Below are 57671 nucleotides of genomic sequence, written 5' to 3'. Positions count from 1 at the left end.
TGCCGTCTCGAAGCGCGGTGGGGCGAGAGTATCCAGCATGGTGGAATCCATGAGAATCGGCTCCTGTAGCCTGAGCTGGTTGACGCACGCTGCCGCCCTCACCGCTTCGGGCGTGGTGCCGAATTGGTCGCGGAACGCGCGGGTGAAAGCTTCGTGCGAGCCGTAATCCGCCTCCAGCGCCAGTGACAGGATGTCGGGTGCGCCCTTTGCCAGGCTGTGCGCCGCCTCCGTCAGCCGCCGCGCGCGCACGTAGCGCATCACCGGCAGACCGACGGCTGCGGCGAACGCACGCACGATGTGGAACCGCGACACGCCCGAGATCGCAGCGATCTCGTCGAGCGTCATCGGCTCGGCCAGATGGCTCTCGATATACCAGAGCGCGCGCTGGGCTGGATTCATGGCGGTTCAGGCCCTCGTTCGAAGCGCGGCGATGATGCGCCGGTCTCCATCGCTCTGCTTGATCGGCATTGCTGTGCTTCGCATGAGCATAGTCCGGCAATGGCCCCTGGCAACGCCCCGGTGTTCGTGGCTACACTCGCCGAAACCGCTCACGAGAAAGAGGAACCGGGTCATGGAAATCACCGATGTGCGGGCGCACCATATCCGCATCCCCTATGATGCCGGTGTCGCGAGCTTCCGCCAGGGCGCTTCCGCCATCACGGCGCTCGACATGGTGCTCGTCGAGGTCACGACCGATGCCGGGCTGACCGGCTGGGGCGATGCTTTCGCCTATGTCTGCCCGCGCACGACGCGCAGCGCGGTCGAGGAGATGATCGTGCCGCAGGCCCGCGGGCTGGAGGTGCCCGATGCCGCCGGCATCCCCGCCGTGATGGAGCAGATCCAGCGCAATTTGCATCTGTTCGGCCGCTACGGCATCACCATGTTCGCGATCTCCGGGCTCGATATCGCATTGTGGGACCTCGCCGCAAAGATCAAGGGCGTGCCGCTGCACCGCCTGCTGGGCGAGATCAGGCGCACCGCCATTCCGGCTTACGCGAGCCTGCTCCGGATCGGCTCGCCCGACAACATCGCCGCCGAATGCAGGAAGGCGCTCGCGCTCGGCTATGGCGCGATCAAGCTGCACGAGACCACGACGCCTGCGGTGCTTGCCGCGCGCGAAGCGATCGGTCCGAGCATTCCACTGATGGTCGACATGAACTGCCCGCTGACCGGGGAGCAGGCGATCGCTTTCGCGGCGACATGCCGCGACGCGCAGCCGATGTTCCTGGAAGAGCCGGTCTGGCCGCCGGAAGACTTCGCCACGCTTGCCGAGGTGCGCAGCAAGAGCGGGCTCGGAATTGCCGCCGGCGAGAATGCCTGCACCGAATATCAATTCCGCCAGATGATGGAAGCGGGCGCGGTCAGCCACGCCCAGCCGTCAGTCATCAAGGTCGGCGGCATCACGGAATTCCTGAAGGTCGCAGGCTTGGCCGATCGGCTCGGCATCAGGATCGTGCCGCACTCGCCTTACTTTGGCCCGGGCCTGCTGGCGACGCTGCATCTGCTCGCGACGCGCGACGACGGGCTGGTCGAGATGTTCTATTTAAAGCGCGAAGCCTGCCTCTGGGGCGGCCGCGCCGATGTCGATGCAAGCGGCCATGTCGCGGTGCCCTCGGGTCCCGGGCTCGGCTACGAGCCCGATCGTGGCGTGATGGAGCGATATCGCGTCGCGTGATCGGCACGCCTATTTCGCAGCATCCTTCGCCGGCGGCGCGTCCTGCTTCTTCTTCAGATCCTCAGTGGTCGCCTGCGCGGCCTGGAGATCGAGAAGCGTCTTCTGCAGGCCGGCGATGGCTGTCTTCAGCCCATCGATCTGGCGATTGGCAACATCCAGCTTTTGCTGATGGTCGAGGCTGAGCTTGGTGATCGTCTTCTGCAGGAAGTCGACATTGCTCTGGAGGCAGCTGGTGCGGCGCTCCATGGTTTTCTCGACCGTGCAGATCTCGATGCCGGGCACGTCCTGCGCGAGCACCGGCAGAGGCGCCAGCGGTGCGAGCAGCAATATCGCGAAACAAATTCCGGCGTTTCGAAGCAGCATGAAAGTTCCTCGGCCAGTCGATCACATCAATGTGCGCTGTTTGCGCGCTGCAGCGTGAGGCTACCACACTCGCACCGCATTCTCGCGTTGAGCTTGGGCCCGTTCCCCTGGGACGGGGAGCAGTGAACCGCATGCGGGAGAAGTGGGCGCTCTCCGCGGCTTTGTTTAGGGGAGATTTTTGGAATGGCAACGCGCGATAGACGTTTGGCGGAATTCGATGGCGCCGGAGAACCACCGCCGGGCCTGCCACTTGAAGTGCTGTGCGAGGATCACAGCGGGACGTATCAACTGCCGTTCGCCTGCCGCTATGTCGAAGGACGCTGGCAAAACCACGAGGCCGGGATTGCGGTGGAAGCAACCGTGATCGGCTGGCGCCTGCCGCGCCTGAAGCAGCGCGGGGCCGCCTGAAGGCGGTGTCTGTTTCAAAATGCGACGGGGCCGCGCTGCGCTTTAACCTTCGGAACGCGGCCCGAACGAATCACGTCCGAATCAGCCGAAACGCCTTGTACGCACCTGTTCACGGCTAGATCTCGCTGCGGTTCGGCAGGCGCGCACAATATCTGCGCAGCCGGCCGGATCGCAGGCGCCTGTCGCCGGGTCCAAAGGTTAATTGTTGCAAGGGCATAGCGCCGCGGTCCGCAGCGGAGGGCCGCCGCTCTCGAAACAGGCACAGCCGTGCAACGCCTGCCTAATATTCGACCTCGAGCTCCTCGATCTCGGCCGGCTCCTCCTTCGCCGCCGCGACCCATTCCTGCATCTCGGGCATGGCCATGATGGTGTCGGCATAGGCCTTGAGCGGCGGTGCGAGCTTGACGTCATAGGTCACGAAGCGCGTTACGACGGGAGCGTACATCGCATCCGCCATGGTGCGCTTCTCGCCAAACAGGAAGGGACCGCCCGATTTCTCCAGGCAGTCGCGCCAGATGAACCAGACCCGGTCGATATCGGCCTGCGCCCGCGACCAGATCTTGAAGCCGGGAAAGTGCCCCTTCAGGTTGACCGGCAGCGAGGCGCGCAGCGTGGTGAAGCCGGAATGGATTTCGCCCGAGATCGAGCGGCAATGGGCGCGCTGGATGCGGTCGGCCGGCAACAGGCCGGCGTCCGGCATGACCTCGTTGAGATATTCGGCAATCGCCAGCGTGTCCCAGACCACGGCGCTCTCGTGCCGCAGGCACGGCACCAGGATCGAGGACGACAGCAGCAGGATCTCCGCACGCGCCGACGGATCGTCCGGCGCGGTGACGATCTCCTCGAAATCGAGCCCGGAGAATTTCGTCAGCAGCCAGCCACGCAGCGACCAGGACGAGTAGTTCTTGCTGCTGATGGTCAGTGTCGCCTTCGCCATAGAGCCCTTCCCTCACGCCTGGGCAACGCACCGCCGCGCGTGCGTGCCCGTGATCTGTGCCTACCCGACCGGGGCGCAGCAAGCGACGTGCCAATTTTCCGGGCGGTCCGGCTCCCGTCTGGCTTCGATATTGCATCACGACAGGAGGCAAGTGGGCGCTTCAGTATGATGTCGATGTATTATCAGGCTTTTCAGAACCACATGGACCTGACGGCGCCATGGCGCGCGGGGGCTTCGTCCGCACTCAAATTCCTCAATCTGGTGCCTCAGGGCTCATCGGACCAAGTGGTCGGCCGGCTTTCGGCCGCGCTGGAGCTGATCTCGCGCTCCACCCTCACCTATGACCGTCCCGCCTACGGCATCGACAGCGTCATGGTGGGCAACCGCGAGGTCGCGGTCAGCGAGGAGATCGCCTACGCGACGCCGTTCGGCTCGCTGCTGCACTTCAGGAAACACGGCGTGGCCGAGCAGCCGCGCATGCTGCTGGTTGCGCCGATGTCCGGACACTTCGCCACGCTCCTGCGCGGCACCGTGAAGACGCTGCTGCAGGACCACGACGTCTACATCACCGACTGGCACAATCCGCGCGACATCCCGCGCAGCGAGGGCCGCTTCGGGCTCGACGACTACACCGAGCACCTGATCGACTTCCTCGGGCAGCTCGGGCCGCGCCCGCACATGGTGGCGATCTGCCAGCCGTCCGTCTCCGCGCTCGCGGCCGCCGCGATCATGTGCGAGGACAACCATCCCTCGCGCCCGGCGACGCTGACGCTGATGGCCGGCCCGATCGACACACGGATCCAGCCGACCAGGGTCAACGAATTCGCCAAGAGCAAGCCGATCGAATGGTTCGAGCGCAATCTGATCAACTACGTGCCGGTGCAGTGCCGCGGCGCTCTGCGCAAGGTCTATCCCGGCTTCGTGCAGCTCACCGCCTTCGTCTCGATGAATCTCGAGCGCCACATCAAGCAGCATCTCGACCTCGCCAACCACATCGCCAAGGGCGAGAAGGAGAAGGCCGCGACCATCAAGACCTTCTACGACGAATATTTCGCCGTGATGGATCTGCCGGCCGAATTCTACATCGAGACCGTGCGCGACGTGTTCCAGGAGCATCTCCTGCCGCAAGGCAAGTTGATGCATCGCGGCCGTCCCGTGAACACCAGGGCGGTCAGCCGCATGGGGCTGATGACGGTCGAGGGCGAGAAGGACGACATCTGCTCGATCGGCCAGACGCTGGCCGCCCAGGACCTCTGCACCGGCGTGCGCGCCTATCGCCGCGTCCACCACATGCAGGCCGGCGTCGGCCATTACGGCGTGTTCTCCGGCAAGCGCTGGAACAACGAGATCTATCCGCTGCTGCGGGATTTCGTGCACGTGAATTCGTGAGGCGCACGCCGCGGCGCACGAGAGCTACTCTTCAAGCTCGTATCGCGCTGGGCCACGCGATGACTTGCCCTGACATCACAAGGCGGTTGCGCCCGCTCTCCTTGGCGGCGTAGAGCGCCCTATCCGCGGCCGCTATCAACGACGTGAAATCAGCATTATCGCCGAACGACATATGTGTGGCGCCACCAATACTGAGGGTGACCTGCTTGGATGGCGGGTTGACCGCGTGCAGGATGCCGAGGTCTTGAATCGCTTGCCGGATTCGCTCGCCGACCTGCTCGCACCCTTCTGTGTCCGTATTTGGTAGCAGCAAGGCGAATTCCTCACCACCATACCGAGCGGCCAAGTCTGCTGGTCGCCGGGCCTGTTCTGCCAGGACCCCGGCGACCGAGCGGAGACATGCATCGCCCGCCTGATGCCCGTACTGATCATTGAAACTCTTGAAATGATCGACATCCATCAGCAACAGTGACAGAGGCCTTCCTTCGCGCCTGGCTCGGTCCCATTCCGCCTCTAGCCGCTCGTCGAAGTGTCTGCGGTTTGCCAAGTCCGTCAGGCCATCCGAACTGGCGAGAGCCGCCAGCTTATCCTCCAGGTCCTTACGTTCGGTCATGTCGCGCGAGATCGCCACCACGCCGTTGATGTCTCCACTCTGCGCACTCCTGGCGACGCGCAGCGCGGTTTCGATCCAGACCTCGCCTTTCTCGCGATGCCGAGTGCGATAAGTGATTCTCGCCTCCTCGGCTTCGCCGTTCATCAACGCGGAGATCGTCTCCTCAACCCGCGCCAGATCCGCCGGATTTATGCCGGCGAGGGCCGACGTATCCACCAATTCGTTCGGAGCCCAGCCGAGGACTCGCGCGCTGGACGGCGACGTATAGAGAATCCGTCCATCGACCGCTATACGCATGACCATGTCTCCCGACTGCTCCGCGAGGAGACGAAAATCCGCCTCCTTGGCGATCAGAGCAGCGGCCATCTTCTGCCGCATGTGCAACTGGCGCACCAGCCAAACCCCTGCAACAGCGAGCCCTCCTATCAGTCCCAGCACCGCAACCACGCGCGTCAGCGCCGCTTTGCGCCAGGGGGCCAAGACGTCGTCTTCCGATTCCGTCGCAACCACGACAACAGGGTAGCGACTGCTGAGTTGATAAAAGCTCAGACGCCGAACGCCGTCGAGAGGCGACGTGAAGTAGTAGACGTCCGCACTTGGCCGCTCGCGGAAATTCCTAAAAAGCGGTGCATTCGACAGATCGCGACCCGTATATCCGTTGTCCGGGCTACGCGCGAGGACAACGCCCTTCGCGGTCGCCAGTGCAATTGAGCCGTTCTGGCCAACGTCGAACCCGCGATAGAATTGCAAAAAATAGTCGACATCGATCGTGGTAAGAGCCACTCCGGCAAAACTGCCGTCAGGATGATCGAAGCGCCTTGACGCTGTGATGATCCATTGCCCCCTCGATCTGCTCCTCACTGGACCCCCAATGAAGGTTCCTCGCTCAGCCACGGCGCGATGATGCTGGAAATACTCGCGGTCGCTGTTGTTGAGGCCGGCGAAATCCACGGGCTCGCTGGTTGCGAGCCAGCGGCCGGTCTCGTCATAGACGAACACAGCTCGAATCCGGTTCGCGGCTTTGCGCCGGGAAAGAAAGGTCTGAATCTTCGCGATCGCCGCCGGGCTGGTCCCCTCGAGTTCGAGTTGGCCGACCAACACATTGAGAACGGTGTCCGCGAGTTCGAACGTATCGTCCGCGTGTTGCGTCACCGACCGGGCCAGATTGGCCACGTCTGTTTCGGAGCCCTTCAGCAGCGTCTGTCGCTGGGACCACTCCCGCCAGCCGCTGAGCGCGACAATCGCCAAGCAAGCGACCGCCACGAATGCGGAGGCCCAGAGCGTCAGACGCCCCTTCCGAAGATCGCTGCGGTGATCGATCAAGAGATGCTCCCTGCACCCTCAACCCCGTAAACGCCTTGGGCTAAAGGATGGTTGCTCGTTCCGCTTGTGATTTTTTGGGAGAACACCGGAAGGAGATTGACGGCATCGATGAGCGGCTTGACCGTCGATCGATAGCGCATGGACTGGTCCGGCGAGAAGGACAACACAGCAATCAACTCGGCGCGACGGCTTCGATTACTGTGCCGGCCACTCGGCCAAGGCCAGGTTCAGTAAAACTCGTCGGATGCAGGCTTCGAGCTCCGGCAAGAAGTGCAAAATCGTCTGTCCGCGGTTGAGGCCGAATGACCATGCTCTCTGCCGGCAGACGCTCGGTCGGCGAGACCGACGCGGGCTTCGCGCCGCCTGCAACAATGTGGGGCAACGGTGCGGCCATCAACCAGATGTTCTTAAGCATCGCCCTATTCACCGAGCACGCGACGACACCTTTCCGCTTCAGACGGGCGACGGTAAAGAGCTTGCGGATCAGCAGGTCTCGTTCAAGCGACTGCGGCAATTTGAACTGCACCCCGATGAGCCGGCCCCTTTGTTGCGCAATCACCGCATCGACCCATCCGACCTGCATGATGTGCACGCGCAGCGGTTCTCCGGCGCGAGGAAAGTCAATACCGGAGCCAAGCAGAACGCCGGCGCCAGAGAGGGAGATGTTGCTCACGCGTCCAGAAAGCTGCTCGCCGGTCGCGGTCTGGATCAAGATAGTTTCGTCGATGTCGAAACGCTCCTCGGTACGTCCCATCCGCGCCTGCAGCGAGGTCATGCAGACGAAGAAAAGCACGACGATGTTCACGACCGACCAGAAGGCGACCATCGGTAGAGCCGCCGGATGATCGATGATGCGCCATTCCGGGATCGTGTTCAGAACCACACCGACAACCGTCAACGCCATCAAGACCGCCGACGGCCAGAATATCTCCGCAGCGTAACTTGCGCGCCGCGCGGCAGCGCCCTTCGGCGTCACCCTGAACGCATGTCCCGCCGGCTTGACGAGAGTCCCCAGCACCGTCGGCAATATCTTGAAGCTCTGGATCGTCGCCGACACCTGAGCGGCGAGCGGAAAATGCACGTGCGGCGCGAACCAGGAGATGCCGCCGTTGAGCGCCAGGATCGCGGGGAACAAGTAGTAGAACACCGATTCGGGGGTGACATCGACGACAGGCGCCAAGCCGGTCCACATGAACACGATCGGAACCACCACGACCATGAGCGCCCGCAAGCCCAATGAGAGCCAATGCGTCGGAAAGAAGAGGAGCCGATGCATCAAGCCCAGTCCGGGGCCGAGCGGACCGGCGGCGAGGTACAGCGTCTGAATCGCGCCACGCGCCCAGCGTTGCCGCTGCACGAAAAAGGCATCAAGGCTTTCCGGCGCCAGTCCAATCGCCAGCGGCTCGCAGAGATAGCGGGTGACGTATCCCTTGCGCAGCAGGACGAGCGTCAGCAGGATGTCTTCCGTAATGGACTGGGTCGGCAAGGCATCGCCTACCGCGCGGAGTGCTGCGCGACGCGTGACGGAGTTGGACCCGCAACAAAAGGCACCATCCCAGCCGTCGCGCGCGGGCATGATGGAATCGAAGAAGAACCGTTGCTCGTCCGGCAGTCCCCTGTGCAGGCCGAGATTCGCCTGCATCGGGTCCTCATTGTAGAAGGCGTGCGGGATCTGAACGATTCCGACCTTTGGATCAGCGAAGAAGCCCATCGTGCGCATCAGGAAATTGCGCTGCGGCACGAAATCCGCATCAAAGATCGCGAAGAACTCGCCGCTCGTCTTGGTCAGGGCATGATTGATATTGCCGGCCTTGGCATTCAAATTGTCGGCGCGCGTGAGATAGCCGGCGCCCTTTTGCGTGCAGAGTGCCCTGAGCCAAGGCCTGCGACCATCATCCAAGACCCACACCTGGACGTTCGGATAGTCCAGGCACAGCGCGCCGGTGATCGTCTTTTCCAGCACCTCGAATGGCTCGTCGTAGGTCGGAATAAAGACGTCGACCGAGGGCAGCTCATCATCCGGCAGGCTGCGAAGCCGACGCTCGTGCTGATCTGCTTCGCTTCGGCGATCGGTCCTGCGAAGGAACGTCAGATAGAGAATGAACTGATCTGTGAAAGTCAGAAGCTCGACGAACAGACAGAACCAGATCCAGCCGACCTGATACCAGGTCCCGCTTGCCGGCAGCACTGTGGTGAAAATACGCCATTCGAGATAGTGGGCAACCACAAGCCAAACCACAACAAAGACCGCAAGACGCGCCCAAGGGCGCGCGACCGGAAAGGTCGGCGCCAACAGATACATCGCAGCAAAGATGCCCAGCATCGGCGCGAACAGCTGAGAGAGAGGCAGAGTCATGGCTTGCATGGAACATCTCGCTCACAGGAGCGATTGGTCGAGTTCCAGGCGAGCGGTCAGCCATTTCAACTTCGAGCTGACCAATCGTAGCAGGCCGTCGGCTCTGCGCTCGAAGCGCACCTCAGCCAATCGTCCGATATCGCAGGAGCCGTTGCGGTCGGCCGACGTCTCATTGGGCGGAAGCGATATCTCAATGGTAATGTTGCCCGGATCAGGCCGCGGCACCCGAGCCGCAAGCAGCCGATCATCGCCGTACGCGGCCGATCCGCGGACCTGCCGGATCTGGCCGCTCTTCCATTCGCGACTCCCAATCAGACGGACGGTAGCCGCATCTCCAGCCTTGATCTTCTCGAAATCGCGCTCGGGTAGTTCAACGACGATAAACCGGCGTTTGCAATCTGCGAAATCGAAGACCGACTGCCCTTCCGTGACCATCGAGCCCGGGCTGGCCGCGACCGACCAGACCACATGGGCTGCGGGCAAGGACAGATCGTAGTGATCGAGACGATCAAGTCGAGTGCGTTCCTCTGCAATTTCCGCGGCCAACTGCGCGGCACGTGAGCTGTTCTGCAACAGGTCTGTCTCGAGCTCCTGGCGGCGGAGGACAAGCCGCTCGCGCTGCTGCTGAGAATAGGGCACGTCGTTGGCATCGCCACGAAGATAAATGCCCTTGTCGGCCGCCCCCAATTCCGTCTTGAGGCGCCGCAGGCGTTCATCGGCCATCTGGCACCGCGTTGCGGTTGCCTCCTGCGAGGCCTGGGCCTCACCGGAGCGGATCTGCGAACTGATGCCGAGCTTCACGAGCCTCTCCATCCGGCCCGCGACATCGTTCCGCTGCCGCGCCTCAGCGAGACAGCCGCCTTTTTCAACTTCCGTTTCACCTATCTCGTGGCGCAGGCGCGCTACCATCCCCGAACGATAGTCCTCGCTTCGCTCGCGGAGCTTGCGATCGAGCTCGGCGATTTCCTCGAGTTGCCGGCGTGCGAGCTCGGCGCGTTTGGTGGACATGGCCAGCTGCTGATCAAGGTCCATGAGGTGCCGGCGATCCGGCGAACGCGCCTCGACCAGCGGCACCATCCGGGTGTGCTCGAAATATTCGCCCTTGCGTGGAAGATCTGACGAGAGCTGACCCGCCATCGGCGCAGTCACCCGCATGAGCTCGGCATTGACATAGGCGGAGGGGGCGATTCGGTAGGTCACATACGGCAACAGGGCCCATCCGCTGAGAGCGATGATCCCGAGCGCCAGGGACCGCCGAGCGATCCGGCTGCGAATGAAACGTTCGACATGCAGGCGAACCACGACTGGATCTCCAAATGGGCTTTGGTCGCTCCGCCTGCCCTTGCGAAGGCAAGCCTATCACCGCATGGCCCAGGTGTTGGCATGAAGCCTGCGCCTTGAGACAATGAGCAATCCGACAACAGCTGCTTGCCGAAATCAGGATTCGCCGCCGCAGCAGACTCCCCCTCGCAACCACGAGAAGCATATCTAGCTTTCACCACAGCAGGTTAAGACGTGTCAAAACCGGAGAACTACGGCTCGGGAATCGAGAACAAGATGCCGACCTATTCTGGCTTGAAGTCGGCGCGGCGCTTGTACTGATCGAATGGCGGCGCGGCTAACGCCCATTCCTAAGCAGCTCTTTCGCTTCCGCGAATTCGGGAAGACCATGCTCCGCCTCGAATTGAGCGACCACGGGCGCAAGCACTTCGGATAGCGTACGCGCTCGGCCATTTGTCTTGTACAGGCGTGCAAGTTCAAGAGCGCTGCGCAGCTCAAAGGTCTTGGTCTGCTGATGTTGTGCGATGTCCAGCGCCCGCTTGAGGGCGTCTTCGGCACTGGATTCGTCCGAAGGATTATGGCGCGATAAGAGTTTACCGCGGACACGATGCAGCTCGGCATCAAGCCAATGCTGGCCGGATTGTCCCGTCCCGGCGATCAATTCGTCCAGGATTTCCAGCCCGGTCTCGACGTCGCCTAAATCTGCAATCGCCAGGGCGACATGCATCCCCCAGAACGGTTCGCAGAGGTAGCAATCGTTCTCGTGCAGGAAGGTCCAGCCGTGACGCATGTCCGCCAGTCCGGTCATTCGGTCTCCCGCACGCCACTTGGCGAGGCCGTTCAGGTAGGTGCCGGCGGCCACGTACAGCGGCATCGTGTGGTCGCGCGCGAGACCGAGCGCCAGGATCGTCTCTGTCTGCTGCAACATGCCCCCGCATACTCCGTCGAACACCGCGCGATGAACCAACGCATTGGCCTGGGACAGCGCCCGTTTTTCTCCCGGAGTACCCACCGCTTCCGCGGCGAGCTTGCGCGCACGAGCGATGTCGCCAAGCGGCCAGAGCACCAAAGCGAGAAATCGCATGATCACGAACGGGAGATCCAGCGCCGAAGCCCTGAAGGTCGCGGGATCCGGTTCGGCCCGATAGATCGCCAGCGCCCGCTCAAGATGCGTACGCGCGTTCAAATACTCGCCGGCGAACCAGCAGGTCACGCCCCCAGTCGAATGGGCCACGACGGCGGCCACGGGCGAGTCCGGCCGTCGCTCAGCGGCGCTCCTGATGGCATCCGCCAGCTCCCGCATCGGAGCAAGTTCGCCATGGGTCAGGCAGGCATTGAAGAGGCCGGAATGGACCGGCGCAAGTTCAACGGGATCATCGATACCGGCTGCGAATTGTCGCGCGCGCGTCCATGCGGCGACCGTTTCCGGAGCACTGTGGCCGAGGCTGCCCCGCAAGGCACGGCCATATGCGATTTGAAGATGCAGCCTGCTCATCATCCGGTGGGGCTCGCCAGGCAATTGATCGGCGATCGCGATGGCCTTGCCGAGATGCGCGATCGCCTCGGAATAGGCCGAGCGTTTCAACGCCTGCTGGCCCGCCTTGCGCCACCATTCGAGGGCGATCTCGCTCAGCCCCGCCTCGGTGAAGTGGTGCGCGAGAACTTCCGGCTCGGTCTCGGCGACGATTGGAAACTTGTCGCGCAGGACATCGCCAATCCTTGTGTGAAGCACCTGCCGTTTGCTCTTGAGCAGGCTCTCGTAGGCCGCTTCTTGAACAAGGGCATGCTTGAAACTGTAATTTGCTTCGGGCGGCGTCCCACGACGCAGCAGCAGTTCGGCCTCTTCAAGTTGTCCCAGCGCAGCGCTCAGCGTCAGATCGTCGCGTGCCGCCACGGTTTTCAGCAGCGCGTACGAGAAGTCGCGGCCAATGGCGGCGCCTATCTGAGCCACCTCCTTGACCGGGGCGAGCCGATCGAGCCGCGCCATCAGCGAATCCTGCAGCGTCGCAGGGATAGCAAGCGGCGGCAGCGGACTATTCAAGCGGTAGCGCCCGGCATCCTCAACGAGCAGCCCGGACTCCAGCACCATCTTGGTCAATTCCTCGACGAATAGCGGAATGCCATCCGTCTTGTCGATGATCTGCTCCATCATCTCGCGTGGCAGCTGGCGACCGACGACAATCTGCTCGACGAGCGCGCGCGTGTCCTGCCGATCGAGCCGGTCGAGCCGCAACAGACTGACGTTGGCAAGGCCCGACCAGGAGGGCTCGAACTCCGGCCGCGACGTCAAGAGCACGAGTATCGGCAGTCCCCTGATCCGATCGACCGCGAGATCGAACAGTTCAAGTGTCGTGGCATCGGCCCAATGCATATCCTCGCAGATGATCAGCAGCGGCTGGCCTCGCGCCAGTCCCTCAAGCTGATCGAGAAGGGCGGCAAAAGTCTGCCGCCGCTGCTGCGCCGGGCTCAAGCCGAGGGGCGGGCAATGGTCGCCGGTGGGAATCGAAAGCAGAGCGGCAATGAGCGGTGTTGCCCGGGCGACCTGCTGGGTTCCTATCGCCAGCATTGCCTCGAGCTTGTCGAGTTTTTGATCCGCCGTGTCGTGCGAGCGAATTCCGGCGGCGCGCTCGAGCTGCGCGACGAAGGGATGAAGCGCACTATTGATGTGGTAAGGCGAACACTGATATCGCACGCGACGGTGCGACCCCAACGAGGGGCTTTCCGACAGCGTTGCTACAATACGCGACTTGCCGATGCCCGCTTCGCCGGAAATCAATACGAACTGGCCCCGCCCCTGCCATGCCTCCCGCTGGCGCGAGAGGATGAACTCGATCTCGTTCTTGCGGCCGACAAAGCCGATCGAGCGCGCGGCACGGACTGCCTCGAAGCGACTCTCGGATGCGGTCGCGCCTTCCACCGCCCAGACCGCGATGGGGTCTGCCATTCCCTTGACCTCCCGACGGCCGAGATTGCGCAGGGAGAACAGATCGCCAAGCAGCCGGCGCGTGGATGAAGCAACGACGACGACCCCCGGCTCCGCCAGGCTCTGGAGCCGGGCGGCGAGGTTTGGTGTGTCGCCGATAGTTGCGTGCTCCTCCGACGCATCTCCGCTGATGAGGTCGCCGACCACCACAAGTCCGGTCGCAATTGCGATCCGCAGTTCAGCTCGTTCGTCGGTCCCTGTCTTGAGCTGGCGTATCGCGGAGATCATGTCGAGGCCGGCGCGCACCGCGCGCTCGGCATCATCTTCGTGGGCGCGCGGATAGCCGAAATAGACGAGTATTCCATCGCCGACGAATCTAGCTATCCTGCCATCATAAGCAGCAATCACGCTCGCGCAGGCAGCGCGATAGGCCCGGATCACCTCCCACATATCCTCGGGATCGAGACGCGCCGAGAGCGCAGTCGAGCCGACCAGATCGCAAAACATGACCGTGAGATGACGCCGCTCGGCGTCCTGAGGAGGAGCGGGAGATGCGATCAACGCGGCCGGATCGAGGTCAGCGATAGCACGCAGCATCTTGCGGCGATGGCCGAGCAGGACTCCGAGCTTATCGAAGTCCTCATCCATCAGTTCGGGAAGGACGCCTATGTCGATCCCATTTTGGGCAAAGCGCTCCGCGTATTGCGCAAGCCCCAGCTTCTCGAGCCACTCCGCAATCTGCATTGGCTCCACCGATCGTGTGGTTAGCGGTTAGCAGAAGTTTTGGACCACGGCGCGCGGGGACAATATACCAACACCACCATGATGGCACGTCTTGTTTGTTGCGCGACAACTTAGGTTTCTCATTGCCGATATCACTTTCAAGTGGTGACGCTGCTCGATGCGAACGGCTTTGCTACCAAACATCGTCGGCACGCAGCATTGGACGGCGGAGGTTGCGATGAGTCGTCGCGCTCGTTTCGAACCGGAACCGAACCAACACTGCGGCTTGTGCCGAACGGACATTTTCCGCGACCGCAGCTCCTTCATTGCTCGCCGATAGGCGCTTCATAGCTGCGAGCCATCGTGCCCGCCGCAACCTGGAGCGAAGAACCGATTACCCAGCAGCCGGCAACAAAGCCGATCAGGCCGTTAGGCAGATTTTGATCAAGGACAAGAATGCTGACGGACAGAGTCGCAGCGATTGCCGCACCGAACGTGCCAGCCGCACTCATAATCTCGACCGGCTCGGAACCGTTCCATTCTTCCGAGATGCTCGATGTCGACCTCTGTGCGCCATGGCCAGCCATATCAATTCCGACGTAATAGCCGACAGCTCCGTAGAGCATTGTTATCAGGACGATCCAGCCGCTTTCGAATAGTCCGGCTTTCTGACGTAACAGGGCCGCCCCAACATAGAGGCCGCCAGATGCACCAACGGCGGCCAGCCCGATTCTTTCAAAAAGATGAGCCGATTTGATCAGACTTGAACGGGCGATCCGAAGATTGCCGACGCGCCTTGTTGCAGAAAAGGCGCTGAAAATTGCGCTGCTTATCGTCATAGGAGCTCCTTCTGAGTAAGTAGCAGCCTACCGGCCGACCCCGAACAGAAGCTGCGTGAGTTGCGCGATGCCCTTTCATTCCAATTTCTGAAGAATCTTTGCTGAGTGATGGGACTGGCTTTGCTCGTGAGCGAGACGGAACCAATCCAAAGCTGCGAGCATGTGGCTGCGCAGGCATTGCATCTCACCCGTGTTTCAAATGATCCGGGTGCGGCAATTTTCGTTGCGAGAGTGGTAATTCAGAAAGAGAGCGAGCGCGTATGAAGCGGTTCACACACGGTCCTCCCTGTCGCTCTATTCGGTCACAATTTCCGAAGGACGCATCTCATTTCGCGATAACGGACGGCGAACATGCTGGATCTGCAACGCGCGGTTGGTCAGCACGCTGCCCGCGTCTGGCGAAATCAAAGATACGCGCATGGTTTCGTGAAGCTCGCAGCCTCAGCCCGACCACTCCTCGCCCCAGACCTGCACGACGTGGCCGGGCGACACTTCGCGATAGTGCCGCACCGGCGGCTGGTAGTCCGGCGCGCGGACCGGGCTTCTGATCTCGTCGTTGGAGGCTGGTCGCTGCGTGCCGCGGCGCGACGGATCGGGCACCGGCACGGCGGCCATCAGCTTCCTGGTGTAGGGATGCTGCGGATTGCCGAACACCGACGCGCGCGGGCCGATCTCGACGATCTCGCCGAGATACATCACGGCGACGCGGTGGCTCATGCGCTCGACCACGGCGATGTCGTGGGAAATGAAGAGATAGGCAAGGCCCATGCTGGCCTGGAGGTCGAGCATCAGGTTGACGACCTGCGCCTTGACCGAGACGTCGAGCGCGGAGACTGCTTCGTCCGCGACGATCAGTTTCGGGCCGAGTGCGAGCGCGCGCGCGATGCAGATGCGCTGGCGCTGGCCGCCGGAGAATTCATGCGGGAAGCGCGCGGCCATGTCAGCGGAGAGGCCGACGCGGACGAGCAGGTCGGCGACCTTGTCGCGCACCTGCGACGCCGTTGCCAGTCCGTTGGCAAGCAAAGGCGCAGCGATCGCCGTTCCCACCGACATGCGCGGATTGAGGCTCGCGAACGGATCCTGAAACACGATCTGCATGTGCTTGCGGACATCGCGCAAAGCCCGGCCGTTCATGGCCAGCACATCCTGGCCATCGATCAGGACCGTACCGCTGTCCGGCTGCGTCAGCTTCAGGATGGAGCGTCCGGTGGTCGACTTGCCGCAGCCGGATTCGCCGACCAGCGCCAGTGTCTCGCCGGCGCGCAAGGTGAAGGAGACGTTCTCGACCGCATGGACGCGGCCCGAGACCTTGCCGAACAGGCCCGAGCGGATCGGAAAGCGCGTCGTGAGGTTTGAGACTTCCAGCAGAGGCCGCTCGGCGGGCGAGACCGTATCGGGCGTCTCGGCCGGCTCGTCCGACGTGCCCGTCACCTTGTCGACGATCGGAAACCGCATCGGCCGCATCCGCCCGTCCATCGAGCCGAGCCGCGGCACGGCCGCGAGCAGCGCGCGCGTATAGGGATGCGCGGGCGCGGCAAAAATGCGCGCGGTGGCGTCCGTCTCCACCGCCTGCCCGCCATACATCACCACGGTGCGGTCCGCGATCTCGGCGACCACGCCCATGTCGTGGGTGATGAAGAGGATCGACATGCCCTCCTCCTGCTGAAGTTCTTTGAGCAGTTCCAGGATCTGGGCCTGGATGGTGACGTCGAGCGCGGTGGTCGGCTCGTCCGCGATCAGAAGCTTCGGCTTGCAGGCCAGCGCCATCGCGATCATCACGCGCTGGCGCATGCCGCCGGAGAAGCGATGCGGGTGCTCGTGGAAGCGCGACGCCGCCGCAGGGATGCGGACGCGATCGAGCAGGCGGACGGTCTCCGCCTCTGCCGCCGCGCGCGACAGGCCGCGATGCTGGATCAGCGCCTCCGCGATCTGGAAGCCGATGGTGAGCACCGGATTGAGGCTCGTCATCGGCTCCTGGAAGATCATGGCGACGTCATTGCCGCGGATATCCTTCATATCAGCCTCGGGCAGCGCGAGCAGATCGCGCCCCGCCAGCATGACGCGCCCCTCGACCCGGCCGATCTCGCTCGGAATGAGCCGCATGATCGACAGCGCGGTGACGCTCTTGCCCGAACCGGACTCGCCGACGATCGCGACGGTTTCGCGGGCTGCGATGTCGAACGAGACCTTGCGAACGACGGGAATCCATTGCCGCTCGAGCATGAAGGAGGTGGTGAGGCTGGAGACGGAGAGTACCGCTGCCTGTGCTTCGGCAACGGCCTGATCAGATCTTTTTGTGCCGATGCTCATGCGATTGCCCTAATAGCCCCGCCTGCGATCGACCAGACCCGGCAGCTCCTCGCCCCGACGATGCCGCGCGATCACGTCGAGCACGAAATCGACGGCCGTATCGGGCGTGGTCATGCTGGCGTTGTGCGGCGTCAGCAGGATGCGCGGATGGCTCCAGAACGGGTGGCCTGCCGGCAGCGGCTCGGGATCGGTGACGTCGAGCACCGCACCTGATAGCGCGCCGCTGTCGAGGGCTGCGAGGAGATCGGCCTCGACGAGATGCGGGCCGCGTCCGACATTGACGAGCCCTGCCCCGCGCGGCAGGCGCGCGAACAGCTCGGCATTGAGAATGCCGCGCGTTTGATCCGTCAGCGGCAGCAGGCAGACGAGAATGTCGGCCTGCGCCAGAAATTCTGGCAAGGCATCGGCCCCCGCATAGCAGGTGACGCCTTCGATCTCGCGCGGCGAACGATTCCACCCAAGAAGCGGAAAGCCGAACGTCTTGAGCCGTTCCAGCACGGCCTGGCCGAGCTGGCCGAGCCCCATCACGCCGACGTGCCGGCGCCTGGCCGGCGTGATCCGGATCTCGCGCCAGACCTGCTGCCTCTGCTGGCTGATGAAATCGAGGAGATCGCGATGCAGGGCAAGCACGGCCATGGTGACGTATTCGACCATGGTCTCGGCAATGCCGGGCTCCAGCATGCGGACCAGCGGGATGTGCGCCGGGACTGTCGTGGTGTCGAACTGATCGACGCCCGCGCCCACCGAGAAGACCAGCTCGAGATTGGGAAAGGTCGTCGTGATGTCATCCGGCGGCACCCAGGCCACGAGATAACGCACCGCGGCGGGATCGCCGATGTCGGGCCAGAGCCGGAACGGCACATCAGGCGCGCGCTCCGCGAAGAAGCGCGCCCACTCGGCGCCGCGCACCATGTTGGCCTTGTAGAGAACCGTCATGCCCGCCTCAGAACGGGCTGACCGGCGCGAGACGACGGCCGTCGATCATGCGCTTGTGGCTGTAAGCGGCGGGATCGACAAGCGGCGTCGCGCCCGTCACGAGGTCGGCGGCGAGCTTGCCGGCGGCGGGACCGATGCCGAAACCGTGGCCGGAGAAGCCAGTCGCGAGGAAAAAGCCCGGCAGCGCGTCGACCGGTGAGATCACCGGAATCGTATCGGGCGTGCAGTCGATGGTGCCGCCCCAGGCTTCGGCGATCTCGATGTCCTTCAATTCCGGATTCGACTTGATCAGCGCCGCCAGCGCCGAGTTGACCAGCGACATGTCGGGCGCCGGATCGCGCACGCGCTCGGCCTCGAACGGCGATAGCTTGTCGAAACTCCAGCTGGTGCCGCGCATGAGCTGATCGAAGAACGACTTGCCGAACGAGAGCTTCAATCCGTTCTTGCGATGCTGATAGGTCGGCCAGAACGTGCGCGCGTAACGGAACAGGTCCGGCGACAGCTCGACCGTGCCGCGGTTGCGCAGCGCCAGCGTGAAGCCGCCGTCGAGGCGGCGGCGGATGCAGTAGAAATCGGTGCCGAGCGCGCCGGAGGTGATCTCCGGTCCCGGCGTGGTCCGGCACGCGGTGGCGTTGACGAGGCCGATCGGCAGCTCGATGCCGTGGCGGCGGCAGAACAGCGATGACCACGCGCCGCCCGCCAGCAGCACGGATTGCGTGCGGATGGTGCCCTTCTCGGTGACGACGGCGCTGACCCTCCCGCCCATCGTCTCCAGCCCGCGCGCGGCGCAGCCCTGGTGGATGGTGACGCCGTGCTTGCGTGCGGCGGTGGCGAGCGCAGGGACGGCCATCGACGGCTCGGCGCGGCCATCGCTCGGCGTGTGCAGGCCGCCGACCCATGTGTCGGCGTTGCCGGGCATGCGCTCGGCGACCTCGGCCGGCGTCAGCACGGTGGAGTGAACCTGCATCTCGCGCGCGACCGCGGCCCAGCGCTCCCAGCTGGCGAGTTCGTCCTTGCTCTTGGTCAGGAACAACACCCCGGTTCGCCGGAAGCCGGCATCGACGCCGGCATCGTTCTGCATGTCCTCCCACAGAAGCAGCGCCTCGCGCGCGAGCGGGATCTCCTCGCGTGCGCGGCCTTGCTGGCGGCACCAGCCCCAATTGCGGCTCGACTGCTCGCCGCCGACATGGCCCTTCTCGACCAGCGCGACGGAGTGCCCCTTCTTCGCCAGATGATAGGCGGCCGAGACGCCGATGACGCCGCCGCCGATGACGACGACATCTACCTGCGCCGGCAGGCGTTCGTCGCTGTTGATGCGGTTGAGCGGCGGGGACATGGGGCACTCCTGGAGTTCAGTTCGAGCTCTTGCGCGTCAGAGGTCTTGCGCGTCACGGGATGTTCATTCGCGGATCGAGCGCATCGCGCAGGCCGTCACCGAGAAAGTTGAAGCTGGTCACCGCGAGCGTGATGGCGACGCCCGGCGCGATCGCGAGCCAGGGCGCGCTGGTGAGATAGATCTGCGCATTGTTGAGCATGTTGCCCCAGCTCGCCGCCGGCGGCTGGATGCCGTAGCCGAGATAGCTGACATAGGATTCGAGCAGGATCGCCTTGGCGACGTTGAGCGTCGCGGCAACCACGATCGGCGCGATCGCGTTGGGCACGAGCTCGCGGAACATGATGCGCAGGTTCGAGGAGCCGAACGCGAGCGCGGCGACCGCAAACTCACGCTCGCGCAACGAGCGCACCTGGGCTTCGACGACGCGCGCGACCGCCATCCAGGCCGTGGCGGCGATCAATATGGTGGTGGTGACGAGACCGGGCTCGGTCAGCGCTGCGAGGGCCAGCAGCAGGAAGATGGTCGGAAAGCACAGCACGGCGTCGACGAGCCGCATCAACACCGCGCCGACCGCGCCGCCATAGAACCCGGCAAAGGCGCCGACGACAATGCCGACCGCCATCGCGATCACCATCGCGACGATGCCGATCGAGAGCGAGACCCGCCCGCCCATCATCAACCGTGCCAGCACGTCGCGGCCGAGCTCGTCGGTGCCGAGAATATGCGCGCCGGAGAGCGGCGGCGCGAACCGCTTCATGATGTCGATGTAGGTGTCGTCGAACGGCAGCAGGTAGGGGCCGAACGTCGAACCGAGCACGAGCACGAGGATGATCAAGGCGCCCGCGAGCGCCAACCGATGCCGGCGAAAGCGCCGCCACGCGGCCTGGCCGGGCGCGAGCTGAACGGTGGAGAGGGCTGCGGTCGCCATCGCTTCAGCCCACCCGGATGCGCGGATCGACGACGGCATAGAGGATGTCTGCCAGCAGCGAGCCGATCAGCACCATCGTCGCCGAGAACATCAGGATGCCCATCACCACGGGATAGTCGCGGTAACCAATCGAATCCAGGAACAGGCGGCCCATGCCCGGCCAGGTGAACACGGTCTCCGCCACCAGCGCACCGCCCAGCAGCGTCGGAAACTGCAGGCCGGCGACCGTGATCATCGGCAGCAGCGCGTTGCGAAGCGCGTGCACCGTGAGAATGCGCCATTCCGGCATGCCCTTGGCGCGTGCAGTGCGGATGTAGTCCTGGTTGATGACCTCGAGCATCGAGGAGCGCATGAAACGGCCCCACATCGCGGTCTCGACCAGCGCCAGCACCATGGCCGGCGCGATCAGATGATGCAGCAGGTCGAGGAAGGAGCCGTCGCCAATGGTATGCCGGTTGCCCGCCGGCAGCCAGCCGAGCTTGACCGAGAAGACGTAGATGGTGACGAGGCCGAACCAGAAGGTCGGGATCGACAGCGCGATCATGGCACCGACGGTGGCGAGCGTATCGAACAGCGAGTAGCGGCGTAGCGCGCCAAGGATGCCGATCCAGCAGCCGAGCAGCACCGCGATGATGGTCGCCGTCGCCATCAGCTCCAGCGTGGCGCCGAGATGCGAGGAGATCACCGACAGCACCGCCTCGCCGTCGCGATACGACTTGCCCCAATCACCCCGCACCATGCGGCCGAACCAGTCGAGATATTGGACCGGCAGCGGACGATCGAGGCCGAGCTGCCTGGTGACGCGGTCGAGATCCTCCTGCGTCATCTGGCTTGAGGCGGCAAACTGCGACAGCGGCCCGCCGGGCGCCAGATGCAGGATGGCGAAGCCGATCCCCGAGACGATCACGAGCAGCATGATCGCCTGCGCCAGGCGATTGACGACGTAGCGGGCCATCTCAGGCGATCCAACCAGCCCGAGACATCAGGCCCAATACCATTCGCGCATGTTCCAGCTGTTGATCGACATGTTGATGTTGGGACGGAAGCCTTGCAGCCCCTCCTTGATGCCCTCGGCGATGAAGCCCTGGAACAGCGGCAGGATGGCGAGGTCGTTGCGGATCAGCTTTTGCAGCTCGCCATAGGTGGCCTTGCGTTGCGCCAGGTCGAATTGCTTGGCGCCTTCAGACAACAGCCGGTCGGCCTGCGCGCTTTGATATTGATAAGTGTTGAAGCCGCGGCCGCCCTTGGCGGGAATGGCGCCGGAGCCGAAGCGCGGCGTCACGTCGGGGTCGCTGCCCAGCATGAAGTTCACGCCGACGATCACTGAATTGAACTTCGATTGCTGCCAGAAGTCGCCCCAGATCACGGCCGCCGGCATGTTGCTGACGCGCATCGCCGCGCCAATGGCCCGCCAGTCCTGGATCAGGAGCTGCTGGCACTGTTCGCGCACGGCACTGCCCGCCGTCGTCGAGTTGGTGAATTCGAGCTTGACGCCGCCCTTCTCGCGAATGCCGCCGGAGCCGCGAACCCAGCCCGCGGCGTCGAGCAGCGCGTTGGCCTTGGCAGGATCGTATTTGTGCTGCGGCAGACCCTGCTGGAACGACCAGGCCTGCTGCGGCACGAAGCTCTCGGTCTGCGTCGGCAGACCGTAATAGAGCGCGTCGATGATCGCCTGCTTGTTGATGCCGAGATAGAGCGCCTCGCGCACGGCACGATCAGTGAAAGGGCCAAAATCCAGGTTCGGCGCGATATGCTCTACCGAGGAGGTCGAAGAGACGAAGATCTTGCGGCCCTTCAGCGTCTTTGCCTCCTGCACGAAGTTCGGCAGGATGCCTTGCAGGCCGGTGTAGTCGACCTGACCGGTGCGGAACTGGGTGTAGAGCACGGTGAGATCAGGGATGTATTTGAAGACCACGCGTTCGAGGTACGGCCCCTTGCCATGATAGCCGGTGTGGGCGTTCAGCTGGATATGGTCGCCGGGCACGCGCTCGCCCCAGCGAAACGGGCCGGTCCCGACAGGCGCATTGTGGAACGGTGAGGCATTCGGATCGGACACCTTCTCCAGGATGTGCTTGGGCACGATGAAGGTGAACGACGCCAGGATCGACATATAGGGCGAATAGGGCGCTTCCATTCGCCAGTGGATCTCGTCGGACGCCACGACGGTGATGTCCTTGACGAGGCTATGGCCGACCCGGCTGCGCGCACGGAATGCGGGATTGTTGATCAGCTCGATGGAGAATTTGACATCCTCCGCCGTGAACGGCGTGCCGTCGTGCCATTTCACGTCGCTGCGCAGCTTGATCTTCCACGTCAGGCCGTCGGCCGAGAGGCCGCCATTCTCGATGGTCGGGACTTCGCGGGCGAGGTCGGGAACGAATTTCCCGTCGGGCTCGATGTACCAGAGCGGCGAGAACACCTGCCACCAGATGCCCTGATCGACCTCGATGCCCGGCATCAAGGGATGAAAGACGGTCGGCTCCTGCGACAGCGCCGCGATCACCTGGCCGCGCGGCTTGTCCGGGGGATTGGTAGGACGTTCGGTCTGTGCGAAGGCGTTCCCTGAAAGCGTCCAGCCTGCGGCTGCGCCCGCGCCAAGCTGGAAGAATTGACGGCGATTCGGAATGCCGAGATGCCCTGCCGCAACGCCGAACTTGCCGGTGTCGTCCGCCATGACCCACTCTCCGTTTCCGCACGCGGCACCGTCTCCCGCGCCCCCGAGACCCCGGCAAAGGGACAGGAGTGGGCTTTAGTGCTTCTAAATTTTTCTCCAAAAAGTTCATCACGACTAAATACAGCTGTCAATCGCATTGCTAGAATGCGCCAGCTTTTCACTCTGACTGAAGGCGCGGGGCTCGATCCCCGACGCTGAGATGATGCATGGGAGAGCGACATGGATGGTCGCGGCGACACGAACAGTCTGAAGGACGCTCCGACGACCGAGGCCGAAGATGCGGTCGACCAGCGCCTGGGTGAAACAGTGCGGCTGCTGCGTCAGCGCGCCGGCCTCTCGATCCAGGACGTCGCCAACAAGACCGGCCTGTCGACCGGCATGATCAGCCAGCTCGAACGTGCGCGCGCGATGCCGTCGATCCGCACGCTGCGCCTGCTCTCAATCGCGCTCGACGTTCCCATCTCCTATTTCTTCGAGAGCAGCGATCCTGCCGAAGCGCCGCGCTACACCGTGCGCAAGAACGCCAGGCGGCTGCTGCGGCTCACCGCCAGCGGCGTCGTCAAGGAAGCGCTGACGCCGGAAGGCAAAGGCCAGCTCGAGCTCTACGAGCTCACGCTCAACCCCGGCGCCTCCTCCGGCACCGACTTCCTGCAGCACACCGGCGAGAAGGCGGGCTACATTCTCTCGGGCAGCCTGCGGCTGTGGCTCGACAACCAGGCCCATGTGCTGGAAGCCGGCGACAGCTTTCGTTTTCCGAGCATCGTGCCGCACATGTTCGACAACCCGACCCAGCAGGTGGCGCGCGTGATCTGGGTGACGACGCTGCGCCAGACCGACTCGCCGGCGGGTTGAGTCCGGCATCAAGGTCTGGCGAGACGGATCTAGCTCATCCTTCGCCGCAGCGTGGCTGACGGCGTCTCGCCGAATTTCTCGCGGTAGGCGCCGGCCATGCGGCCGAGATGGGTGAAGCCGAGATCGAAGGCCATCTCAGTGATGGAAACATCGGGTGCGGCTTGCGCGAGGCGCGCATTGAGGCCGGCGAGGCGCATGTCGAGCAGCATCTGCGAGATCGACACGCCGAAGTGACGGCGGAAGCCGAGCTGCAGCGCGCGGATGCCGATGCCGGAGGCGCAGGCGAGCTGCGCGAGGTCGAGCGGCTCGCCGGCATGATCGGCAAGGTGATCGCGCGCGGCGCGCAAGGCGCGCGGCAAACGCTCGGCCTGCCCCGAAAACGTCTGAATCGCATCCGACAGGCCATGCCGCTGCCGGTTGAGCAGATGATCGAGCAGCGCTTCGCGCCAATCGGCCATTGCGGCCGGCGACAGCCGGCCTGATGGTCCGAGACGCTCGGCGAGTGTCATCAGCTCGGCGAGCCTCGTCTGCAGGGCCCGCCCGGACGGCGCATCCAGCTCGATCACCGGATCGAACTCGACCACCCCGGTCGCCCTGCCCGACAAGGCCGCGGCGCGCTGCTCGACCATGCGGCGATCGAGCAGCAGGATCGCCTGCGCACAATCGCTCCACATCATCCGGGTCGGAATTGTCGGCGACAGCAGCGACGCGATCCGGTCCGGGGCCGCATCGAGCTCACGGCGACCGGCACGAATGCGGGCGCTGCCAGCAAGCGGGACCTGCACCAGGAAGAAGCGCTCGAGGCAGCCCGGATCGATGCTGACCGCTCCGCCATAGGCGACGTAGTTGATGGAGAAACCCTCGAACGCCGCGCAATTGTGCCGGGCCGAGAAGCCGGCCGCGCGCGCCTGTGTCGGCTTGAGATCATGCGGGCAGAAGATGCGCCCGATCTGCTCGGCCGCCTCGTCGACGTCATCAGTGGTGACGCGGGCGAAGGCCGCAAGCCGTTCGGCTGCAGAGGCTGTTGCGCTCATTTCCAGCTCGGCTGCGGACATCGTCGACCATGCTTCGCGCCCGGAATTCCTTTAAGCCTATAATAGTTCCGCGGGGGCGAAAAGGGCCGGAGCTCGCAAATTCGTCGTGCTGCATGGCAATAGGTTCATCCGGATTCGTTTAGCGGATAGACAGGCGGTCCGTCCTCGGACGATGCTCCGTCCCCGCCGGAATCCATGAGGAGCAAGCCATGACTGCACTCGAAAAAGGCATCACCGCGAACGGGAAAGGCTACGGCGGCAAGAGCTGGAACATCCTTGGCCAGGTCTATTTCCCCAAGGCCGTCACCGACTCCACTTTCGCGTTCGAGACCAACAGCGATCCCGGCCAGTTCGTGCCGGTGCATATCCATCCGACCCAGGACGAGTTCATCCTGGTGCAGGAAGGCACGCTCGATCTCAAGCTCGACGGTCAATGGGTCAAGGCCAATGCCGGCGACCTCGTGCGCATGCCACGCGGCATCCCGCACGGCTATTTCAACAAGTCCGACAAGCCGTGCCGCGCGCTGTTCTGGGTCTCACCGATGCAGAAGCTGGAGGCGCTGTTCAACCAGCTGCACAATCTGACCGACCCGGCCGAGGTCGTGCGCATCTCGGCGCTGCATGAGGTCGACTTCCTGCCGCCCGAGGCCAACGACTAGCCGTCGCCGCTTCCTCCGCTTGCATCTGCTTGCAGCCCCGGCCGGCCGCGCCTTGTGGCCGAACGCGGCCGCTTGCGCGCCAAACACATCGAGCAAACCCATGGTCAGCCCAAAACATGTCTGCGTGGTCGGCGCCGGCGTCTCCGGCCTTGCCGCCGCGAAAGCATTCTCCACCCGAGGCCACCGCGTCACGATCGTCGAGCGCAGCTCAGATCTCGGCGGCGTCTGGGAGCCGGCGCGCTCCTACCCCGAGGTGCAGACCCAGAGCCCGAAGGAGCTCTACCGCTACACCGACCGCGCCATGCCGGATGCCTATCCGGAATGGCCGACCGGGCCGCAGGTCCACGCCTACCTCGCCGATTATGCCAAGAGTTTTGGCCTCGAGCGCATGCTGCGGCTCAACACCGAAGTCGCCGGCATGGCGCGCCGTGGCGACGGCAGGTCGGGATGGACGCTTGCCTTGAAGGACAGGAACGGCACGACCACGAGCGAGGATTTCGATTTCGTCGCGGTCTGCACCGGGCAATTCAACGAGCCACGCGAGCTGCATTGCCCCGGCGAGGACGCCTTTCTGGCGCAGGGCGGCCAGATCCTGCACTCGTCGAAATACGGCGATCCGACCCTGGCGAAGGAACGCCGCGTCGTCGTGCTCGGCGGCTCGAAGTCCGCAACTGACATCGCCGTGAATGCGGTGAAGTCAGGCGCGCGCGAGGTCACCATCGTGATGCGTGAGCCGGTCTGGCGCATTCCCTATTTCATCGGCGGTCTCGTGAACTTCAAGCGCATCCTCTACATCCGCGCGCAGGAGGAGATGTTTCCGGGTTGGGGCATCAGCACGATGGGACGGCTCGCGCACCGCCTCGCCGCGCCGCTGGTCTGGGCCAATTGGCGCGGGCTGGAGAGCCTGTTGAAGGCGCAGCTCAAGCTCGGCCGCTGCAACATGGTGCCGAAGGAGCGCATCGAGGACGGCGTCAACTGCTCGGTGCCCATCGCAACGCCGGGCTTCTACCCGATGGTCGCCGACGGCCGCATCAAGGCCGTGTTCGGCACGTTCGACCATTATGAGGGCGACAGCATCGTGATGAGTGGTGGCGAGCGCGTGGGCGCCGACGTCGCCGTGCTCGCGATCGGCTACAAGCTCGGCGTGCCGTTCCTGCCCGAGGCCTACCGGCAGAAACTGGTCGATGCCGACGGGCAGTACCGGCTCTATCGCCTGATCGCCAATCCGGATCTGCCCGAGCTCGGCTTCGTCGGCTTCAACTCCTCGTTCTGCACCGTGCTCTGCGCCGACCTCGCGGCGAACTGGCTGGTGCGTTATGCCGACGGCCAGCTCGCGAACCAGCCGACGGCACAGGCGATGCGCGACAACATCGAGATGATGCTGCACTTCAAGCGCGTCGAGCGGCCGGCCGCGGGCGTCTATGGCGGGCTGTGCGTCGCACCCTATCACTACCGCCATTTCGACGAGCTGATGGCCGATATCGGCGCGAAGAACCAGAAGACCGGCGGGCTCAAAGGACGCTTCCAACCTCCGGATGCGGATGCTTACGGCAAATTCCTCGCGACGGCGCCGGACTATCGGGCGGCGTGAGAGGAGAATTGCGGCAGCTCGCCTCCGGAGTCTACGATCTCGCTGGCCATCGAATCGACGGGAACCAGCCACAGGATCGGTCATGGGATCGAGACGACTTGCCGCCGCGGCGCTTGCGGCCGTTGCCTTCTTCGTGGCGGCGCCGGTCGATGCGCAGAAGGCACCGTCGCCGCAGCAATCGGCGGCGCTCGCCACTTACGAGCGCGCGCTCGGCGACTTCAAATCCGTGCTCGCCGAGCGGCGGCGCCAGATCGAGGCGAAGCAGCCGCTGCCGAACCTGCCGGGGCAGGCGCTGTATCTCGCACGCGTCGCCGTCATCAGCAGCTACAAGGACTTGACCGACGTCACGCCGTCGCGGATCGGCCGGCCCAACAAGTTCGAGATTCCCCCGGCCTATTTCGACGCCGACATCGAGCCGCTGGTCGAGGAATACGGCAGGCTGTTCGACATCATGGAGGCGCCGCCTGCCGGCGCGCAGAGCTCGCCGACGCCGTTCAAGGACGTCGTCGACCTCGCGGTTGCGATCGCGCGCGCCAAGGGGCTCGCGCCTGAACATGCCGAGACGGCGGGGCGCATCAGCCTCGGGCTCTTCTTTGCCGAGACCAACGGCAAGCAGAATGTCCGCAATGCGCGCTCCAACACCTATATGGGCAGCTTCCAGACCGGCCCCTCCGAGGACCGCAACGGCCGTCGGAAATGGGAGAAGATCAAGGCCGACGTCGCTGCGATCGATCCGCACCTGAGCGCGCGCAACGACAGGGAAGAGGCGCGCGCCCGTGGCACCGACCAGCGCTTCAACCATTGGACCAACGTCCGCAACGGGTTGATGAACGCGCACGCCGATCTGTTCCGCGAGATTCCGGGAATCGTCAAGACGCTGCCCGACCCGATCGACCAGATGAAGCTGTTCCAGCTGATCCAGATCGTTCCTACCCCGACGCGGTCCGCGCTCAAATCGGGCGATCTCCTGAACTATCGGGTGTCGAGCCCCAGAATCATGAGGTACCTGCGCAACAACAGCATTTTTGCCTTCGGACAGGCCGACCGGGCAAAGACCTCGGCGAGCTACCGCGAGATCTTCGCCGCGATGTGGCTGTTCAACCGGAAGTTCGAGAAAGCGATAGCGAAATACGCCGAGATCAAGCCGCGCTGAGGGATCGTTGCAACCGCCGGTGGAGGTTGTAGTCTCGCGGCCTCATCGGCGACACTGGACTGTTTCATGCGCATTCTCATCCTCGGCGGCAGCCAGTTTCTTGGGCGCGCGATAGCAAGCCATGCTTGCGCGGTCGGTCACGACGTGACCTGCGCCGCGCGCGGACTCGCGGGGCCGATCGCTACGGGTGCGCGCTTCATTCAGATCGACCGCGACCTGGCCGACGGACTTGGGCCACTCACGGTTGAGACGTTCGACGCCATGGTCGACGTCTCGCGTCATCCCGGCCAGGTCCGCCGTGCGGTCGCCGCGCTGAAGCGGCCGGGCGTGCATTGGACCTTCGTGTCCACCGTCAGTGTCTATGCGGACAACCGCGTGCCGGGCCAACGGGCCGACACGGCGCCGCTGCGCGAGCCCATTGGGGCAGATGTCGAGCACAGCACCGACGCGATCTACGGCGCCGCCAAGGTGGCCTGCGAACAGGCGGTCGGCGATGATGCCTTCATCTGCCGCGCCGGACTGATCGCAGGCCCCGAGGACCCGACCGGACGGTTCGCCTATTGGCCGGCGCGGCTTGCGCGCGGCGGCGAGGTGCTGGCGCCGGGATCGCCGGAGGATGCGGTCCAGTTCATCGACGTGCGCGATCTCGCGCAATGGATCGTGCATGCGGCAGAGAGCGGTCTCGTCGGCATCTATGACGGGATTGGGCCGATCCGCACGCGCGGCGGATTCCTGAGCGAATGCGCATCCGCGCTGAACGCGTCCTGCACCTTCACCTGGATCGATCGCGCCTTTCTGGAAGCGCATGACGTCAGGCGTTGGGCGGGCCCGCGGTCCTTACCGATGTGGCTGCCATTGCCGGACTACGCCGGCTTCCTGACGCGCGATACCTCGCCGGCGCGCGCGGCCGGATTGACCTCGCGACCGCCGGGAGACACCGCGCGCGATACGCTTCATTGGCTCCGCGCCAACAACGGGCCAGTCGTCGGTCTCACTGCCGAAGACGAGAAGGATGTGCTCGCGGCGTGGCATGCGCGCCAGCCCTAGGTGCGGACGGGCCATCGTTCGCCGGTGAAAAGCGCCTTGTCGTGACAAATCTGTCAAAGGCCACACTGCCGTTTTCGGTGCAAGACCCGTGACCGCCATGGCTATGGTGTTCCACGACTGCCCGTTTGTTGGTAGCCTGCCGCACCGACAGACAGCAATCGGGGACCACCGAATGACGCGCGCCAATCCCGCATCTCCCGCACGACGCAATGGAGCAGCGAGGAAACATATCGGTCGGGCACTCGCCGCAACCGCGGCATTGGCTGCGCTCGCCGGCTGCGAGGACAAGAACACGTTCGTGGCGCCGCCGCCGCCCAAGGTCGACGTCGCGACGCCGGTGCAGCGTCCGGTGACGCGCTACATCGAGGCCACCGGCAACACGGCACCGATCAAGAGCGTCGATCTCGTCGCGCGCGTGCAGGGCTTTCTGCAAACGATCGACTATCAGGACGGCACATTCGTGAAGCAGGGCACCCAGCTGTTCACGATCGAGCCTGAGACCTACAAGCTCAAGCTCGAGCAGGCGCAGGCGGCCGAAGTCGGCGCGCAGGCTTCGCTCCGGCAGGCGGAGGCCGACTACAAGCGACAGGCCGAGCTGGTGCAGCGCCAGGCCGTCTCGCAAGCCACGCTCGATAATTCCACCTCCGCGCGCGACAACGCCCAGGCCAATCTGCAGCAGGCCCAGGCCAACACCAAGCTCGCCGAGGTCAATTACGGCTACACCAAGGTCACGGCACCGTTCGACGGCATCGTCAGCGCGCACATGGTCTCGATCGGCGAGCTCGTCGGCGTCTCCTCGCCGACCCAGCTCGCCACCATCGTGGCGATGGACCCGATCTATGTGAACTTCACCGTCAACGAGCAGGACGTGCTGCGCATCCGCGCCGAGGCGACCCGTCGCGGACTGACGCCCGCGGACATGAAGCACTTCCCGATTCAAGTGGGGCTGCAGACCGATACCGGCTACCCTCATGAGGGCAAGCTCGACTACGTCTCGCCGACCCTCAACCAGTCGACCGGCACGCTGGCCGTGCGCGGCCTCGTTCCCAACGACAAGCGGGTGCTGCTGCCTGGCTATTTCGTCCGGGTCCGCGTGCCCTTCGACCAGGAGAAGAGCGCCCTGCTCGTTCCCGACACCGCGCTCGGCAGCGACCAGGGCGGCCGCTATCTCCTCGTCGTCAACAGCGACAACGTCGTCGAGCAGCGCAAGGTACAGATCGGCCCGGTCGACAACGGCCTGCGCGTGATCGAGAGCGGCCTGAAGCCAGAGGATCGCGTCGTGACCGCGGGGCTCTTGCGCGTCATCCCGGGCCAGAAGATCGACCCGCAGGTGACGAAGATCGAGCAGACGCAGGCCTCGAGCAAGTAGGGGCTGCCAGCCATGATCTCAAAGTTCTTCATCGAGCGGCCGGTCCTCTCGAACGTCATCGCGCTGTTGATGATCCTGATCGGCGGCGTCGCGCTGTTCAATCTCGCCATCGCGCAATACCCCGACGTGGTGCCGCCGACCGTGCAGGTCACCACGCGCTATCCCGGCGCCAGCGCCAAAACCGTGATCGATACCGTGGCGCTGCCGATCGAACAGCAGGTCAACGGCGTCGAGGACATGCTCTACATGCAGTCCTACAGCGGCTCCGACGGCACCTACACGCTGACCGTGACCTTCAAGATCGGCACCGACCTCAACTTCGCGCAGGTGCTGGTGCAGAACCGCGTCTCCAGCGCATTGTCGCAATTGCCGCAAGCCGTGCAGAACCAGGGAGTCACCGTGCAGAAGCGGTCGACCTCGATCCTGTTGTTCGTGACGCTCACCTCGCCGGATGCGAGGTACGACAGCCTCTACTTGAGCAACTACGCCAGCATCAACATCCGCGACGAGCTCTCGCGCCTGCCCGGCGTCGGCAACGTCACCGTATTCGGCGCCGGGCAATACTCGATGCGGATCTGGCTCGATCCCAACAAGCTGCAGGTGCGTGGCCTGGTGCCGCAGGACGTGATCCAGGCAATCCAGCAGCAGAGCCAGCAGGTCGCCGCCGGTCAGGTCGGCGCGCCGCCGACGCCGCCGGGACAAGCGTTCCAGTACACGCTGAACGTCAACGGACGGCTCGACGATTCCGGCCAGTTCGAGAACATCATCGTCAAGACGGGCACGAGCGGCGACGTCACGCGGGTGCGCGACGTCGGCTGGGTCGAACTCGGCGCGCAGACCTACAGCCAGATCTTCTCGCTCAACAAGCAGCCCGCGGTCGGCATCGGCGTGTTCCAGTCGCCGGGCGCCAACGCGCTGCAGGTCGAGCAGGCCGTCGAGAAGAAGATGGCGGAGCTCGCCAAGCGCTTCCCCGAAGGCATCAAGTACGACACGCCGTTCGACACCACCAAGTTCGTCGAGGCCTCGGTGCACGAGGTCTATATGACCCTGATCGAGGCCGGCCTGCTGGTGCTGGTCGTGATCCTCATCTTCCTGCAGGACTGGCGCGCGATGCTGGTGCCGGCGACGACCGTGCCTGTCACCATCATCGGCGCCTTCGCCGCGATGGCGGCGCTCGGCTTCACCATCAACATGTCGACGCTGTTTGCGATCGTGCTCGCGATCGGCATCGTGGTCGACGACGCCATCGTCGTGGTCGAAGGCGCCGCCCACAACATCGAACAGGGCATGAACGGCCACGACGCCGCGATCCGCGCGATGGACCAGCTGTTCGCGCCGATCGTCGGCATCACGCTGGTGCTGATCTCGGTGTTCCTGCCCGCTTCGTTCCTCGCCGGACTGACCGGGCGCATCTACTCGCAATTCGCGCTGGTGATCGCCGCGACCGCCCTGCTCTCCGCCATCAACGCCGCGACCTTGAAGCCGACGCAATGCGCGCTGTGGCTGCGGCCGGCCGTGCCGCCGGAGCAGCGCAATTTCTTCTATCGGGGCTTCAATGCGATCTACAACCGCGTCGAGCGCGGCTACACGCGGCTGATCACGTTCCTCGTGAAGCACGCCACCATCTCGGTCGCGTTCGCACTGCTGATCATCGCCGCCAGCGGCTACGGCCTGTCGCGGGTGCCGACCGGCTTCCTGCCGATCGAGGACCAGGGCTATCTGATCGCCGCGGTGCAGCTGCCCGACGGCGCCGCGCTGGAGCGGACGCAGGCCGTGCTCGACAAAGCGAGCGGGCTGATCAAGGACACGCCCGGCGTGGCGCAGGTCATCACCATCGCCGGCATCTCCGCGCTCGACAACAGCGCCAGCCTCGCCAATGCCGGTGTCGCCTACATCATCCTGAAGGATTGGGACGCGCGTAAAGGGCTCGGTGAGGATCTGCGCTCGCTGGTCTTTGGCCTGAACGACAAGCTCGCTGATATCATGGAGGCGCGCACCATCGTGTTGCCGCCGCCGCCGATCCAGGGCATCGGCAACGCCGCCGGCTTCTCGATGCAGGTCGAGCTGCGCGACGGCAACAGCGATTTCGCCAAGCTGCAGGCTATCACCGGCGCGATGGTCACCAACGCTCAAAGCCAGAGCGCGCTGCAGCGCGTGCAGTCCTCGTTCCGCTCCTCGGTGCCGCAATTCAACGTCGAGATCGACCGCGTCAAGACTCAGACGCTTCATGTCACCACGGATCAGGTGTTCTCGGCGCTGTCGACCTATCTCGGCTCTTCCTATGTCAACCAGTTCAACAAGTTCGGCCGCGTGTTCCAGGTCTATACGCAAGCCGATCCCGCCTTCCGCGTCACCGAGCGCGACATCGCCAACATGCAGGTGCGCAACTCGAATGGCGACATGATCCCGATCGGCACCGTCGCAAAGATCACGCCGGCCACCGGCCCGTCGCTGATCAGCCTCTACAATCTCTATCCGTCCTCGACCGTGATCGGCCTGCCGGCGCAGGGCTATTCGTCGGGCCAATCGCTGAAGCTGATGGAGGAAATCGCGGACAAGACGTTGCCGCCCGGCACCGGCTATGAATGGACCGCGATGTCGTATCAGGAGAAGGCGGTCTCGAACCAGATCTACTGGGTGTTCGGCCTCGCCATGCTGCTGGTCTATCTCGTGCTCGCCGGCCAGTACGAGAGCTGGTACGCGCCGATCTCGGTGATTCTCGCCGTGCCGCTGTCGCTGCTCGGGCCGATGCTGATCCTCTCCGCCCTCAAGATCGACAACAACCTCTATTGCCAGATCGGCCTGATCCTCCTGATCGCGCTGTCGGCCAAGAACGCCATCCTGATCGTCGAGGTGGGGCTCGAGCTGCACGGCCGCGACGGCAAGCCGATCATCGAATCCGCGATCGAGGCCGCGCGCGCCCGCTTCCGGCCGATCCTGATGACCTCGTTCGCCTTCATCCTCGGCGTCGTCCCGCTGGTGCTCGCCACCGGCGCCGGCGCCAGCGCGCGCAAGTCGATCGGCATCACGGTATTCTCGGGCATGCTGGCCTCGACCTGCCTTGCGGTGCTGTTCGTGCCGGCCTTCTTCGTCGTGGTGCAGCGTTTCGAGAACTGGCGGTCGTCGAAGAAGAAGCCGCAGGCGGTGGCGGAGGTGAAGCCCTAACCCTGCTCCGCCGGCGCCTGCCGCGCCTCGCCGCTCGAGACCAGGAGCACCGAGACCTTCGACTGTCGCAGCACTGCATCGGCGACGCCGCCGAAGGAGAGATGGTCGGCCTGGATCCGGTCAACGCCCATGACGACGAGGTCGACGTCGGTGGTGTCGATCTCGCGCAGAATCGCCGCCTCCGGCGCGCGGTTCACGCGCAGGGTCGTGGTGATGTCGACGTCGTAGCGGGCGGCGAGATCGCTGGTGTCCTTGAGGATGCCTGTCTCCTGGCTCAACCCGCGCGAGCTACCGCGCTGCGCACCCTTGTCGCGCGTCGTCGCTACATAGACCACCCGAAGAGAACCTGAGCCGGCCTGCGCCAGCGCCACGGCGACCTCGGCACCGCGCTTGGAGACGGCGCTGCCGGACACGGGAACGAGGATGTTGAGCGCCTCGGGCATCGGCTGTTTCAGGTGCTTGCCCTTGGCGGCCACGATCGCAAGCGGTCCTTCGAACTTCGCGGCAATATCCTCGACCTTGCGATCGAAACGGTCCTTGGTGGCGGCGACCTTGGCGATGCCGACGACCAGGAGATCGGAGCCTTTGCGCGCCTCGTCGGCAATGGTCTCGCCAAGCTCCGCGCGCCTGGTGCGGCTGATGACATCGACGCTGCCGGCATCGTTGTCGCTGTTGGCGGAGACGGTTTCGGCCGCCTTCTTCACCACGGCTTCGTGGCTCACTTCCTCGCCGCGCCCCTTCTCTTGTTCCTCGGCGCGCTTGCCGATATGCAGCACCGTGATCGGCAGGCCGCGCATGCCGGCGATCAGTCCGGCGACATGCGCGGCGAAGGTGGCGTTGACGCTCTCGTCCACGGCGAGCAAGGGACGTTCGAGATTGGCGACGAAGCCGCGCCTCTCGAACTCCTCGCGCTCCAACCGCTCCTTCTCCTCCGCGCTCATCGGCAGCCTGGCCAGCGCCGCGCGCAGCATCGGCGGCATCGCCATGGTGGTCACGATCGCCATCGTCACGATCATCGTGAACAGGTTCTGGCTGAGCACGCCGATCGACAGGCCAATGGTCGCGATGATGACCTCGGTCGAGCCGCGCGCGTTCATGCCGCTGGCGAGGGCCAGCGACTCCCTCCCGTTCAACCCGCCCACGGTGCCGCCGACGAACGCGCCACCGAACTTGCCGACGCTGGCGATCACGACGAGCAGGCCGGTGAGCATCAGGAGGTTGGGATCGCGCAGCACCGTGAGATCGGCGCTGAGCCCGGCGAGACCGAAGAACACCGGCATGAAGAAGCTTGAGATCAGCCCGCGCAGGCGCTCGTCGATCTGCCGCGTCAGGATCGGCGATTCCCCGACCAGGATGCCGGCGACGAAGGCACCTAATACGGTGTGGACGCCGATCAGATGCGTGATCATCGCCATGACGCTCATCAGCAGCAGGATCACGGAGATGACCGCGGCCGCGCTGACGAGATTGTCGTTAGCCCAGCGGATCAGCTGGAACACCAGGCGGCGGCCGATGGTGAAGCTGACCGCGAGGAAGGCGAGCGTTCCCAGCACCGACTTGGTCACGGAAGCGATGTCGAGCGAGCCTTGCGAAGCGAGGCTGAAAATGACGGCGATGATGATCCAGCCGATGGTGTCGTCGATCACGGCGGTCGCGACGATGATCTGCCCGACGTTGCGGCGCATGAAGTTCATCTCACGCACGACGACCGCGACGATCTTCACCGAGGAGATCGACAGCGCCGTGCCCATGAACAGCGACGCCACCAGGCGCTCCTGCGGATTGGGCAGCAGCGCATCCGGCAGGAACTCGCCGAGTGCGAAGCCGCAGGCGAACGGCACGACGATGCCAGCGATCGAGATCGCGATCGCGGCCCTGCCCACCTTCCGGACCAGCTTGAGGTCGGTTTCCATGCCGGTCAGCAGCAAAAGCAGCAGGATGCCGAACTGGGCGATGCCGGCGATCATCGCCTTCTGCTCGGGCGTGTTGGGAAAGATCGCGGCTTGCGCCTCGGGCCAAATCCAGCCGAGCAATGACGGCCCCAGGATGATGCCGGCGAGCAGCTCGCCGATCACTGAGGGTTGGCCGACGCGCATCATGATCTCGCCGAGGCCGCGACCCACCGCGATCAGCAGGACGATCTGCGCCACCAGCAGGAATTCGGACGGGCCGGCCGATTTGCCCGCTTCGGCGCCGGCCGCAATGGTGGTGAGGATGAGCGCCGCGGGGACGAGGCCGACCGGCCGGAGCAAGGTCCACAGCATGCAGGCGTCATTTCCCCTTTACCCGGCCCCGCTGTCGGGGCCACGGGGATAGAACCCGCGGGAGGCGGCGGGAGTTCCTGCCGCGCACGACGGGACGGAGGGGGCAAAAACGCCAAACGCGAAAACAACCCCATGCACAGTAGGGATGCCGTTGAAAACTTTTAAAAAGTTCGGCTTTGCCGAAACGGCTTGCTCCGTCGGGCAAAACACTGGCAGAATGGCATCGTGGGTGGCATGGCGAGGGTGCCTCCTCATTCTCCGTCATTCCGAGCGCAGCGACTTGTCCGCCGAAGCCTTGGCGAAGGCGGAAGCAATCCAGAATTTTTCCGCGGCGGCAATTTGGATTGCTTCGTCGCAAGGGCTCCTCGCAATGCGGTGGAGAGAGTCTCCCTCACACCACCTGCGGCGTGCGGATCTCGCGCGGCAGGATCAGCGCGGCGGCGATGGCGAGCAGGCAGAGGGCGGCGAAGGCGTGCAGCATGGTGACGAATCCGCCCCGCTCATAGAGCCAGGCGACCAGACCGACGGAGGCGCCGGCCGCGGTGAAACCGACGAAATAGCGCACGGCATAGGCGCGCGAACGCCACTCTTCCGTGGTGTATTTGCCGACCATGGCGTCGTTGACCGTCACCTGCCCGAACGCACCCATGACGATGCCGATCGAAACGACGATCAGCGGCAGGTTGGACAGGCTCGCGGCCAGATACAGGAATGGCGCCAGCATGAAGGAAAGTGGCAGCGCCACCGTCTTCAGGGAGTAGCGGTCGAGCAGCCGGCCGATCGTGTACTGCGTCATCGCGCCGAACACGTAGACGCCGGCGGCGATGACACCTAACAGCGCCGGGCTCTTGGTCAGGTCCGCAAGGCGCTCGGCGAACAGCTTTGGCAGCGCCACGGTGACGGCGTTGAAGGTCGTGGAGATCGCGATCACCACGATCAGCAGCGCCAGGATCACGCGCCACATGTCCTGCCTGGCCACCCGCGCCTGCGCCGCCGCTTGCTTCGAGCCCTTGCGGTCCTCATGCACGACGCTCAGCGCGAAGGCGATGCCGATCAGGACCGTAACCGCGCCAGGAACGATGAACGCAAAACGCCAGCCGAGATATTGGCCGATCACGCCGGTGACCAGGGCCGACGACGCCACGCCGAGATTGCCCCAGACGCCATTGATGCCCATCTCGCGGCCGAGCCGGTCGGCGTAGGACACGATCATGGCGGTGCCGACGGGATGATAGATCGACGCAAAGATGCCGATCGCAAGCAGCGCCGCGCCGAGCTGCACGGGGGTCTGCAAGAAGCCGACCGCGATCATCGAAAGGCCGATGCCGACGAAGAAGATCAGCATCATGTGGCGGCGGCTCCAGCGATCGCCCAGCCAGCCGGTGAGCAGCGAGCCGGCGCCGAAGGCAACGAAGCCCGGCGTCGCGTAGGGCAAGAGTTCCGAATAGGCCATGCCGAGCGCCGGGCCCATGATGATGACAGCGGCGGCGAAGATCAGCATCGAATAGTGGTCGATGAAATGACCTGCGTTGACGAAACCGATGACCCGACTGGGGCTGTTCATTTACCGAATCCTCTCCTGCTCCGAAATGAGTTATATGTCCTCCCCATGACGGGATGCCGCCAATGACTGTCTTGAAAACGCCAATCTTGGAAACACCAAGCTTGGAAACGCCAATCCTGCGGGCGGTCCGGAGCAACCACCGCTCGCCCGCGGGCGTGCACCTGGTCGCGCGCGACTATCCCAAGGGGATACGGATCGATCTGCACATGCACCGCGAGGCGCAGCTGATCTATGCGGCGAAGGGCACGATGCAGGTGACGACGCCCGGGGGACGCTGGCTGGTGCCGCCGGACCGCGCGGTCTGGGTGCCGGCCGGGCTCGAGCACGCCATCGACCTGCTCGCCGACATCGAGATGCGCACGCTGTATTTCGACCTGTCCTGGCTGAAGCGCGAGCAGCGCTATGACGGCCTGACCAGGGAATTCGTGGTGCGGGTGTCGCCGCTGCTCAATCAGGCGATCCTCGCGCTGTTCGACGGGCGCAACACCGAAGAGCGCACCGAGCTCCTGGTGCGCCTCGTGATGCTGGAATTGCACCAGGCCGAGGATTCCGCGACTTTCGTGCCGCTGCCGCGCGAAGCGCGCTGCCGCCGCGCCGCGATGATCGTGCTCGACGATCCCACCGGCCTGCACGACATCGACACGCTGGCGCGCGCGGTCGGAACCTCCGCGCGTACGCTGTCGCGGCTGTTTTCGAGCGAGACGCAGCTGAGCTTCAAGAGCTGGTGCCAGCGCGCGAGGATTGCGGCGGCGATCGAGCGGATATCGACGGATGCGAGCGTGTCGGTGAAGCAGCTCGCGACCCAGCTCGGCTATGCCAGCGTGCCGGCGTTCTCGGCCGCATTCCGCCAGGTGACGGGTCGGACGCCGACGGAGTTTGCAACACACGCGGTGTCGTCGCCCGGCTTGACCGGGCGACCCAGTACGCCGAGACGGCTCGGCTAGAATCGAGAAGCTGCGGCGTACTGGATGCCCCGGTCAAGCCGGGGCATGACAGCGCGTTGGAATGAGCACTGCCCGGCATATCATCGACCCGTTCCGGCATGCCCTCATTCTCCAAACGCACGGCGGAGCGAAAGATGCCGCATTCGCCTGCTTGATTGTGATCGGCTTGCACCCAAATCCCGTGTAAGCTTGCCGCATCGCACAGACCTGATACGAAAGTCCCGATGGCCAACGCCTTCTTCTCCGACCTGCTTGCCACCATCTCCGAGCGCGGCCGCACCTTGCTTCGCCGGGGGGACGCCGCCGATACCAAGCATGATGCCGACGGACTGCTCGAGCTCTGCGATGCGCTGCTGTCGGGCCGGGGCGAAGCCTCGGGCACCGCGATGGCGCGCGAGGTGCTCGACATCTACCGGGAGCTGGACGCGGCGGCACGCCGCGCCTTCTTCGAGGGCTTGGTGCGCGATTTCGGTCCCGACCGGGAGCGCCTGTCCAAGGCGATCGAGACATGGCGGGCCGCGCCCAGCGACGAAGACGCAAGCTCGCTGCATTTCGCTTCCGAGCCGCGGCGGCAGGAATTGATCCGCCGGCTCAATCGCGCGCCCGGCGGTACTGGTGATCTCGTCAACATGCGCGCCGATCTGCTCGGCATGATGAACGGGCACACCGATCTCGCCGCGCTCGACCGCGACGTCTCGCATCTTCTTTCTTCGTGGTTCAATAGGGGGTTTCTCGTGCTGCGCAGGATCGACTGGTCGACGCCGGCCAACATCCTCGAAAAGATCATCCGTTATGAGGCCGTGCACGAGATCTCGGACTGGGATGATCTGCGCCGCCGCATCGATCCGGTCGACCGGCGCTGCTACGCCTTCTTCCATCCTGCGATGGTGGACGAGCCCTTGATCTTCGTCGAGGTGGCGCTGACCGAGACGATCCCCGGCGCGATCCAGCCCCTGCTCGCAGTCGACCGCCAGCACCTGCCGATCGAGCGCGCGCGCACCGCCGTGTTCTATTCGATCTCCAACACCCAGCGCGGCCTGGGCGGCATCTCCTTCGGCAGCTTCCTGATCAAGCAGGTGGTGGAAGAGCTGCGCCGCGAGTTGCCGAAGCTCGACACCTTCGTCACGCTGTCGCCGGTGCCGGGCTTCATGGCCTGGGTGAAGCAGGACAAGGATCTGCCGCTGTCGGACGAGGACCGCGAGGTGCTGAGGCGCCTCGACGATCCCAGATGGTTCGAGAGCCCGGAGACGGCGGCGCTGCTCCGCGCCGTGCTGGAGCCGCTCGCGGCGCACTATTTCCTCAAGGCGCGCACGCCGAAGGGCAAGCTGATCGATTCCGTCGCCCGCTTCCATCTCGGCAACGGCGCTCGGCTGGAGCGCATCAACTGGCTGGGCGACCTCTCGCCCAAGGGAATGCGCGAGTCCGCCGGCGTCATGGTCAACTACCTCTACCGCCTCGACGACATCGAGAAGAACCACGAGGCCTATGCCAATGACGGCGAGGTCGTGGCGTCGAGCGCGGTGAAGAAGCTGCTGAAGGGCGAAGGGCGAAGGCTGCTGGATATGCGGCTGTCGTAGGGGGCGGACGCTTACCACATCGTCATTGCGAGCACAGCGAAGCAATGCCGCCGTGGAAAGATTCTGGATTGCTTCGCTGCGCTCGCAATGACGGAGTATGTGGTGACAGCTTGCGAAACCCAACGACCGCCCGCTGCAGGCTCGGACGACGACCGGATGACTTCCGCTCCCTCCCCGTCGTTGCGAGGAGCCCTTGCGACGAAGCAATCCAGACTGCCTCCGGGGAGAGATCCTGGATTGCTTCGCTACGCTCGCAATGACGGAGGACGTGGCAGCGGCTCGCCGAGTAGCCGCAGATCTCCTGCCGGTCAGATCAGCGTCTCGTACAAATCGTCCCAATTCGGATTGAGGCTCTCAATGAGCGCAAGCTTCTTCGCCCGGCTGCCACCTTTGATCTGCTTCTCGCGCACAATCGCGTCGGACATGGTCGCGTGCAGCTCGTACCAGACGAGGAGCTTGCAGCCGTACTTCGATGAAAAACCCTTTACCAGTCCTTCGCGATGCTCGAACGCGCGGCGCGGCGGATTAGAGGTGACGCCCGTGTAGATCGTCCCGTTGCGGCGATTGGCGAACATGTACACGCAGGGTTGCTTCATGATCGCACTCGGCTGAGGACAGCTTCTACAATAGCGCAACCAGGAGATGACTACGAGGCTTTCGCCAGCGTCATTGCGAGGAGCCGTTGCGACGAAGCAATCCAGACTGCCGAAGCGGAAAGACCCTGGATTGCTTCGCTGCGCTCGCAATGACGGAGTGTGTGGCGACAGCTCGCGCAATTCGGCACATTGGGCTGCGGGCCAGACGCCCGCGAGCGGCCAGTGGCTCCTCCACCGTCATTGCGAGGAGCTCTTGCGACGAAGCAATCCAGACTGCCTCCACGGAAAGATTCTGGATTGCTTCGCTGCGCTCGCAATGACGGAGTGTGTGGCGACAGCTCGCGCAATTCGGCACATTGGGCTGCGGGCCAGACGCCCGCGAGCGGCAGTGGCCCCTCCACCGTCATTGCGAGGAGCTCTTGCGACGAAGCAATCCAGACTGCCTCCGCGGAAAGATTCTGGATTGCTTCGCTGCGCTCGCAATGACGGAGCGTGCGGCGCGGACGTCGCGCTCCAACGATACTCCTACTCCGCCAGCGCCTGCATCTCCTTGTAGAGATCGGACTTGCCTTCGAAGCCGATGCCTGCAAGCTCGGGCATGGTGATGTGGCCGTTCTCGACGCGGACGCCGTCGGGGAAGCCGCCATAGGGCTGGAACAGGTCGGGATAGCTTTCGTTGCCGCCTAAGCCGAGGCCGGCGGCGATGTTGAGCGACATCTGGTGGCCGCCGTGCGGGATGCAGCGGCTCGGCGACCAGCCGTGGGTCTTCAGCACCTCCAGCGTGCGCTGGTATTCGCACAGGCCATAGGACAAGGCGCAATCGAATTGCAGCCAGTCGCGGTCGGGGCGCATGCCGCCGTAGCGGATCAGATTGCGGGCGTCCTGATGGCTGAACAGGTTCTCGCCCGTCGCCATCGGGCCCGGATAGAATTCGGCGAGCGCGGCCTGCAGCGCGTAGTCGAGAGGATCGCCGGCTTCCTCGTACCAGAACAAGGGATAGTCACGCAGCATCTTGGCGTAGGCGATGGCGGTCTCCAGGTTGAAGCGGCCGTTAGCATCGACGGCGAGCTGCGCGTCCTTGCCGATTTCCTTCAGCACTGCCTCGATGCGCCTGCGGTCCTCGTCGATATCAGCGCCGCCGATCTTCATCTTGACGACATTGTAGCCACGATCGAGATAGCCGCGCATCTCGGCCCGCAGCATCGAGAGATCCTTGCCGGGATAATAGTAGCCGCCCGCGGCGTAGACGAAGACGCGCGGATTGGCTTTGACGCCGTGGCGTTCGGCGAGCAGACGGAACAGCGGCTTGCCCGCGATCTTCGCCACCGCGTCCCACACCGCCATGTCGATGGTGCCGACCGCGACCGAGCGCTCGCCATGGCCGCCCGGCTTCTCGTTGGTCATCATCGCGGCCCAGACCTTGTCGGGGTCGAGATTGTCGCCGGCCGCGTCGAGCAGCGACTTTGGATCGGCTTCGACGATGCGCGGAGCAAAACGCTCGCGGATCAGGCCGCCCTGCCCGTAACGGCCGTTGGAGTTGAAGCCGTAGCCGACGACGCGCTTGCCGTCACGGACGACATCGGTGACGACGGCGACGAGGCTGGTCGTCATCTTCGTGAAGTCGATATAGGCGTTGCGGATCGGCGAAGAGATCGGCTTTGTAATTTCGCGGACGTCGACGATGCGGACGGACATGGGGTGGGCCTTCAGTGGTTATTATCGTCATTGCGAGGAGCGAAGCGACGAAGCAATCCAGACTGCCTCGGCGGAAAGATCCTGGATTGCTTCGCTGCGCTCGCAATGACGAGGAGAGAGTGCGCGCTCCTCGCAATGACGAGGAGCGAACGGCGCGCGCTCAGGTCAAGCCTATTTCTTATCCCTGAAATACGGCTCCACCGGACCGTGCACCTTGATGGTCAGCGGGTTGCCGTGGCGGTCCTTGGCGTTCCCTGCGGTGACGCGGACCCAGCCTTCGCTGATGCAGTACTCCTCGACATTGGTCTTCTCGATGCCCTTGAAGCGGATGCCGACGTCGCGCGACAGGATCTCCGCGTTGTAATAGGGGCTGTTCGGGTCGACCGACAGGCGGTCCGGAAATTCGTCGCTCATGATTGTCTCGCTCACAACAGTGTTTCGATTCGATTGCGCAATCCTTCGGGCCGGGCGGTCGGCGCGTAGCGCGCGACCACGCGGCCCTCACGGTTCACCAGGAATTTGGTGAAATTCCATTTGATGGCGGCGCCGAGAAGCCCGGATTGCTGGCGTTTCAGGTACTCGTACAGAGGATGCGCCTTCGGCCCGTTGACGTCGATCTTCTCGAACAGGGGAAAGGTGACGTCGTAATGGGTCGAGCAGAATTCCTGGATCTCGCTCGCCTGCCCCGGTTCCTGCGTGCCGAACTGGTTGCAGGGAAAGCCGAGCACCGAGAAGCCGCGCGGAGAGAGGTCGCGATGGAGATCCTCGAGGCCGCGATATTGCGGCGTGAAACCGCATTTGCTCGCGGTGTTGACGATCAAGAGCACCTGCCCCTCGAAACGCCGCAGGGCGACCTCCTCGCCGGCCAGCGAGTTGGCCTTGAAGTCGTAGATGGCGGTCATCGCTAGCCCACGGGATCGATCGGCGATGGCGGCACGCCGCCGGCCTCGATCGCTTCGCCCGCGAGCAGGCACAGATCCTCGCGATAGCGGCCAGAGACGATGTGCACGCCGACCGGCGCCCTGCCGACGAGACCTGTGGAGACCACGAGGCCCGGCAATCCCATGAAGGGAATCGCGATCTGCGGCAGCTGCGCTTCCCAGACCCGCTTGAAGGAATCCTCGTCCTTGCGATCGAGATGGTCGGGGAACGGCAATTCGCCGGAGACCGGCGTCAGCAGCACGGCGTATTTTTCGAAGAACAGCATCCAGTCGCGGGTCAGCGTGGCTCGCCGGGTCAGCGCCTTGGCGTAATTGGCCTGATCCATCGGCGTGACCCTGGCGCGGTTGCCGCGCAGGCAGGCCAGTGCGCCGGGATCGCCCTCGCGCTCGGCCATCTCCAGCTGCGCCTCATAGCCGTCACCGAGCCAGAGCTTGATCTGCCATTCCACCGCTTCGCGCATCGGCGGCGTGTCCTCGATCACATCGACGGTCCAGCCCGCGCGCTCCAGCCGCTTGCCGGCATCGCTCACCGCGGCCTTCACCTCCGGTGCGGTGGCAAGGCCACCCGGATTGAGGCACAGCGCAGCGCGCTTGTCCCGTGCGGGTCCTTGCAGCGGCACCGGCGCGAACCAGGGATCGCGGATGTCGCGGGCCGACATCGCTTCAAGCGAGATGCGCAAATCGTTGACCGTGCGCGCCAGCGGGCCCGAGACCGCCATGATCTGCGGACCGATCGGGCGCTCCGGCAGCGCCGGGTTGAAGGCGGGAATGCGTCCGAGCGTCGGGCGCAGACCGTGCACGCCGCAGGCATAGGCGGGATAACGGATCGAGCCGGCGATGTCGGTGCCGTGCGCGATGTGGCCGATGCCGGCCGCGACCGCCGAGCCGGCGCCGCCGGACGAGCCGCCCGGCGTCAGCGAAGCGTCGCGGGGGTTCTTGGTGTCGCCGTGGATGAGATTGGTGGTGAACCAGCGGTAGGAGAAGGCCGGGCAATTGGTGCGGCCGAGCAGGATGGCGCCCGATTTCCGGAAATTGGCGACCACCGGATTGTCCTCGCGCGCGATCAGGTCGCGCTGCAGCTTGAGGCCGTTGGTGGTGGCAAAGCCTTCCTGGTCGACATTGGCCTTGATGGTGACGGGCACGCCCGCGAGGACGCCGGGGTCCTCGCCCCGGCTAATTGCGGCATCGACGGCATCGGCCTGCTTGAGCACGTCATCCGGCCGGTGGTCGATCACCGCGTTGAGCTGGGGATTGACGGCATCGAGCCGCGCGAGACCGGCCTTGGCGGCCTCCCTGGCGGAGACTTTTTTGGACCTGACGAGGGTGGCGAGGTCGGCGGCCGACAGGCGCCAGAGATCTTGCATGGCTTGCTCCGTATGACAGGCGTCTTTTAGCGCCGGGAACGCGGCAAAGCCATGCGGATTTCGCGGGGGTGCCTCCGTCATTGCGAGCGCAGCGAAGCAATCCAGACTGCCGCCGCGGAGGCAGTCTGGATTGCTTCGTCGCAAGGGCTCCTCGCAATGACGTGGAGGGAGTGGTGGGCCTCTCTTGCCACCTCGCGGACTGGTCCGGCTAATGCCTCGTCGCGGACTGGTCCGGCATGTCGAGCAGCGCTTCGGTGAAGGGAAACTCCAGCACGATCTCGCCGTCGGCGTCGGTGACCTCGATGACGGCCTCCAGCAGCGCCGGCTGGGTTCCTTCCGACTTCACGACCTCAAGGATCATCTGGCGCGCGACCTCCCAGGCGCGATCGGGGTTGCGCAGGTCCTCGCCGTCAGGATCCACGATCAGTTCGTCGCCGATGCGGGTGTTGAAGAAATATCTGGGCATGCCTGATCCAATGGGGTCGTCTGTCGCCGATGAGAAGCCGGTCCTTACTCACAACTGGTTTATCCCGACAGGGATCACGACCTATCGGCAATTTTGCGTATCTGATCCGCTCATCTTTGCGGCCGCAATACGCCATCTTTGCAGTGCAACAATTCCCGCAGCCTACTACCTAGGTCGGGAAAATTTCACTGGCGAACTTTGCCGTCCGCACTAATTTGTCCAATGGGCGGATACGTCCGAATTCGCGAAAATGGAGAGCCAAATGGCCTGGAAAGCCCCTAAGATCGTCGAAGTGCCCTGCGGCATGGAAATCAATATGTATGTGAGCGCCACCCGCAAGTAAGCGGCTGGTGGAAACGCGTTCTGCGCAGGTGGTTCTTTCGGTCACGATACGTTTCCGGCAGAGAGAAACCTTGTCCGAAACTGTCTCGGCCTGAGATCCACCTCGCCAATTCGCCTCCAGGAGACGGATCATGCTTCGCGTCGTCGTCCTGGGCGCCGGGGCCGGCGGCGGAGTTCCGCAGTGGAATTGCGGCTGCGAAGGCTGCCGCGCGGCTCGTGCGAAGGGACAAGAGCTGTTTCGAACCCAGGCTTCGGTCGCCTTCAGTGGCGACGGCGAGCACTGGTTCCTGATCAACGCCTCCCCCGATCTTCGCCAGCAATTGAACGCCACGCCGCAGCTGCACCCAAAGGCGGGCGCGCTGCGCCACACGCCGATTGCGGGCGTGATCTTGACCAACAGCGAAGTCGATGCGGTGGCCGGCCTGCTGTCGATGCGCGAAGGCTCGCCCTTCACGATCTATGCGCACGAGAAGGTGCTGGCGATCCTCAGCTCCAACAGCATCTTCAACGTGCTGAACGAGAAGAACGTGCGGCGCCAGCCGATCGCGATCCGCGAGCCGTTCGAGCCGCGGCTGCCCGATGGTGCGCGCTCGGGGCTCGAGGTGCTGCCCTTTGCCGTGCCGGGCAAGTCGGCCTGGTATCTCGAAGGCAAGGTGCATCCGGGCGGCGAGAGCGGCGACGGCGACACGCTGGGCCTGAAGATCACCGACAGGGTCACGGGCAAGTTCTTCTACTTCATCGCGGCCTGTGCCGAGGTGACCGACGCGCTCAAGGCCGAGATCGACGGCGCTTCACTGGTGTTCTTCGACGGCACCGTCTGGCGCGACGACGAGATGATCAGGGCTGGCCTCGGCCACAAGACCGGCAAGAGCATGGGCCATGTCGCCATGTCCGGCGAGGACGGCGCCATCGCCCGGCTGGCCGATCTCAATATCGACAGGAAGCTGTTTCTGCATATCAATAACTCGAATCCGGCGCTGCTGCCCGGCTCGCCCGAGCGCAAGCTCACTGAGGAGGCGGGCTGGCAGATACCCGCGGATGGAACGGAGATCGTGCTGTGAACGCCGCATCACTGACTGGAATGACCGCGCTCTCGATCGGCAAGGACTTGAAGCTCAACTCCGCCGAGGAGCTCGAGGCAACGCTGCGCCACATCGGCGCCACGCGTTATCACAGCCTGCACCCGTTCCATAAGCTGCTGCATGGCGGCAAGCTGAACAAGGGCCAGGTGCAGGCGTGGGCGCTCAACCGCTACTATTACCAGAGCACCATTCCGATCAAGGACGCGGTGGTGATCTCGCGCTTCCGCGACCGCGCCACGCGGCTGGAATGGCGCCATCGCATCGAAGACCATGACGGCGATGTCGGCAGCGAAGGCGGCATCGAGCGCTGGATCAAGCTGACCGAAGGGCTCGGGCTCGACACCGCTTACGTCGAATCCACCGAAGGCATCTTGCCGGCGACGCGCTTCGCGGTCGAAGCCTATGTGCACTACTGCCGCGAAAAAAGCCCGCTGGAGGCGATCGCCTCCTCGCTAACCGAGCTGTTCGCGCCGAACCTGCATGAAGAACGCATCTCGGGCATGCTGGAGCACTACGACTTCGTCAACCCCGACATCATGAGCTACTTCAAGCGCCGCCTGACCCAGGCGCCGCGCGACGCCAATTTCGCGCTCGATTATGTCAAGAGGCACGCCACGACGCCGGAGCAGCGCGCGCAGGTCTGCAACGCCCTGATCTTCAAGACCAACGTGCTGTGGGTGCAGCTGGATGCGCTCCAGCATGCCTATGTCGAGGGCCACATTCCGCCGGGCGCGTTCGTGCCCAAAGCGAGCTGAGGATTAAAGCAATGGCCGGGCCGCGAAACATCAGCGTCAGCGAGGCAAGCCGCCCCGTGCTGCCGCGGCATGCCAAGCTGAAATACGACGAGACCCGCAAGGTCTGGGTGATCCTGGCGCCGGAGCGGGTGCTAGCGCCGGACGAGATCGCGGTCGAGGTCTTGCAACTCTGCAACGGCGAGCGCAATGTCGGCGACGTCGCCGATCAGCTCGTTGCAAAGTATGCAGCGCCGCGCGAGGCGATCCTGGCCGACGTCATCGCCATGCTGCAGGATCTCGCCGACAAGGGCTTTCTCACCGAGATCAGGGAGAAGACGTCATGAGCGACGTGACCATCCCGCCCAGCGACAGCCTCGCGGTGCTGGAAAAGCAGCGCTCGACGGCGGAGACGTTCGGCATCCCGCTCGCGGTGCTGCTCGAGATCACTCATCGCTGCCCGCTGCAATGTCCCTATTGTTCCAATCCGGTCGAGCTCGACCGCTCTGGCAAAGAGCTGACGACGGACGAGTGGAAAAAGGTGCTGAGCGAGCTCGCCGAGATCGGCGTGCTCCAGGTGCATTTCTCCGGTGGCGAGCCGACGGCGCGGAAAGATCTCGTCGAGCTGGTCAAGCATGCCAGCGACGCCGGGCTCTACACCAATCTCATCACCTCGGCCGTGCTGCTGACGCGCGAGAGGCTCAGCGATCTCGCAGATGCCGGGCTCTGCCATGTGCAGATCTCGTTCCAGGGCATCGAAGACGGCCTCGCCGATCGCGTCGCCGGCTACAAAGGCGGCCACCGCAAGAAGCTCGAGGTCGCGAAATGGACGCGCGAGCTCGACCTGCCGCTCACCGTGAACGCGGTGATGCACCGGCAGAACCTGCACCAGTTGCCCGACATCATCCAGATGGCGCTCGATCTCGACGCCGACCGGCTCGAGGTCGCCAATGTGCAATATTACGGCTGGGCGCTGAAGAACCGCGCCGCGCTGATGCCAACCGTGGCGCAGCTCGATGAGTGTACCCGCCTCGTTGAGGAGGCGCGCGAGCGGCTGAAGGGCCGACTGACCATCGACTACGTGGTGCCGGATTATTACGCGCTGCGGCCGAAGAAATGCATGGGCGGCTGGGGCCGGCAGTTCTTCAACATCTCGCCCGCCGGCAAGGTGCTGCCCTGCCATGCCGCCGAGAGCATCACCGGGCTCGATTTCGAATCGGTGCGCTCCAACCATTCGATCGCCTGGATCTGGCAGAACTCGGAGGCCTTCAACCGCTATCGCGGCACCGGCTGGATGAAGGAGCCGTGCAAGAGTTGCGAGTTCCGCGAGATCGATTTCGGCGGCTGCCGCTGCCAGGCCTTCGCGCTGACCGGGGACGCCGCCAACACCGACCCGGCCTGCGCGCTGTCGCCGCTGCACGAGACCATCTTCAAGCAGGCGGAAGCCGAGGCCGCAGGCGACACCAGCCGCTTCCTCTATCGCAACTTCGCCGGCGGCACCCTGGAATCCGAGAATGACGCCTGACGCCGACGCGGGCACAGCGGCCAAACGCACTGATCCCTTTGCGCCGCTGACCTCCGATATGCTCGACGTCGGCGACGGCCATGAGCTCTATGTCGAGAGCGTCGGCCGCAGCGACGGCATCCCCGCGGTCTATCTGCATGGCGGGCCCGGCAGCGGCTGCCAGCCCGACCATCGCCGGCTGTTCGATCCCGACCGCTTCTGCGCCGTGCTGTTCGACCAGCGCGGCTGCGGCCGCAGCCGGCCCAAGGGATCGCGCGAGCACAACACCATTGCGCACCTGATCGCGGACATGGAAAAGATCCGCGAAAAATTCGGCTTCGAACGGTGGATGGTGGTCGGCGGCTCCTGGGGCGCGACGCTGGCGCTGGCTTATGCAGAGGCGCATCCCGAGCACGTCTCGGGCATTGCGCTGCGCGCGACGTTTCTCGGCACGCGAGCAGAAGTCGAGACGGCCTTCACCTCGCGCCTGTCGCAATTCCATCCGGCGCTGTACGAGGATTTCCTCAGCGTGCTGCCGCCAGAGGAGCGCGACCGGCCGGTGGATGCCTATTGGCGCCGCATCCTCGATAGCGCCCCTGCCGTGCATGGCCCGGCGGCGAAGGCCTGGCACGACACCGAGCGCGTCTTGTCCGAGCACAAGCCGGCACGGACGCGGCTCGACCTCGCCGGGCTGAACGTCTGGCGCACATTGCCGGCGACGCCGTTCATGGAAGCGCATTATTTCATCAACGACAGCTTCATGAACGAGGACCAGCTGCTGCGGAACGCGGGCCGGCTCGACGGCATTCCCGGCATGATCGTGCAGGGGCGCTATGATCTGTTGTGTGCTCCCGCGACAGCGCAGGCCCTTGCGAAAGTATGGCCCGGTTCCGAGCTTCGCATCGTGGAAGAAGCCGGGCATTCGCTCTATGATGGCGGCGTGAGGGACGCGGTCATGAAGTCGATCGCGGACCTTGCGTCGAAGATCGGGCGATGAGAGGACAAGAAGAATGCCGCTCGCCGGAAAGGGCATGCTGCTGACGTCGATGAACATCGACGCTGCGGACGAGGCCGATTTCAACCGCTGGTACGATCGCGAGCATCTGGAAGAGCGTGTCGCAATCGACGGATTTCTCGAAGCGCGGCGCTATGTCGCGCATGCCGCCAACCCCAAATATCTCTCGCTGTACTCGACCGAAACGCTCGGCGTGCTCGACAGCCCCGCCTACCGGGCGCGCCTCGCCGACCAGACCGAATGGTCGCGGCGATCCATGGCGCGCTTCAGGGACATGCTGCGCGTGGTCGCGCGCATCACAATCAGCAAGGGTACTGGCCGCGGCGCGTCGCTCGGCCTGGTGCGGCTGCGGCCGACGCCCGACAACGCCGGTGCGTGGCGTGATGCGCTGCAAGAAAAGCTGGCGCCGCAGGACCGCGACGGCATCATCTCGATGCACCTGCTCGAAAGCGAGCCGGAATTGTCGGGCGCAACGGCGGGAATTCCGGCGGTGCGCAACGAGGGCGCGCGCGACTGGTTCGTGCTGATCGACGGCACGCATGTCAATGCGGTCTCCGCCGTCATCGCCGAGCGCTTCACCGGCCCGGCTGCGGCGCCCTTCCCGCTCCCCATCTCCGTCGGCACCTACTGCCTGATGTGGGACCTCGCCAAGAGCGATGTCGCGCGCGGCTGAACGGCATCCGCATCGCAGCATATTGCACCGCACGCATCTCGTGCGCCGCGCGTTAATGCCGTGCACGCGTAGCTCCCATGAAAGCGGTGACGCGCGCAAATTTGCCGTTGTACTTCGGAACGGTTCTAATAAGCTAACCCAATGACGTCATTCAGAAACCAGATCAAAGCGCGTTAAGCGCTCGCCAAGCTCAAACAAAAAAGGCCGCGGGGTCTTCGGACCTGCGCGGACAGGGTAGGAATGAAACCGACCGACATCGCGGCCCCCGACTACTTTCACAAAGTGGTCGATTGCCAATGGGCCTGTCCTGCGCACACCCCGGTTCCCGAATACATCCGACTGATCGCCCAAGGCCGCTACAGCGATGCCTACATGATCAATTGGAAATCGAACGTGTTTCCCGGCATTCTGGGACGCACCTGCGATCGTCCCTGCGAGCCGGCGTGCCGGCGCGGACGCGTCGAGGAAAACCCTGTCGCGATCTGCCGCCTCAAGCGCGTCGCCGCGGATTTCAAGGACGACATCAGGCAGCGGCTGCCGAAGCCCGGGCCGAAGAACGGCAAGCGCGTCGCGCTGGTCGGCGGCGGTCCCGCTTCGCTGACGGTGGCGCGCGATCTCGCGCCGCTCGGCTATCACTGCACCGTGTTCGACGCCGACCCGGAAGCCGGCGGCATGATGCGCACGCAGATCCCGAAATTCCGCCTGCCCAATTCGGTGATCGACGAGGAGACCGGCTACATCCTGGGTCTCGGCGTCGAGTTCAAAGGCGGCCACCGCATCGACAGCATGAAGGCGCTGCTCGCGGAGAAATACGACGCGATCTTCGTCGGCTCCGGCGCGCCCCGCGGCCGCGAGCTCGAGCTTCCCGGCCGGAAAGAGGCCGCCGCCAACATCCATATCGGCATCGAATGGCTGGCCAACGTGTCGTTCGGCCATGTCGACAAGATCGGCAAGCGCGTGATCGTGCTCGGCGGCGGCAACACCGCGATGGATTGCTGCCGCACCGCGCGCCGGCTCGGCGGCGAGAAAGTCACGGTGGTCGTGCGTTCCGGCTTCGACGAGATGAAGGCCTCGCCCTGGGAGAAGGAAGACGCGATCCACGAGGATATCCCGATCCTCAACTACATGGTCCCGGTGGCCTTCAAGCATGTCGCCGGCAAGCTGATCGGCGTCACCTTCCAGCACGTCAAAGCCGAATACGACGCCAAAGGCCGCCGCAATCTGGTGCCTTCGGGCGATCCCGATCAGACCATTCCCTGCGACGACGTGCTGGTCGCGGTCGGTCAGGAGAACGCCTTCCCCTGGATCGAGCAGGATTGCGGCATCGCGTTCGACAAATGGCACATGCCGAAGGTCGATCCGAAGACCTTCGCCTCGACCAATCCGAAAGTGTTCTTCGGCGGCGATGCCGCGTTCGGCCCGAAGAACATCATCTGGGCGGTCGCGCACGGCCATGACGCCGCGCTGTCGATCCACAAGATGCTCTCGGGCGAAGCGGTCGACGAACGGCCGCTGCCGGAGGTGCAGATCTCCTCGCAGAAGATGGGCATCCACGAATGGAGCTATGACAACGACATCTCGCCCGACAAGCGCTATAAGGTACCGCATCGCGACAAGGTCGTTGCGCTGAAGGACATCCGCGCCGAGGTCGAGCTCGGCTATGACGTGAAGCTAGCGCTCGGCGAAGCGCATCGCTGCCTGAACTGCGACGTGCAGACCGTGTTCTCGACCTCGCTCTGCATCGAGTGCGACGCCTGCGCCGACATCTGCCCGATGGATTGCATCACCTTCACCGCCAACGGCGAGGAAAGCGATCTGCGCCAGCGCCTGAAGGCGCCCTCCGCGCATCCGGACCAGGACCTCTACGTCTCCTCGGACCTGAAGACCGGGCGGGTGATGGTGAAGGACGAGGATGTCTGCCTGCATTGCGGGCTGTGCGCCGAGCGCTGTCCCACCGGCGCCTGGGACATGCAGAAATATTTCATCGAGATGACCCACGCAGGTTCGACATGTCCGACAAAAAGCCGATCAGCAGCGTAAACGACTTCGTCGTCCGCTTCGCCAACGTCAACGGCTCGGGCTCGGCCAGCGCCAACGAGATGTTCGCGCGCGCGATCCTGCGCCACGGCGTGCCTGTCAGCCCACGCAACATCTTCCCCTCCAACATCCAGGGCCTGCCGACCTGGTACGAGGTGCGCGTGACGGAAGCCGGCCATCTCGGCGCACGCGGCGGCGTCGACATGATGGTGGCGATGAATCCGCAGACCTGGGACAAGGACGTCGCCGGCATCGAGCCCGGCGGCTACCTGTTCTACGATTCCACCAAGCCGATGCCGTCGACCAAATTCCGCGACGACATCACAGTGATCGGCGTGCCGCTGACTGCGATCACCAACTCGACCTATACCGATCCGCGTCAGCGACAGCTGTTCAAGAACATCATCTATTTGGGCGCGCTCAGCGCGTTGCTCGACATGGACCCCAAGCTGATCGAGCAGCTGATCGGCGAGCAGTACAAAGGCAAGGAGAAGCTGCTCTCCTCCAACGTCCATGCGCTGCATCTCGGCCGCGACTGGGCGCTGCAGAACCTGAAATGTCCGATTGGGCTGCGCGTGAAGAAGTCCGACAAGGTCGGCGACCGCATCTTCATCGAGGGCAACAGCGCCGCCGCGCTCGGCGCGGTCTATGGTGGCGCCACCGTGTGTGCCTGGTATCCGATCACGCCGTCCTCGTCGGTGGCCGAGGCTTTCACCGCCCATTGCAAGAAGTACCGGCACGATCCTGAAACGGGCAAGGCGAAATACGCGATCGTGCAGGGCGAGGACGAGCTCGCGTCGATCGGCATCGTGATCGGCGCGTCCTGGAACGGCGCCCGCGCCTTCACGGCGACCTCCGGCCCCGGCATCTCACTGATGACGGAGTTCATCGGCCTCTCGTACTTTGCCGAGATTCCGGCCGTGATCATGAACATCCAGCGCGCCGGCCCCTCCACGGGCATGCCGACCCGCACCCAGCAATGCGACATCATCGCCTGCGCCTATGCCTCGCATGGCGACACCAAGCATGTGCTGCTGTTCCCCGAGGACCCGGCCGAGGCCTTCGAGTTCGCGGCCGCCGCCTTCGATCTCGCCGAGCGGCTGCAGACGACGATCTTCCTGATGCTCGATCTCGACATCGGCATGAACCACCGGCTCTGCCGCCCGCTGAAGTGGGACGATGCCAGGCAATATGACCGCGGCAAGGTGATGACGGCGGCGATGCTGGAGGAAGGCCGCGACTTCGGCCGCTATCTCGACGTCGACGGCGACGGCATTCCCTACCGCACCTATCCCGGCACGCATCCGACCAAGGGCTCCTACTTCACCCGCGGCACGTCGCGGGACCGCTATGCGCGCTACTCCGAGGAAGGCACGGTCTACGCCGACAACATGCAGCGCCTGATGCGCAAGTTCGAGACCGCGCAGGACCTGGTGCCGCGTCCGCTGCAGGCCAATGCGGAACGGCCGACCAAATATGGCGTGATATATTTCGGCTCGACCTCGCCGGCGATGGACGAGGCGATCGGCCTGCTGGAAGCGCGCGGGCATCAGCTCGACCGTCTGCGCATCCGCGCCTTCCCGTTCCATTCCAGCGTGGCCAGCTTCCTCGCCGAGCACGATTTCGTATACGTCGTCGAGCAGAACCGCGACAGCCAGCTGCGCCAGCTCATCGTCAACGAGAACGGCATCGATCCCGTCCGGCTGGTGCCGATCGTGCATTACGACGGCACGCCGATCACCGCCCGCTTCATCGCCAAAGCCATTGGCGACCACCAGGACCACCTCAAGGTGACCCCGCTCCGCAAGGCCGTGTCATGACCTACATCGCAAAGCCCAAATTCCATCATCCAGGCCTGAAGAAGAACGCGCTCGGCTACACGCATCGGGACTACGAGGGCAAGATCTCGACGCTGTGCGCGGGCTGCGGCCACGATTCGATCACGGCCTCGATCATCGAAGCCTGCTACGAGCTCTCGATCGAGCCGCATCGGGTGGCGAAGATCTCCGGCATCGGCTGCTCGTCGAAGACGCCGGACTATTTCCTCGGCAATTCGCACGGCTTCAATTCCGTGCACGGCCGCATGCCATCCGTGCTGACAGGCGCCAACCTCGCCAACCGCGAGCTGATCTATCTCGGCGTCTCCGGCGATGGCGATTCCGCCTCGATCGGTTTCGGGCAGTTCGCGCATTCGATCCGGCGCGGCGTCAACATGACCTATATCGTCGAGAACAACGGCGTTTACGGCCTGACCAAGGGCCAGTTCTCGGCGACCGCCGATCGCGGCTCGAAGAGCAAGAAGGGCGTCACCAACACCGACAACGCCATCGACCTCGTCGCCATCGCGCTGCAGTTAGGGGCCACCTTCGTGGCGCGCTCGTTCTCCGGCGACAAGAGCCAGCTGGTGCCGCTGATCGCCGCCGCGATCGGCCACAAGGGCGCGTCCTTCATCGACGTGATCAGCCCCTGCATCGCCTTCAACAACCATGCCGGCTCGACCAAGAGCTTCGACTATGTCCGCGAGCACAATGACGCCGTGAACCGGCTCGACGTGCTGGTCGGCCGCGACCCGATTGCGGTGGACTACGCGCCCGGCACGGTGCAGGTGGTCGAGCAGCACGACGGCAGCAAGATCGCGCTGCGCAAGATCGATGCGGATTACGATCCGCACGACCGCCTGGGCGCCCAGACCTTCCTAGCAAGGCACGCCGCCAAGGGCCAGATCGTCACCGGTCTTCTGTACGTCGACCCTGAGGCCGAAGACCTGCACGAGCATCTCAACACGGTCGAGACGCCGCTCAACGCGCTGGAGGCGGACACGCTCTGCCCGGGCTCGGCGGTGCTGGACAAGATCAACGCCAGCCTGCGGTGATCATCTTCGCGCTGATGCCGCCGGCCTAACGCGTATCGTGATCTTCTCCGACACGACGGGTGGCTCGAACGGATAGTGCTTGGCGTCGCCAAGCACCAGTTGCAGCGTGTGCGTGCCCGGCGGAAGCTCGAGAAACGTTTCGGTTTGTCCGGCTCCGAAATGCAGATGGGACTTGTCCTGCGGAATCGGCTCCTTGGCATCAATGGGGTCTTTCACATCGATCAACAGATGATGGTGGCCGGCATTGTGGTAGTCGTCACCGGCATGCGTCACGCCCATGTTGCGCAGGCCGAACCGGACCCAAAACCCACCACGGATCTTCTGGCCGTCATACGGCGAGATGAAATAAAGCTTGGCGTCCTTTGGCGCAGTTTTGCCTTGCGGACAGGCCGCGCCGGGGAGCAATGCGATGGCGGCCGCGAGCGCGATACAGGAAACGATCTTCATCAAATTGACTCCAGTACCTACGGACTGAGCGCGATCCGGAATCCATGCGTGGGGTAACGGACGCCGGTGTCGTATCCACCGCGGTTTGACGGCCGCACATATCTCGAATCGTTCTTCCAGGAGCCTGAGCGCAGGACATGAGAGCCGCAGTCAGGGCTAGTCCACGCCGAGCCGTCGCTGGGCGCGCCCTGATACGTCCGGTGCCAGCAGTCTGCGACCCACTGATCGATGCCGCCGCCCATGTCGTAAAGCCCGAATGGATTGGGCTTGAAACTGCCGACCTTGGCCGGCTGCTCGGCCGCAAGTTCACCGCAATCCTTGCAGCCCGCCATGCCCGGCTGGAGCTTGTCGCCCCACCAATATTTGGTCTGTGTCCCGCCGCGTGCCGCATATTCCCATTCGGCTTCGCTGGGAAGCCGGTAGGGCTTCTTCGTCGCTTGCGCGAGCCAGGCGACATATTGCTGCGCATCGGTCCAGCTCACATTGCTGACCGGGGCATCGTCCTTGCCAGTGGCCGTGAATCCGCACGCCTTGGCGGCAGCGCATTCGTTCCACTCCTGCACCGTTACCGGATATTTTCCGATCGAGAACGGCTTGATCGTGACCTGATGGACGGGTCGTTCGGTCGGATCGTCATTGCTTCCCATCGCGAAGCTGCCGCCACGAATGGCGATCATTTCGGGTTCCCGGACCGGCGTCACCGATGGACTGGATGCCGGAGACGGTGAAGGCGATGCTGCGGGCGGTGGCACCGTTGTGGGCAACGGAGAAGCCGCGGGTGCGGCTTGTGGCGCCGGTGCTGCCGGGCTCGGTAACGACGGAACGGACTGCGGCGCCGGCGAAGCCAACGGCGCCGCGATCGGGGGAGCGGCAGCCTGTTGCCCCACCTGGCTGCGGTGCTGCACCAGCACGTACCAAAGCACGTAGCCGGCAATCACCAGCAATGCCGTGATCAGAAGAAAGAGCAGGACGTTCTCACGCCGGCTTCTTGTCTTGCCGACCGCATCAGCGTCCGGCAGCACACGATACACGCGCACCGGATCGGTGATGTTCTTGACCTTGCGGTCGCCGAGCGACTCATAGCCGCATACGATCTTGTGTTTGATCTGCTCGTAGATCGCGCCGGATATGAAGACCTGCCCCGGCTCCGCGATGCCCTCGATACGCGTGGCGATGTTGACGCCGTCACCATAGATGTCGTCCGGCTCCACGATGACGTCACCGAGATTGACTCCGATCCGATATTCGAGCCGGGAATGCTTGGGAATGGAGGCGTTGCGGCCGACGAGATTCTGCTGGATGACGATGCTGCATCGAACGGCTTCCACGGGACTGTCGAATATGGCGATGAAGCCGTCGCCGGTCGTCTTCACCAGACTTCCATGGTGCTCGATGATGCTGGGCTGGATGATGTCGCGCTCGATCCGCTTGACGCGGGCATGCGTGCCTTCCTCGTCGGCCTGCATCAACCGGCTGTAGGAGACGATATCGCCGACGATGATCGCGGCGAGACGGCGAGGCATTCCGCTGTGCGGCGGCGGCTCGTCGGGATTTCCGGGTCTGAAGTTGCGAATTTCGCCCATGCGGGGGACTCCACAAACTTACAAGGCAGCCCCAGCCTACGACCGCCAAAGGCGATCGTCTGTGAAGGCTATCACATTGACGAACCGAGA

47 protein-coding genes (1 of these 47 only partly in view) are annotated in these 57671 nt (G+C 64.3%); 22 read left to right on the top strand and 25 right to left on the bottom strand.

All coding sequences use genetic code 11. The features are described from left to right. A protein-coding gene (locus I6F16_RS09460; protein ID WP_225173628.1) for an AraC family transcriptional regulator crosses the window boundary here: on the bottom strand, nt 1-399 show its 5' portion. 447 nt of this gene lie to the left of the window's left edge; 399 of the gene's 846 nt are visible here — the first part of the coding sequence; the start codon lies at nt 397-399; its stop codon lies off the left edge, out of view. Nucleotides 400-571: 172 nt separating this feature from the next. Between I6F16_RS09460 and I6F16_RS09455 the strand changes: the two genes are divergently transcribed. Beyond that, on the top strand, nt 572-1675 hold the full coding sequence (locus tag I6F16_RS09455) for a mandelate racemase/muconate lactonizing enzyme family protein (RefSeq protein ID WP_225173627.1): 1104 nt from the start codon (nt 572-574) through the stop codon (nt 1673-1675). A gap of 9 nt (nt 1676-1684) precedes the next feature. Here the strand turns inward: I6F16_RS09455 and I6F16_RS09450 are convergent, their stop codons facing one another. Further along, nucleotides 1685-2038, bottom strand: a complete 354-nt coding sequence (locus I6F16_RS09450; protein WP_225173626.1) for a hypothetical protein — start codon at nt 2036-2038, stop codon at nt 1685-1687. A 183-nt stretch (nt 2039-2221) separates the two neighbouring features. On the opposite strand from I6F16_RS09450, the gene I6F16_RS09445 reads away from it, so the two are divergent. Then, entirely contained in the window at nt 2222-2446 is a 225-nt protein-coding gene (locus I6F16_RS09445) for a hypothetical protein (protein ID WP_036028537.1), read from the top strand. 280 nt (nt 2447-2726) lie between these two features. Here I6F16_RS09445 and I6F16_RS09440 read toward each other — a convergent pair whose 3' ends face one another. Then, a complete protein-coding gene (locus I6F16_RS09440) occupies nt 2727-3383 on the bottom strand; it encodes a glutathione S-transferase family protein (RefSeq protein ID WP_036013147.1) in 657 nt (218 codons plus the stop codon). A gap of 165 nt (nt 3384-3548) precedes the next feature. On the opposite strand from I6F16_RS09440, the gene phaZ reads away from it, so the two are divergent. Then, a complete protein-coding gene (gene phaZ / locus I6F16_RS09435; protein WP_085969180.1) occupies nt 3549-4772 on the top strand; it encodes a polyhydroxyalkanoate depolymerase in 1224 nt (407 codons plus the stop codon). Between the two features lie 31 nt (nt 4773-4803). On the opposite strand, the gene I6F16_RS09430 is transcribed toward phaZ, so the two are convergent. The 11 genes from I6F16_RS09430 to I6F16_RS09380 all read right to left on the bottom strand — a co-directional run bounded on the left by I6F16_RS09430 (nt 4804) and on the right by I6F16_RS09380 (nt 23014). Continuing rightward, nucleotides 4804-6708, bottom strand: coding sequence for a diguanylate cyclase (locus I6F16_RS09430; RefSeq protein ID WP_225173625.1), 1905 nt, complete (start codon nt 6706-6708; stop codon nt 4804-4806). A 172-nt stretch (nt 6709-6880) separates the two neighbouring features. Next, on the bottom strand, nt 6881-9073 hold the full coding sequence (locus I6F16_RS09425) for a glycosyltransferase (protein WP_225112146.1): 2193 nt from the start codon (nt 9071-9073) through the stop codon (nt 6881-6883). Between the two features lie 12 nt (nt 9074-9085). Further along, the gene (locus I6F16_RS09420; protein WP_225112145.1) at nt 9086-10366 is read right to left on the bottom strand and encodes an HlyD family secretion protein; all 1281 of its coding nucleotides are present in this window, start codon (nt 10364-10366) and stop codon (nt 9086-9088) included. Nucleotides 10367-10682: 316 nt separating this feature from the next. Beyond that, nucleotides 10683-14012: an adenylate/guanylate cyclase domain-containing protein gene (locus I6F16_RS09415; protein WP_225112144.1), complete on the bottom strand. Its 3330-nt coding sequence runs from the start codon at nt 14010-14012 to the stop codon at nt 10683-10685. Between the two features lie 302 nt (nt 14013-14314). Further along, complete coding sequence (locus I6F16_RS09410) at nt 14315-14830, bottom strand: hypothetical protein (RefSeq protein ID WP_225151373.1); 516 nt, start codon at nt 14828-14830, stop codon at nt 14315-14317. A gap of 441 nt (nt 14831-15271) precedes the next feature. Beyond that, complete coding sequence (locus I6F16_RS09405) at nt 15272-17140, bottom strand: ABC transporter ATP-binding protein (RefSeq protein WP_225112142.1); 1869 nt, start codon at nt 17138-17140, stop codon at nt 15272-15274. 9 nt (nt 17141-17149) lie between these two features. Further along, nucleotides 17150-18076 carry a glyoxylate/hydroxypyruvate reductase A gene (locus I6F16_RS09400; RefSeq protein ID WP_225112141.1) on the bottom strand — a complete coding sequence of 309 codons (927 nt, stop codon included), beginning with the start codon at nt 18074-18076 and terminating at the stop codon, nt 17150-17152. 7 nt (nt 18077-18083) lie between these two features. Continuing rightward, a complete protein-coding gene (locus I6F16_RS09395; RefSeq protein WP_225112140.1) occupies nt 18084-19412 on the bottom strand; it encodes an FAD-binding oxidoreductase in 1329 nt (442 codons plus the stop codon). Between the two features lie 52 nt (nt 19413-19464). Continuing rightward, nucleotides 19465-20340 (bottom strand): ABC transporter permease, encoded by an 876-nt coding sequence (locus I6F16_RS09390; RefSeq protein WP_225112139.1) that lies wholly within the window; start codon nt 20338-20340, stop codon nt 19465-19467. A gap of 4 nt (nt 20341-20344) precedes the next feature. Continuing rightward, nucleotides 20345-21295, bottom strand: a complete 951-nt coding sequence (locus tag I6F16_RS09385; RefSeq protein ID WP_225112138.1) for an ABC transporter permease — start codon at nt 21293-21295, stop codon at nt 20345-20347. A gap of 27 nt (nt 21296-21322) precedes the next feature. Continuing rightward, nucleotides 21323-23014, bottom strand: coding sequence for a peptide ABC transporter substrate-binding protein (locus I6F16_RS09380; protein WP_225112137.1), 1692 nt, complete (start codon nt 23012-23014; stop codon nt 21323-21325). A gap of 219 nt (nt 23015-23233) precedes the next feature. Between I6F16_RS09380 and I6F16_RS09375 the strand changes: the two genes are divergently transcribed. Beyond that, entirely contained in the window at nt 23234-23866 is a 633-nt protein-coding gene (locus I6F16_RS09375) for a cupin domain-containing protein (protein ID WP_057026064.1), read from the top strand. A 29-nt stretch (nt 23867-23895) separates the two neighbouring features. On the opposite strand, the gene I6F16_RS09370 is transcribed toward I6F16_RS09375, so the two are convergent. Continuing rightward, the gene (locus tag I6F16_RS09370; RefSeq protein ID WP_225112136.1) at nt 23896-24921 is read right to left on the bottom strand and encodes an AraC family transcriptional regulator; all 1026 of its coding nucleotides are present in this window, start codon (nt 24919-24921) and stop codon (nt 23896-23898) included. 188 nt (nt 24922-25109) lie between these two features. On the opposite strand from I6F16_RS09370, the gene I6F16_RS09365 reads away from it, so the two are divergent. The 6 genes from I6F16_RS09365 (at nt 25110) to I6F16_RS09340 (ending at nt 33884) form a co-directional block, all read left to right on the top strand. After that, a complete protein-coding gene (locus I6F16_RS09365; RefSeq protein WP_036027225.1) occupies nt 25110-25559 on the top strand; it encodes a cupin domain-containing protein in 450 nt (149 codons plus the stop codon). Nucleotides 25560-25659: 100 nt separating this feature from the next. After that, complete coding sequence (locus I6F16_RS09360; RefSeq protein ID WP_225112135.1) at nt 25660-27150, top strand: NAD(P)/FAD-dependent oxidoreductase; 1491 nt, start codon at nt 25660-25662, stop codon at nt 27148-27150. Nucleotides 27151-27232: 82 nt separating this feature from the next. Next, on the top strand, nt 27233-28303 hold the full coding sequence (locus tag I6F16_RS09355; RefSeq protein WP_225112134.1) for a hypothetical protein: 1071 nt from the start codon (nt 27233-27235) through the stop codon (nt 28301-28303). Nucleotides 28304-28369: 66 nt separating this feature from the next. Further along, complete coding sequence (locus I6F16_RS09350) at nt 28370-29350, top strand: NAD-dependent epimerase/dehydratase family protein (protein WP_225112133.1); 981 nt, start codon at nt 28370-28372, stop codon at nt 29348-29350. Between the two features lie 172 nt (nt 29351-29522). Next, nucleotides 29523-30719 (top strand): efflux RND transporter periplasmic adaptor subunit, encoded by a 1197-nt coding sequence (locus tag I6F16_RS09345; protein ID WP_225112132.1) that lies wholly within the window; start codon nt 29523-29525, stop codon nt 30717-30719. 12 nt (nt 30720-30731) lie between these two features. After that, on the top strand, nt 30732-33884 hold the full coding sequence (locus tag I6F16_RS09340; protein ID WP_225112131.1) for a multidrug efflux RND transporter permease subunit: 3153 nt from the start codon (nt 30732-30734) through the stop codon (nt 33882-33884). Here I6F16_RS09340 and I6F16_RS09335 read toward each other — a convergent pair. Both I6F16_RS09335 and I6F16_RS09330 read right to left on the bottom strand, forming a co-directional pair. Beyond that, nucleotides 33881-36148 carry a cation:proton antiporter gene (locus I6F16_RS09335; protein ID WP_225112130.1) on the bottom strand — a complete coding sequence of 756 codons (2268 nt, stop codon included), beginning with the start codon at nt 36146-36148 and terminating at the stop codon, nt 33881-33883. The genes I6F16_RS09340 and I6F16_RS09335 overlap by 4 nt on opposite strands. A 391-nt stretch (nt 36149-36539) precedes the next feature. Then, nucleotides 36540-37712: an MFS transporter gene (locus tag I6F16_RS09330; RefSeq protein ID WP_225112129.1), complete on the bottom strand. Its 1173-nt coding sequence runs from the start codon at nt 37710-37712 to the stop codon at nt 36540-36542. Nucleotides 37713-37765: 53 nt separating this feature from the next. On the opposite strand from I6F16_RS09330, the gene I6F16_RS09325 reads away from it, so the two are divergent. Then, entirely contained in the window at nt 37766-38656 is an 891-nt protein-coding gene (locus I6F16_RS09325; RefSeq protein WP_225112128.1) for a helix-turn-helix transcriptional regulator, read from the top strand. 224 nt (nt 38657-38880) lie between these two features. Further along, nucleotides 38881-40233: a malonyl-CoA decarboxylase gene (locus I6F16_RS09320; protein WP_057026055.1), complete on the top strand. Its 1353-nt coding sequence runs from the start codon at nt 38881-38883 to the stop codon at nt 40231-40233. 308 nt (nt 40234-40541) lie between these two features. Here I6F16_RS09320 and I6F16_RS09315 read toward each other — a convergent pair whose 3' ends face one another. The 6 genes from I6F16_RS09315 to I6F16_RS09290 form a co-directional block, all read right to left on the bottom strand. After that, nucleotides 40542-40829, bottom strand: coding sequence for a GIY-YIG nuclease family protein (locus tag I6F16_RS09315; RefSeq protein ID WP_057026054.1), 288 nt, complete (start codon nt 40827-40829; stop codon nt 40542-40544). A gap of 525 nt (nt 40830-41354) precedes the next feature. Next, nucleotides 41355-42524, bottom strand: a complete 1170-nt coding sequence (gene tarD, locus I6F16_RS09310; protein ID WP_225112127.1) for a D(-)-tartrate dehydratase — start codon at nt 42522-42524, stop codon at nt 41355-41357. 171 nt (nt 42525-42695) lie between these two features. Continuing rightward, entirely contained in the window at nt 42696-42938 is a 243-nt protein-coding gene (locus tag I6F16_RS09305; RefSeq protein ID WP_036007363.1) for a DUF3297 family protein, read from the bottom strand. Nucleotides 42939-42949: 11 nt separating this feature from the next. After that, complete coding sequence (locus I6F16_RS09300) at nt 42950-43426, bottom strand: glutathione peroxidase (protein ID WP_225112126.1); 477 nt, start codon at nt 43424-43426, stop codon at nt 42950-42952. Nucleotides 43427-43428: 2 nt separating this feature from the next. Further along, the gene (locus tag I6F16_RS09295) at nt 43429-44829 is read right to left on the bottom strand and encodes an amidase family protein (protein ID WP_036027256.1); all 1401 of its coding nucleotides are present in this window, start codon (nt 44827-44829) and stop codon (nt 43429-43431) included. Between the two features lie 208 nt (nt 44830-45037). Further along, nucleotides 45038-45295 carry a hypothetical protein gene (locus I6F16_RS09290; protein ID WP_036007354.1) on the bottom strand — a complete coding sequence of 86 codons (258 nt, stop codon included), beginning with the start codon at nt 45293-45295 and terminating at the stop codon, nt 45038-45040. Nucleotides 45296-45557: 262 nt separating this feature from the next. Here I6F16_RS09290 and pqqA point away from each other — a divergent pair, with 262 nt between their 5' ends. The 10 genes from pqqA (at nt 45558) to I6F16_RS09240 (ending at nt 55551) form a co-directional block, all read left to right on the top strand. Next, on the top strand, nt 45558-45638 hold the full coding sequence (pqqA, locus tag I6F16_RS09285) for a pyrroloquinoline quinone precursor peptide PqqA (protein WP_007595659.1): 81 nt from the start codon (nt 45558-45560) through the stop codon (nt 45636-45638). 130 nt (nt 45639-45768) lie between these two features. Next, entirely contained in the window at nt 45769-46698 is a 930-nt protein-coding gene (gene pqqB, locus I6F16_RS09280) for a pyrroloquinoline quinone biosynthesis protein PqqB (RefSeq protein WP_225112125.1), read from the top strand. Beyond that, on the top strand, nt 46695-47474 hold the full coding sequence (pqqC, locus tag I6F16_RS09275; RefSeq protein WP_057026050.1) for a pyrroloquinoline-quinone synthase PqqC: 780 nt from the start codon (nt 46695-46697) through the stop codon (nt 47472-47474). The genes pqqB and pqqC overlap by 4 nt, the downstream gene beginning before the upstream one ends. Nucleotides 47475-47485: 11 nt before the next feature. Beyond that, nucleotides 47486-47797 (top strand): pyrroloquinoline quinone biosynthesis peptide chaperone PqqD, encoded by a 312-nt coding sequence (pqqD, locus tag I6F16_RS09270; protein ID WP_036027261.1) that lies wholly within the window; start codon nt 47486-47488, stop codon nt 47795-47797. Further along, nucleotides 47794-48975: a pyrroloquinoline quinone biosynthesis protein PqqE gene (gene pqqE / locus I6F16_RS09265; protein WP_225112124.1), complete on the top strand. Its 1182-nt coding sequence runs from the start codon at nt 47794-47796 to the stop codon at nt 48973-48975. Before pqqD ends, pqqE begins: the two co-directional genes overlap by 4 nt. Next, a complete protein-coding gene (gene pip / locus I6F16_RS09260; RefSeq protein ID WP_225173624.1) occupies nt 48965-49951 on the top strand; it encodes a prolyl aminopeptidase in 987 nt (328 codons plus the stop codon). Before pqqE ends, pip begins: the two co-directional genes overlap by 11 nt. 13 nt (nt 49952-49964) lie before the next feature. Then, nucleotides 49965-50642 carry a DUF4286 family protein gene (locus tag I6F16_RS09255; RefSeq protein ID WP_036027271.1) on the top strand — a complete coding sequence of 226 codons (678 nt, stop codon included), beginning with the start codon at nt 49965-49967 and terminating at the stop codon, nt 50640-50642. A 240-nt stretch (nt 50643-50882) separates the two neighbouring features. Then, nucleotides 50883-52682, top strand: coding sequence for an FAD-dependent oxidoreductase (locus tag I6F16_RS09250; protein WP_225112122.1), 1800 nt, complete (start codon nt 50883-50885; stop codon nt 52680-52682). Continuing rightward, nucleotides 52652-54499 (top strand): 2-oxoacid:acceptor oxidoreductase subunit alpha, encoded by a 1848-nt coding sequence (locus tag I6F16_RS09245; protein ID WP_225112121.1) that lies wholly within the window; start codon nt 52652-52654, stop codon nt 54497-54499. Before I6F16_RS09250 ends, I6F16_RS09245 begins: the two co-directional genes overlap by 31 nt. Next, entirely contained in the window at nt 54496-55551 is a 1056-nt protein-coding gene (locus tag I6F16_RS09240) for a 2-oxoacid:ferredoxin oxidoreductase subunit beta (RefSeq protein ID WP_225112120.1), read from the top strand. Before I6F16_RS09245 ends, I6F16_RS09240 begins: the two co-directional genes overlap by 4 nt. Here I6F16_RS09240 and I6F16_RS09235 read toward each other — a convergent pair whose 3' ends face one another. Both I6F16_RS09235 and I6F16_RS09230 read right to left on the bottom strand, forming a co-directional pair. Then, entirely contained in the window at nt 55552-55998 is a 447-nt protein-coding gene (locus I6F16_RS09235) for a DUF4399 domain-containing protein (RefSeq protein WP_225112119.1), read from the bottom strand. It lies immediately after the preceding gene. Between the two features lie 17 nt (nt 55999-56015). Further along, the gene (locus I6F16_RS09230) at nt 56016-57581 is read right to left on the bottom strand and encodes an SUMF1/EgtB/PvdO family nonheme iron enzyme (protein WP_225112118.1); all 1566 of its coding nucleotides are present in this window, start codon (nt 57579-57581) and stop codon (nt 56016-56018) included. Nucleotides 57582-57671: the final 90 nt, after the last annotated feature.

The sequence above is a fragment of the Bradyrhizobium sp. IC4060 genome (assembly GCF_020193715.1).
GTDB lineage: Bacteria > Pseudomonadota > Alphaproteobacteria > Rhizobiales > Xanthobacteraceae > Bradyrhizobium > Bradyrhizobium yuanmingense.
Note: the sequence above shows the minus strand (reverse complement) of the source record. Positions and strands in the feature narration are given on the sequence as shown.

Coding starts and splice junctions, on each gene's coding strand:
- I6F16_RS09380 (WP_225112137.1), bottom strand. CDS start 23,014: ATGGCGGACGACACCGGCAAGTTCGGCGTTGCGGCAGGGCATCTCGGC.
- I6F16_RS09305 (WP_036007363.1), bottom strand. CDS start 42,938: ATGAGCGACGAATTTCCGGACCGCCTGTCGGTCGACCCGAACAGCCCC.
- I6F16_RS09400 (WP_225112141.1), bottom strand. CDS start 18,076: ATGACGGTTCTCTACAAGGCCAACATGGTGCGCGGCGCCGAGTGGGCG.
- I6F16_RS09445 (WP_036028537.1), top strand. CDS start 2,222: ATGGCAACGCGCGATAGACGTTTGGCGGAATTCGATGGCGCCGGAGAA.
- I6F16_RS09330 (WP_225112129.1), bottom strand. CDS start 37,712: ATGAACAGCCCCAGTCGGGTCATCGGTTTCGTCAACGCAGGTCATTTC.
- I6F16_RS09320 (WP_057026055.1), top strand. CDS start 38,881: ATGGCCAACGCCTTCTTCTCCGACCTGCTTGCCACCATCTCCGAGCGC.
- I6F16_RS09340 (WP_225112131.1), top strand. CDS start 30,732: ATGATCTCAAAGTTCTTCATCGAGCGGCCGGTCCTCTCGAACGTCATC.
- I6F16_RS09230 (WP_225112118.1), bottom strand. CDS start 57,581: ATGGGCGAAATTCGCAACTTCAGACCCGGAAATCCCGACGAGCCGCCG.
- I6F16_RS09295 (WP_036027256.1), bottom strand. CDS start 44,829: ATGCAAGATCTCTGGCGCCTGTCGGCCGCCGACCTCGCCACCCTCGTC.
- I6F16_RS09405 (WP_225112142.1), bottom strand. CDS start 17,140: ATGAGCATCGGCACAAAAAGATCTGATCAGGCCGTTGCCGAAGCACAG.
- pqqA (WP_007595659.1), top strand. CDS start 45,558: ATGGCCTGGAAAGCCCCTAAGATCGTCGAAGTGCCCTGCGGCATGGAA.
- I6F16_RS09370 (WP_225112136.1), bottom strand. CDS start 24,921: ATGTCCGCAGCCGAGCTGGAAATGAGCGCAACAGCCTCTGCAGCCGAA.
- I6F16_RS09355 (WP_225112134.1), top strand. CDS start 27,233: ATGGGATCGAGACGACTTGCCGCCGCGGCGCTTGCGGCCGTTGCCTTC.
- I6F16_RS09415 (WP_225112144.1), bottom strand. CDS start 14,012: ATGCAGATTGCGGAGTGGCTCGAGAAGCTGGGGCTTGCGCAATACGCG.
- I6F16_RS09365 (WP_036027225.1), top strand. CDS start 25,110: ATGACTGCACTCGAAAAAGGCATCACCGCGAACGGGAAAGGCTACGGC.
- I6F16_RS09410 (WP_225151373.1), bottom strand. CDS start 14,830: ATGACGATAAGCAGCGCAATTTTCAGCGCCTTTTCTGCAACAAGGCGC.
- I6F16_RS09235 (WP_225112119.1), bottom strand. CDS start 55,998: ATGAAGATCGTTTCCTGTATCGCGCTCGCGGCCGCCATCGCATTGCTC.
- I6F16_RS09300 (WP_225112126.1), bottom strand. CDS start 43,426: ATGACCGCCATCTACGACTTCAAGGCCAACTCGCTGGCCGGCGAGGAG.
- I6F16_RS09350 (WP_225112133.1), top strand. CDS start 28,370: ATGCGCATTCTCATCCTCGGCGGCAGCCAGTTTCTTGGGCGCGCGATA.
- I6F16_RS09395 (WP_225112140.1), bottom strand. CDS start 19,412: ATGTCCCCGCCGCTCAACCGCATCAACAGCGACGAACGCCTGCCGGCG.
- I6F16_RS09325 (WP_225112128.1), top strand. CDS start 37,766: ATGCCGCCAATGACTGTCTTGAAAACGCCAATCTTGGAAACACCAAGC.
- phaZ (WP_085969180.1), top strand. CDS start 3,549: ATGATGTCGATGTATTATCAGGCTTTTCAGAACCACATGGACCTGACG.
- pqqB (WP_225112125.1), top strand. CDS start 45,769: ATGCTTCGCGTCGTCGTCCTGGGCGCCGGGGCCGGCGGCGGAGTTCCG.
- I6F16_RS09335 (WP_225112130.1), bottom strand. CDS start 36,148: ATGCTGTGGACCTTGCTCCGGCCGGTCGGCCTCGTCCCCGCGGCGCTC.
- I6F16_RS09315 (WP_057026054.1), bottom strand. CDS start 40,829: ATGAAGCAACCCTGCGTGTACATGTTCGCCAATCGCCGCAACGGGACG.
- I6F16_RS09250 (WP_225112122.1), top strand. CDS start 50,883: ATGAAACCGACCGACATCGCGGCCCCCGACTACTTTCACAAAGTGGTC.
- I6F16_RS09375 (WP_057026064.1), top strand. CDS start 23,234: ATGGATGGTCGCGGCGACACGAACAGTCTGAAGGACGCTCCGACGACC.
- pqqE (WP_225112124.1), top strand. CDS start 47,794: ATGAGCGACGTGACCATCCCGCCCAGCGACAGCCTCGCGGTGCTGGAA.
- tarD (WP_225112127.1), bottom strand. CDS start 42,524: ATGTCCGTCCGCATCGTCGACGTCCGCGAAATTACAAAGCCGATCTCT.
- I6F16_RS09450 (WP_225173626.1), bottom strand. CDS start 2,038: ATGCTGCTTCGAAACGCCGGAATTTGTTTCGCGATATTGCTGCTCGCA.
- pqqD (WP_036027261.1), top strand. CDS start 47,486: ATGGCCGGGCCGCGAAACATCAGCGTCAGCGAGGCAAGCCGCCCCGTG.
- I6F16_RS09245 (WP_225112121.1), top strand. CDS start 52,652: ATGTCCGACAAAAAGCCGATCAGCAGCGTAAACGACTTCGTCGTCCGC.
- pip (WP_225173624.1), top strand. CDS start 48,965: ATGACGCCTGACGCCGACGCGGGCACAGCGGCCAAACGCACTGATCCC.
- I6F16_RS09440 (WP_036013147.1), bottom strand. CDS start 3,383: ATGGCGAAGGCGACACTGACCATCAGCAGCAAGAACTACTCGTCCTGG.
- I6F16_RS09345 (WP_225112132.1), top strand. CDS start 29,523: ATGACGCGCGCCAATCCCGCATCTCCCGCACGACGCAATGGAGCAGCG.
- I6F16_RS09240 (WP_225112120.1), top strand. CDS start 54,496: ATGACCTACATCGCAAAGCCCAAATTCCATCATCCAGGCCTGAAGAAG.
- I6F16_RS09255 (WP_036027271.1), top strand. CDS start 49,965: ATGCCGCTCGCCGGAAAGGGCATGCTGCTGACGTCGATGAACATCGAC.
- I6F16_RS09425 (WP_225112146.1), bottom strand. CDS start 9,073: ATGCAAGCCATGACTCTGCCTCTCTCTCAGCTGTTCGCGCCGATGCTG.
- I6F16_RS09360 (WP_225112135.1), top strand. CDS start 25,660: ATGGTCAGCCCAAAACATGTCTGCGTGGTCGGCGCCGGCGTCTCCGGC.
- I6F16_RS09455 (WP_225173627.1), top strand. CDS start 572: ATGGAAATCACCGATGTGCGGGCGCACCATATCCGCATCCCCTATGAT.
- I6F16_RS09385 (WP_225112138.1), bottom strand. CDS start 21,295: ATGGCCCGCTACGTCGTCAATCGCCTGGCGCAGGCGATCATGCTGCTC.
- I6F16_RS09390 (WP_225112139.1), bottom strand. CDS start 20,340: ATGGCGACCGCAGCCCTCTCCACCGTTCAGCTCGCGCCCGGCCAGGCC.
- I6F16_RS09290 (WP_036007354.1), bottom strand. CDS start 45,295: ATGCCCAGATATTTCTTCAACACCCGCATCGGCGACGAACTGATCGTG.